39 protein-coding genes, 1 tRNA gene and 2 pseudogenes are annotated in these 46,308 nt (G+C 72.9%); 21 read left to right on the top strand and 21 right to left on the bottom strand.

Annotated elements, in window-relative coordinates; translation table 11 throughout:
- Positions 1-90: 90 nt before the first annotated feature.
- The 5 genes and pseudogenes from ACFXOZ_RS05385 to ACFXOZ_RS05365 form a co-directional block, all read right to left on the bottom strand.
- Positions 91-1,227 (bottom strand): LPXTG cell wall anchor domain-containing protein, encoded by a 1,137-nt coding sequence (locus ACFXOZ_RS05385; RefSeq protein WP_380523388.1) that lies wholly within the window; start codon positions 1,225-1,227, stop codon positions 91-93.
- 361 nt (positions 1,228-1,588) lie between these two features.
- Positions 1,589-2,167, bottom strand: a complete 579-nt coding sequence (locus ACFXOZ_RS05380) for a flavodoxin family protein (RefSeq protein WP_380396416.1) — start codon at positions 2,165-2,167, stop codon at positions 1,589-1,591.
- 94 nt (positions 2,168-2,261) lie between these two features.
- Positions 2,262-3,212 (bottom strand): annotated as a pseudogene (locus tag ACFXOZ_RS05375) (NAD(P)-dependent oxidoreductase); the annotation flags it as partial.
- 61 nt (positions 3,213-3,273) lie between these two features.
- Positions 3,274-3,696 carry a hypothetical protein gene (locus tag ACFXOZ_RS05370; protein ID WP_375882681.1) on the bottom strand — a complete coding sequence of 141 codons (423 nt, stop codon included), beginning with the start codon at positions 3,694-3,696 and terminating at the stop codon, positions 3,274-3,276.
- A 194-nt stretch (positions 3,697-3,890) separates the two neighbouring features.
- Positions 3,891-4,451: a heme-binding protein gene (locus ACFXOZ_RS05365; protein ID WP_375882684.1), complete on the bottom strand. Its 561-nt coding sequence runs from the start codon at positions 4,449-4,451 to the stop codon at positions 3,891-3,893.
- A 355-nt stretch (positions 4,452-4,806) separates the two neighbouring features.
- On the opposite strand from ACFXOZ_RS05365, the gene ACFXOZ_RS05360 reads away from it, so the two are divergent.
- Both ACFXOZ_RS05360 and ACFXOZ_RS05355 read left to right on the top strand, forming a co-directional pair.
- A complete protein-coding gene (locus tag ACFXOZ_RS05360) occupies positions 4,807-6,039 on the top strand; it encodes a sensor histidine kinase (protein ID WP_380587602.1) in 1,233 nt (410 codons plus the stop codon).
- A complete protein-coding gene (locus tag ACFXOZ_RS05355) occupies positions 6,036-6,707 on the top strand; it encodes a response regulator (RefSeq protein WP_380587599.1) in 672 nt (223 codons plus the stop codon). Before ACFXOZ_RS05360 ends, ACFXOZ_RS05355 begins: the two co-directional genes overlap by 4 nt.
- A 458-nt stretch (positions 6,708-7,165) precedes the next feature.
- Here ACFXOZ_RS05355 and ACFXOZ_RS05350 read toward each other — a convergent pair whose 3' ends face one another.
- From ACFXOZ_RS05350 to ACFXOZ_RS05340, 3 genes are all read right to left on the bottom strand, one after another.
- Complete coding sequence (locus ACFXOZ_RS05350) at positions 7,166-7,747, bottom strand: hypothetical protein (RefSeq protein ID WP_375882690.1); 582 nt, start codon at positions 7,745-7,747, stop codon at positions 7,166-7,168.
- Positions 7,748-7,857: 110 nt separating this feature from the next.
- Positions 7,858-8,601: a hypothetical protein gene (locus tag ACFXOZ_RS05345; RefSeq protein WP_380587596.1), complete on the bottom strand. Its 744-nt coding sequence runs from the start codon at positions 8,599-8,601 to the stop codon at positions 7,858-7,860.
- A 352-nt stretch (positions 8,602-8,953) separates the two neighbouring features.
- Positions 8,954-9,027, bottom strand: a tRNA-Gly gene (locus ACFXOZ_RS05340).
- A 263-nt stretch (positions 9,028-9,290) separates the two neighbouring features.
- Here ACFXOZ_RS05340 and ACFXOZ_RS05335 point away from each other — a divergent pair.
- On the top strand, positions 9,291-9,527 hold the full coding sequence (locus ACFXOZ_RS05335) for a hypothetical protein (protein ID WP_375882694.1): 237 nt from the start codon (positions 9,291-9,293) through the stop codon (positions 9,525-9,527).
- A 70-nt stretch (positions 9,528-9,597) separates the two neighbouring features.
- Positions 9,598-10,173 carry a dCTP deaminase gene (dcd, locus tag ACFXOZ_RS05330; RefSeq protein WP_375882696.1) on the top strand — a complete coding sequence of 192 codons (576 nt, stop codon included), beginning with the start codon at positions 9,598-9,600 and terminating at the stop codon, positions 10,171-10,173.
- A 144-nt stretch (positions 10,174-10,317) separates the two neighbouring features.
- On the opposite strand, the gene ACFXOZ_RS05325 is transcribed toward dcd, so the two are convergent.
- The 4 genes and pseudogenes from ACFXOZ_RS05325 to ACFXOZ_RS05310 form a co-directional block, all read right to left on the bottom strand.
- Positions 10,318-11,208: a metal-dependent hydrolase gene (locus tag ACFXOZ_RS05325; RefSeq protein ID WP_380587593.1), complete on the bottom strand. Its 891-nt coding sequence runs from the start codon at positions 11,206-11,208 to the stop codon at positions 10,318-10,320.
- Between the two features lie 132 nt (positions 11,209-11,340).
- Positions 11,341-12,390 carry a Yip1 family protein gene (locus tag ACFXOZ_RS05320; RefSeq protein WP_375882701.1) on the bottom strand — a complete coding sequence of 350 codons (1,050 nt, stop codon included), beginning with the start codon at positions 12,388-12,390 and terminating at the stop codon, positions 11,341-11,343.
- Between the two features lie 213 nt (positions 12,391-12,603).
- A pseudogene (locus tag ACFXOZ_RS05315) lies at positions 12,604-13,668 on the bottom strand (sugar phosphate nucleotidyltransferase); the annotation flags it as partial.
- Between the two features lie 356 nt (positions 13,669-14,024).
- Positions 14,025-16,247: a (Fe-S)-binding protein gene (locus ACFXOZ_RS05310; protein WP_380587590.1), complete on the bottom strand. Its 2,223-nt coding sequence runs from the start codon at positions 16,245-16,247 to the stop codon at positions 14,025-14,027.
- 351 nt (positions 16,248-16,598) lie between these two features.
- Between ACFXOZ_RS05310 and dnaK the strand changes: the two genes are divergently transcribed.
- From dnaK to ACFXOZ_RS05280, 6 genes are all read left to right on the top strand, one after another.
- The gene (gene dnaK / locus ACFXOZ_RS05305) at positions 16,599-18,446 is read left to right on the top strand and encodes a molecular chaperone DnaK (protein WP_380523849.1); all 1,848 of its coding nucleotides are present in this window, start codon (positions 16,599-16,601) and stop codon (positions 18,444-18,446) included.
- Positions 18,443-19,063 carry a nucleotide exchange factor GrpE gene (grpE, locus tag ACFXOZ_RS05300; RefSeq protein ID WP_375882708.1) on the top strand — a complete coding sequence of 207 codons (621 nt, stop codon included), beginning with the start codon at positions 18,443-18,445 and terminating at the stop codon, positions 19,061-19,063. Before dnaK ends, grpE begins: the two co-directional genes overlap by 4 nt.
- Positions 19,064-19,286: 223 nt before the next feature.
- Positions 19,287-20,444 carry a molecular chaperone DnaJ gene (gene dnaJ, locus ACFXOZ_RS05295; protein ID WP_375882710.1) on the top strand — a complete coding sequence of 386 codons (1,158 nt, stop codon included), beginning with the start codon at positions 19,287-19,289 and terminating at the stop codon, positions 20,442-20,444.
- Between the two features lie 49 nt (positions 20,445-20,493).
- Positions 20,494-21,006, top strand: a complete 513-nt coding sequence (locus ACFXOZ_RS05290) for a heat shock protein transcriptional repressor HspR (RefSeq protein ID WP_375882928.1) — start codon at positions 20,494-20,496, stop codon at positions 21,004-21,006.
- Between the two features lie 211 nt (positions 21,007-21,217).
- A complete protein-coding gene (locus ACFXOZ_RS05285) occupies positions 21,218-22,219 on the top strand; it encodes a hypothetical protein (RefSeq protein ID WP_380523846.1) in 1,002 nt (333 codons plus the stop codon).
- A gap of 564 nt (positions 22,220-22,783) precedes the next feature.
- Positions 22,784-23,404, top strand: coding sequence for a hypothetical protein (locus ACFXOZ_RS05280; RefSeq protein WP_380523844.1), 621 nt, complete (start codon positions 22,784-22,786; stop codon positions 23,402-23,404).
- Between the two features lie 7 nt (positions 23,405-23,411).
- Here the strand turns inward: ACFXOZ_RS05280 and ACFXOZ_RS05275 are convergent, their stop codons facing one another.
- The 5 genes from ACFXOZ_RS05275 to ACFXOZ_RS05255 form a co-directional block, all read right to left on the bottom strand.
- Positions 23,412-24,389: a LuxR family transcriptional regulator gene (locus tag ACFXOZ_RS05275; RefSeq protein WP_380587587.1), complete on the bottom strand. Its 978-nt coding sequence runs from the start codon at positions 24,387-24,389 to the stop codon at positions 23,412-23,414.
- On the bottom strand, positions 24,382-25,359 hold the full coding sequence (locus ACFXOZ_RS05270; RefSeq protein WP_380587584.1) for a LuxR family transcriptional regulator: 978 nt from the start codon (positions 25,357-25,359) through the stop codon (positions 24,382-24,384). The genes ACFXOZ_RS05275 and ACFXOZ_RS05270 overlap by 8 nt, the downstream gene beginning before the upstream one ends.
- Positions 25,352-26,347 (bottom strand): LuxR family transcriptional regulator, encoded by a 996-nt coding sequence (locus ACFXOZ_RS05265; protein WP_380523838.1) that lies wholly within the window; start codon positions 26,345-26,347, stop codon positions 25,352-25,354. The genes ACFXOZ_RS05270 and ACFXOZ_RS05265 overlap by 8 nt, the downstream gene beginning before the upstream one ends.
- On the bottom strand, positions 26,337-27,332 hold the full coding sequence (locus tag ACFXOZ_RS05260; protein WP_380523836.1) for a LuxR family transcriptional regulator: 996 nt from the start codon (positions 27,330-27,332) through the stop codon (positions 26,337-26,339). Before ACFXOZ_RS05260 ends, ACFXOZ_RS05265 begins: the two co-directional genes overlap by 11 nt.
- A gap of 704 nt (positions 27,333-28,036) precedes the next feature.
- Positions 28,037-29,254, bottom strand: coding sequence for a TDT family transporter (locus tag ACFXOZ_RS05255; RefSeq protein WP_380587581.1), 1,218 nt, complete (start codon positions 29,252-29,254; stop codon positions 28,037-28,039).
- A 70-nt stretch (positions 29,255-29,324) separates the two neighbouring features.
- Between ACFXOZ_RS05255 and ACFXOZ_RS05250 the strand changes: the two genes are divergently transcribed.
- Together ACFXOZ_RS05250 and clpB are read left to right on the top strand one after the other, a co-directional pair.
- Positions 29,325-30,257, top strand: a complete 933-nt coding sequence (locus ACFXOZ_RS05250) for a LysR family transcriptional regulator (protein ID WP_375882733.1) — start codon at positions 29,325-29,327, stop codon at positions 30,255-30,257.
- A gap of 178 nt (positions 30,258-30,435) precedes the next feature.
- Positions 30,436-33,042 (top strand): ATP-dependent chaperone ClpB, encoded by a 2,607-nt coding sequence (gene clpB, locus ACFXOZ_RS05245; RefSeq protein WP_375882735.1) that lies wholly within the window; start codon positions 30,436-30,438, stop codon positions 33,040-33,042.
- Positions 33,043-33,151: 109 nt separating this feature from the next.
- Here the strand turns inward: clpB and ACFXOZ_RS05240 are convergent, their stop codons facing one another.
- Complete coding sequence (locus ACFXOZ_RS05240) at positions 33,152-33,451, bottom strand: helix-turn-helix domain-containing protein (RefSeq protein WP_380523832.1); 300 nt, start codon at positions 33,449-33,451, stop codon at positions 33,152-33,154.
- 335 nt (positions 33,452-33,786) lie between these two features.
- On the opposite strand from ACFXOZ_RS05240, the gene ACFXOZ_RS05235 reads away from it, so the two are divergent.
- From ACFXOZ_RS05235 to pyrE, 6 genes are all read left to right on the top strand, one after another.
- Positions 33,787-34,341, top strand: a complete 555-nt coding sequence (locus ACFXOZ_RS05235) for a YbjN domain-containing protein (protein WP_375882741.1) — start codon at positions 33,787-33,789, stop codon at positions 34,339-34,341.
- A gap of 161 nt (positions 34,342-34,502) precedes the next feature.
- Positions 34,503-35,663, top strand: coding sequence for a pyridoxal phosphate-dependent aminotransferase (locus tag ACFXOZ_RS05230; RefSeq protein WP_380523830.1), 1,161 nt, complete (start codon positions 34,503-34,505; stop codon positions 35,661-35,663).
- A gap of 842 nt (positions 35,664-36,505) precedes the next feature.
- Positions 36,506-37,033: a DUF2617 family protein gene (locus ACFXOZ_RS05225; protein ID WP_375882747.1), complete on the top strand. Its 528-nt coding sequence runs from the start codon at positions 36,506-36,508 to the stop codon at positions 37,031-37,033.
- A 169-nt stretch (positions 37,034-37,202) separates the two neighbouring features.
- Positions 37,203-38,846 (top strand): polyamine aminopropyltransferase, encoded by a 1,644-nt coding sequence (locus ACFXOZ_RS05220; protein ID WP_380587578.1) that lies wholly within the window; start codon positions 37,203-37,205, stop codon positions 38,844-38,846.
- A gap of 222 nt (positions 38,847-39,068) precedes the next feature.
- On the top strand, positions 39,069-40,154 hold the full coding sequence (locus ACFXOZ_RS05215) for a hypothetical protein (protein ID WP_380587575.1): 1,086 nt from the start codon (positions 39,069-39,071) through the stop codon (positions 40,152-40,154).
- A gap of 43 nt (positions 40,155-40,197) precedes the next feature.
- Positions 40,198-40,734 carry an orotate phosphoribosyltransferase gene (pyrE, locus tag ACFXOZ_RS05210; RefSeq protein WP_375882755.1) on the top strand — a complete coding sequence of 179 codons (537 nt, stop codon included), beginning with the start codon at positions 40,198-40,200 and terminating at the stop codon, positions 40,732-40,734.
- Between the two features lie 138 nt (positions 40,735-40,872).
- Here pyrE and ACFXOZ_RS05205 read toward each other — a convergent pair whose 3' ends face one another.
- Positions 40,873-41,592, bottom strand: a complete 720-nt coding sequence (locus ACFXOZ_RS05205) for a DedA family protein (RefSeq protein ID WP_375882757.1) — start codon at positions 41,590-41,592, stop codon at positions 40,873-40,875.
- 387 nt (positions 41,593-41,979) lie between these two features.
- Here ACFXOZ_RS05205 and fbaA point away from each other — a divergent pair, with 387 nt between their 5' ends.
- On the top strand, positions 41,980-43,002 hold the full coding sequence (gene fbaA / locus ACFXOZ_RS05200) for a class II fructose-bisphosphate aldolase (protein WP_375882760.1): 1,023 nt from the start codon (positions 41,980-41,982) through the stop codon (positions 43,000-43,002).
- A gap of 85 nt (positions 43,003-43,087) precedes the next feature.
- Here the strand turns inward: fbaA and ACFXOZ_RS05195 are convergent, their stop codons facing one another.
- On the bottom strand, positions 43,088-43,519 hold the full coding sequence (locus tag ACFXOZ_RS05195) for a DUF3151 domain-containing protein (protein ID WP_380523822.1): 432 nt from the start codon (positions 43,517-43,519) through the stop codon (positions 43,088-43,090).
- 251 nt (positions 43,520-43,770) lie between these two features.
- On the opposite strand from ACFXOZ_RS05195, the gene ACFXOZ_RS05190 reads away from it, so the two are divergent.
- Positions 43,771-44,553, top strand: coding sequence for a DUF3152 domain-containing protein (locus tag ACFXOZ_RS05190; RefSeq protein WP_380523820.1), 783 nt, complete (start codon positions 43,771-43,773; stop codon positions 44,551-44,553).
- An 82-nt stretch (positions 44,554-44,635) separates the two neighbouring features.
- The gene (locus tag ACFXOZ_RS05185; protein ID WP_380587573.1) at positions 44,636-45,343 is read left to right on the top strand and encodes a hypothetical protein; all 708 of its coding nucleotides are present in this window, start codon (positions 44,636-44,638) and stop codon (positions 45,341-45,343) included.
- A 21-nt stretch (positions 45,344-45,364) separates the two neighbouring features.
- On the opposite strand, the gene ACFXOZ_RS05180 is transcribed toward ACFXOZ_RS05185, so the two are convergent.
- Entirely contained in the window at positions 45,365-46,177 is an 813-nt protein-coding gene (locus ACFXOZ_RS05180; protein ID WP_380587570.1) for a sterol carrier family protein, read from the bottom strand.
- Between the last annotated feature and the right edge of the window lie 131 nt (positions 46,178-46,308).

Raw genomic sequence — 46,308 nt, 5'->3', positions numbered from 1 at the left:
GGGGACGGGAGGTCCGTCCCCGGCGGCGGCCGGGCGGCACGGGGTCGATCGAGCGGGAGCCGCTCCGGGCGGGCCCGGGTCGGCCCCGGATCAGCCCTGCTGGCCGGCCTTGCGGCGGCGGAGCACCACGAGGGTGCCGACACCGGCGACCAGGACGGCGCCACCGGCGGCCGCGATCATGGTGGTGTCGTCACCGCCACCGGTGGTGGCGAGGGTCTTGCCGGCGTCGGCGGCGGCCGTCTTGGCCTTGGTGACGACGGCCGGGGTGATCTTCGGCGGGGTGACCTTCGGCACGTCCACCGGGAAGTCGATCGGCTGCTGCACGTCGGTGCTGCTGGCGGTCGGGGCCGGGGTGGCCGGCGCGCCGGAGTCGGTCGGGGAGGCCGACGGCGAGGCGGTGCCGGTGGCCGGGGTGGTCGGCGCGGAGGTGGTCGGCGCCGGAGTGGTCGGGGCCGGGGTGGTCGGCGCCGGGGTGGTCGGCGCCGTGGTGGGGGTCCCCGTGGTCGTGGCCGAGGGCGACGCGCTGGTGGTCGGGGTCGGCTTGCCGGTCTTGGTGGGCGTGGGGGTCGGGGTGGGCTTGCCGCCGCCACCGGCCTTGATGGTGAAGCCGGCGCCCTTGATGCCGTCGCAGCTGAAGTGGCCGTTGTCGGACTCGTCGTCGGCGTTGGCCGAGAAGACCACCGGGACGACGCCGGCCTTGCCCAGCGGGGTGTCCTTGGTGAAGGAGACCCGGACGTCGATGTCGATCCGCTTGCCGGGGGCGAGGTAGAGCAGCGCGTCGTCGGCGGGGCCGCCGTCGTTCACGCCGCCGAGCAGGATCAGCACGGCGCTGTCGTCGCCGTCGCCGCCACCGGGCGCGATCGAGCCGGTCCGCCAGGTGCCGCCGCCGGGCAGGCCGGCCGGCAGCTGGTACTCGACCTTGAGGTCCTTGGCCTTGAGCGAGCCGGCCTTGTTCTTGAACTTCAGGAGCGGGAAGGCGACGAAGTCGTTCTTCGCCGAGTTCTGGATCCGGTAGGAGAAGACGCGGGCGTCACCGCCGGCGACGAAGGTGTCCGGGACGCCCCGCACCGAGAGGTCGAGGTTCTGGTGGTTCGCCTGCGCGGCCTGAGCGGCGGCGGACGGGGTGCCGGTGGAGCCGACGGCCATGGCGCCCTGGGCGCCGGTGAGCACCAGCGAGGACGTGAGCGCGGCGACGCCGGCCAGGGCAAGACTGCGACGTATGGACAAGGAGACCTCACGGAAGTGTCCGGGCGAGGCCCGGGCGCGAGGGGGCGGCTGTGGATGCCGCCACTCCCCCGCGAAGCTGAAATTCCGACGGAGAGTACCGAACGATTCGGCCACTTCGGAAGGCGGGTGCCCGGTTCCGTTCCACGACCGGGCCCGGGGCGCCCGAATCGCCCAACTCCGTCCGACGGTAGGGCTTTTGCACCTCGGCAAAGGACGACCGCAAAGTGACGGGTACACGCCCGCGAAGACGGTATCGCACGGGCCCGGGTGGCTTGAATCCATCGGTCCGCGCAGAGGCGGCCCGGACTGCCCCGGGCCGCCTCCGGCCGTCTCCGGCCGCCTCCAGCCGTCTCCGGCCGGATCAGCCCGCGAAGAAGGACTTGGCCGCGATCAGCGCCCGCTCGTCGCGCAGGACGTCCCCCGGCTTGGTCCCGTTGCCGATCAGCGCGCCGCCCCAGCGCATCCCCATGTACTCGGCGGTCAGCTTGAGGGTGCCGATCAGCGGCTCGGCGTGCTCCTCCGTCCCGGCCAGTACGGTGACGTCCCACAGGGTGCCCCCGCGCATGCCGTCCCGGAAGGCCAGCCCGGGCACCCGGAACCAGGCCGACCAGTAGTCGAGGTAGAGCTTGGCGCTGGTCGGCATCGTGTACCAGTACAGCGGCGCGACGAGGACCAGGTCGGTGGCCGCCAAGGTGGCCTCCAACAGCGTCCGTTCGTGCCCGACCGGCTCCGGGTAGCGGCCGTCACCGGTGTGCCGGAGGTCCTGGAAGGGCGGCAGCGGGTGCTCGTCGAGCCGCAGCCACTGCTGCTCGGCGCCCTCGGGCAGGCTCGACTCGGCGGCCAGCCGGGCGAGTTGCTGAGTGTTCCCGCCGACGCGCGAGCTCGCGTCCAGGAACAGGAAACGGCGCGGCGCCCCGGCGTCGGACGGCTGGTCGGTCATCGGTACTCCCCCTGTCAGGTGCTGTGGACACCCGAGCGAGCACCGGCGGACCGCCGGGTATTCCGCAGCCCCGGCCAGGGGTTCCGGCGGCCGGTCAGGCCGGCAGCCCGGCCCGGCGGCGGGCGACCTCGGCGACGGCCGCCCAGTCCTTCTCGCCGTCGCCGTGCGCCAGCGCGTCCAGGAAGGCGTCCCGCAGGATGCCGCCGAAGGGCAGCGGGACGTGCCGCGCGGCCCCGGCCTCCAGGGCCAGGCCGACGTCCTTGAGACCGAGCGGCAGCCGGAACCCGGCCGGCTCGTAGCGGCGCTCGGCCACCATCGAGCCGTAGCCGGAGTAGACCGGCCCGGGGAAGAGCGTGCTGCTGAGCATCTCGACCAGGTCGGTGGGCCGGACCCCGTGGGCCTCGGCCAGGCTGCACGCCTCGGCCATCGACTCGATCGCGCAGGCCAGCAGGAAGTTGGTGCTGATCTTGGCGGTGTTGGCCTGCCCGGGGCGGTCGCCGAAGTGCCAGCTGCGCTCGCCCATCGCGGCGAACAGGGGCTCGGCCCGGTCCAGCAGTTCGGGTGCGCCCGCGACCAGGATGTTGAGCTTCCCCGCCGCCGCGACCGGCGGCCGGCCCAGGACGGGCGCGGCGACGTAGCCGATGCCGTGCCCGGCGTGCAGTTCCTCGGCCCGCTCGGCCAGTGCGAGCGAGACGGTGGCCATGTTGACGTGCAGGGTCGCCTTCGCGCCCGCCAGCAGCCCCGGGTCGAGCAGCAGCCCTTCGACCGCCTGGTCGTTGGCCAGCATCGAGACCACCGTGTCGGCGGCGAACACCTCGGCGAGCGAGCCGGCCGCCTCGGCGCCCAGGGCCACCAGGGCGGCCACCGGCTCGGGCGAGCGGTTCCAGACCCGTACGGAGTGGCCGGCGCGCAGCAGGCTGCCGGCCATGCCCTGCCCCATCGCGCCCAGCCCCACGAAACCGACCGTCGCCCCGCTCATCCGCGCACTCCGTCCGCCGCCGTCACCCGTACGTTGGTCCGTCCGGGAGCGACTGTACGTCAGGGGAGTCCGGCGGGCCGGGGATGTCCAGGACTCCCCGGACGGGCGGGCCGCCCCGGCCGGGCGGCTACGCGACCCGGGCCGGGCGGCGGAGGCGGCCGGCCGAGGCGCCGCGCTCCAGCTCGGCGACCACGCGGTGGCGCAGCAGCTCGTACTGGGCCTGGAGCCGACCGGGGCGGGCCGGGCGGGCGACCGGGCGGCCGGGGCCGACCAGCTCGTTCGGGTCGAACTGCTCCCGGGTGAGGTCGATCTCGAAGCCGGTGGCGAAGCGGTTCCACCAGTGGAGGTCCGTCCGGACCCCGTCGACGTGGACCTCGCCCATCATCAGCTCGCCGCCGAGCAGGTCGTGCACCACCATGGCCGTCACCCCGCACTGGCCGCGGGCGGGATTGTCGGGACGCCAGCGGGCCTGGTCCTCGGGCGCGCAGGTGTCGACACCCCAGGAGGAGCGGATCGCACGTTCGATGTCGTTGAGGGTCCACGCCGTCATACCGGGAAGCCTGCCACGCGGCACTGACAACGACACCGGCTTTTCAAAGGGTCACCGCCTGTTCTGCGGCGACCCTCCCCTTGTTCACCCGAACGAGTCCGCCGCGGGCCGTCGCCCGGGAGCACGGCGGGTGCCGGGTACGGGAGTTCGCCCGGCCGGCCGGCCCCGGCGGCGGGCCGACCGGGCGGGGCGGGTCACTTCGCCAGGGCGGCCACGCCGGCCTGCGCGAACTGCTCGTCCAGGTCGCCGCTGGGCGCGCCCGCGACACCGATGCCGGCGACCGGAGCGCCCTTGGACTGCACCGGGGCGCCGCCCGCCAGGAACAGCGTGCCGGGGATGTCCTTGAGGTTCGGGGCCTGGGCCAGGCGCTTGGCCAGCTCCGAGGTCGGGGCGTTCCAGGAGACCGCCGTGAAGGCCTTGCGCTCGGCCGACTCCGGGGCCTGCGGGCCGGCGCCGTCGCCCTTGAGCAGCACGCGGGTGACGCCGTCCCGGTCGACCACGGCGACGGAGACGTGCTGGCCGGCCTTGGTCGCCGCGTCCAGGGCGGCCTGGGCGGCGCGGGTGGCGGCGTCGACGGTCAGGCCGGTGCTCTGGGCGAGGTTCCTGTTCTGGGCGTCGGCCTTCACCGCGGCCGGGGAGGCCGGGGTCTCGGTGGTCTCGGCGCTGGCCGAGACGGCGCCGACGCCGGCGGCGGCGAGCGCGGCGACGGCGGCGGTGCCGGTCAGCACCCGGGTGCGCACGGAGGTCTTCTTCATGGTCCAGCTCCTCAACGGGACGGCGGGTCCGCGGGGTCCGCGGCGGGTCCGGGGCCGGACGGCGGGGGGACCGCCCGGCCCTGCTCCGATCCTCCGGCCGGATCCGGGTGCGCGGCATCGACGGTCCGGCGCGACCGTCCGGGCATGATGGGGGACGCCGACGTCAACCGATCGGCTGATGCGGGACCGGGCCGGACGGGTCAGCATCGAGGGATCGGCGCAGGTCGGTGCAGCGGGCGCCGGCCCGTACCGCTCCACCCGCCCTGCCCCGCCCGACACTGCTCGGGCGTCGACCCGCCTCCCCGTGGGTCGTCGGCCGAGCCCCGTCCGGAGCCCGTAGCGCCAGGAGCCCCCCGTGCAGCAGCCCCACCCGTCCGCCGGTCCGCCCCCCGGCGGGCGCGACGCCGGTGACCCGGACGCCGGACGGCTGGCGCTGCTGCTGGACTCCGCCTTCCTGCTGCTGCTCGCCGCCGCGCTCAGCCGCTACCTCACCCACCACGCCGACAGCCCCCGGATCCCCTGGGTGATCGGGCTGAGCGCCGCCCTGGCCGTCACCCAGCCGGCCGCCTCCTGGCTCGACCACCGCCGCCCGACCCCGCCGGGCCGGCCGCGCCGGTGGACGCTGGCGCTGCTGGTCGCGCTCTGGGTGGTGCTGGTGCTGCTCGCGCCGAGCTTCGCCTGGTGCGCCGTCCCGCTGATCTACACCGGGCTGCGGGCACTGCCCGCGAAGGCGGCGATCCCGCTGGTGGCGGCCCTGACGCTGCTGGTGGTGAGCGCCGAGGTCCGGCTGCCCGGCACGGCGGACGCCACCCTCGTCCTGCTGCCGCCCGCGGTGGCCGCGCTGGCCACCGGGGTGTTCCTGTTCATGGCCCGGCAGGCCGCCCGGCAGCGCGCGCTGATCGCCGACCTGGTCCGTACCCGGCGCGAACTCGCCGCCACCGAACGGCGCGAGGGCACGCTCGCGGAGCGCGAGCGGCTGGCGATGGAGATCCACGACACCCTGGCGCAGGGCCTGTCCAGCCAGCAGATGCTGCTGCAGGCCGCCGACCGCACCTGGGACGCCGACCCGGCGACCGCCCGCACCCACGTCCGCACCGCCGCCGAGGTGGCCGCCCGCAACCTCGCCGAGGCCCGCCGCTTCGTCCACGACCTCGCCCCGGCCGAGCTCGCCGACGGCGGCACCCTGGACCGCGCGCTGCGGGCGCTCGCCGAACGGGAGTCCGCCGAGAGCGGGCTGCCGGTCCGCTTCCACCTGGACGGCACGCCCGTCCCGCTGCCGGCGGCCGTGCAGTCCGCGCTGCTGCGGATCGCCCAGGGCGCGCTGGCCAACGTCCGGGAGCACGCCGGGGCCTCGACGGCCGCGATCACCCTGTCCTTCCTGGGTGACCAGGCCGTGCTGGACGTCGCCGACGACGGCCGGGGCTTCGATCCGACGGCGGGCGGGTACCGCGTGACCGGCGGCACCCGCGGGTACGGCCTGCCGGCCATGCGCGCCCGGCTGCGGCAGCTGGGTGGCACGCTGACCGTGGAGAGCGCCCCCGGCGAGGGCACCGTCGTCTCCGCCGCGATCCCCCTGGAGCACCGATGAACGCAGCGCGCACCCCGTCGAGCGACGCACTGGACGCCGGCTCCGCCGCCGTCCGGCTGCTGGTCTGCGACGACCACGCGGTGGTCCGGGCCGGCCTGCTGGCGCTGCTCGCCAGCGCGGGCGACATCGAGGTGGTCGGCGAGGCGAGCACCGGGGAGGAGGCCGTCGCGCTGGCGGCCGCACTGGCCCCGCAGGTCGTGCTGATGGACCTCCAGCTCGGCGAGGGAATCGACGGCGTGGAGGCCACCCGGCGGATCACCGCCGCCCCGGGCGGGCCGCACGTCCTGGTCCTCACCACGTACGACACCGACGCCGACATCACCCGGGCCATCGCGGCCGGCGCCACCGGCTACCTGTTGAAGGCCGAGCGGCCGGAGGAGCTGTTCGCCGCCGTCCACGCGGCCGCCCGGGGCCGGACGGTGCTCTCCCCGCCGGTCGCCTCCCGGGTGATGGCGCAGATGCGGGCGCCCTCGCCGCAGCTCACCGAGCGCGAGCAGGACATCCTCGAACAGCTGGCGCAGGGGCTGGGCAACCGGGAGATCGCCCGGGCGCTGTTCATCAGCGAGGCGACGGTGAAGACCCATCTCGGCCGGATCTACGACAAGTTGGGCGTGGACACCCGGGCGGGCGCGGTGGCGGTGGCCAAGGAGCGCCGGCTGCTGCGCTGACCGCCCCGGCTCTCCGGAGCCCGCTCCTCCGCTGCGCTGGGCACTCGCGCGGTGTCACTCCGTGCTGTCATGATGCATGGAATGTCGGGTTCCGGGCCGCGCGCTGCGCGCGTCCGGGAGCGTGCCGCCCGGCCGCCCACCACCCCGGCGAGGTCACAACTGCCTGGTGGGACGCCCATCACACCGGCCCGACCACATCGCCACGATTGTGGATTTTTCGTGGATCCCACTATTGACAAACCAACCACGCGGTTTGTTAGCGTGAGAGCACGACGTCCCCGGGGGTGGGGACTCGCCGGGTCTGTGCGGACGCTCTCGCCGGAGGGTGGTGCAGGGGGGAACGGCGAGGCTGCCGGGGTGTCGGGGGGAGCGGCAGCGCCGAAGCCGCGCGACGTGGCGGCGTGGAGCGGGTCCGGGGGGACTCGCTCCACGCCTCCCCCGTAACCCGCCCCCGCGCGTCACACCAGTGCGCTCCAGTACGCGCAGTGCACGTAGGGCAGCGGAGCCGGATCGGGCTCACCCGCTCCCGGCAACTCGGGCACCCGCTCCGAGCGGGCCACCCCGAGCTGGCTCGCGGTCACTCGGATCTCACCGAACTCGCCGAAGCACAGCACCAGTTGAGAACCCTCCCGAGTCGTCGCGGCGACCCCGGGCCGATCCCGTCCGGCGTTCAGCGAGGTGATCGTCCACCCCCGCCGCCGCCACTGCCGCTCCACCGCACCCGCCAACTCCGCCCGCCGACCCGGGGACACGACGGTCAACAGGTCCCGCCCGCGGGTCACGTACCAGAGCACCTCGGCGCCGCGCCGCCCGGGCGCCGCCAACCGCACCCCCGCCCGCGGCACCGCCTCCTGCCACACCGGCACCGGCCGGAGGCCCTCCACGGTCTCCCGCAGCAGCTCCTCGCACCGTTCCCCGGCGTCGAGTTGATCGACCGTCACATCCGGGGCCAACACCGGCCACCAGTCCGGCACGGCCACCGCGCCGGCGCGGAACCCGTCCGGGCACCCCAGGTTCAGCTCGGCACCACCTGACTGCACAGGGCCCTCCGTACTCCCCCCGGCGTTCAACCCGGGCAGGCATTCCATCACTCCTTGGACGGCCCCCGGGCACGGACAGTTCCCCGCCCCGGGCCCCACCGGATCCGGGGTCAGCCCTTCGCGTCGTCCGCCCAGGTGATGTCCATCTGGTCGATGAAGTAGCGGCCGTCGAAGCAGAGGAAGACCTTGGACGTGGTGTCGTTGTCCGCGATCCAGGTCTTGTTCCACTGCACGACGGTGCCGGCGCCGTCCCGCTTGGGGAAGTAGAGGCCCTCGCGGCGCTCCGGCTGGTTGTAGAAACCGTGTCCGTTGGGCAGCCGGTACGGCGTCCGGAAGAGGGCGTCGCTGCCACCGATGCGGTCGAACAGGGCAGCGGGGAAGTTGGTGCGGGCGACGAGCTTCGGCGGGACGTAGTGGACGTCCACCTCCCCGGAGTCCACGTAGCGGGCGGGCTCCCCCTTCAACCGGTGGAAGGCCCTGCGTACGGCACCCGCCGTGTCGTAGCTGCCCGTGAAGGTCACGAGACTCCCCTCCCGCCCCTCCTGGTACCAGTCGCCCTGGGAGTACTGGTCGAAGTCGAAGGTCTCGATGCGGGTGCCCGGGGTGAGGAGGTCGCCGGGGACCTCCCGGAAGCTGGTCTCGTCGAAGATCTGCTCGATGGTCCGCACGCGCTTCTCGTAGCGGCGGGCCGGCACCCGGAACCGCTCGGCCACCCACTGCTCACCGTCACCGCCGGCCTCGGGCGCGAGCACCACGGCAGTGCCCTCCGGGCTCCCCGCCGGAGCACCGGCCACCAGGCCGGGAATGCGGTGCAGTCGCAGCACGAACGTCTCGGTGGGCCAGTCGACCAACATCGTGAACACCCTCTCTGGCAATGGAACATGACAGCACGTCATAGAGATGATCACTTGATCGGACGACACTGCGCCAGAGGGCCCCGGACAGGCAAGGACAACCGACACGGCGGGGCTCGGGCATCCCCGACCGCGCCTTCCACCTCACGGCCCCCGCAACCGGCGGAAGCTCGCCGCCGAAGCCACCTTCGCCGACCTCGCCGAGAACGAGAACCGCTACGGCGCCGGGACCGAACTGGACGCCGTCAACGACGCCCGGAAGGCCGTCGGCGCCCTCCGAGGCCCGCCCCCGCCCCTCGGCGGTGCCCGGACAACGCAAAAGCCCCAGGTCGCTGACCTGGGGCTTTACTGCTGGAGCGGGCGACGAGAATCGAACTCGCGCTCTAAGCTTGGGAAGCTCATGTTCTACCATTAAACTACGCCCGCCTGATGAGCCGTCAGAGACTGCTCATTCCAGTGTCACTGTACCCCATCCGCGACAGTGGTCGCACGGCCGGCCCCGGGCCGTGGCGGAGCCCGGTGGGGGCGGGCGGGGAGCGTACTGTTTGGGCCGCGTGCGAGTGCCCCGGTGGGTGTGGGGTCGGGGCGGCGAGCCATGGTGTTGAATGTCCGGAACATCCCCTAATGTGACGCTGTCCCGGGGCCAGGCCGCCGGGGCGCGATGAGTACGGGTGAGTACTGGGTTAGGGATGGGAAGGGGATCGATGGAGCAGCGCACCGTCGTTCGTTGTGCCGAGGGGCACCTGTTCAGCACCACCACGTTCCCGATGCAGAACCTCGGTCCCGGGCGGCTCGGGCCCGGGCGGTTGATCCGCTGTCCGCAGTGCGGACGGCTGCGGAACTCGGTGCCGGCCGACGTACGGGAGCTGTCGACGGCCCAACTGGCTCGGGCGATGCGGCTGGAGGCCGCTGAGTTCCTGGCCTGACGGCCGACGGGAGGACACGGGGCCCCGGACGGATTCGTCCGGGGCCCCGTCGTGCACGTAACCTCGAAGCGTGCTGCTCTCTGACAAGGACATCCGGACCGAAATCGACCTGGGCCGGGTCGCCCTCGACCCGTTCGACCCGTCGATGATCCAGCCGTCGAGCATCGACGTGCGCCTCGACCGCTTCTTCCGCGTGTTCGAGAACCACAAGTACCCGCACATCGACCCCTCCGAGGAGCAGCCGGACCTGACCCGGCTGGTCGAGCCGGACGGCGACGAGGCGTTCATCCTGCACCCCGGCGAGTTCGTGCTGGCCTCGACGTACGAGGTCATCACGCTGCCCGACGACGTGGCCTCCCGGCTGGAGGGCAAGTCGAGCCTGGGCCGGCTGGGCCTGCTCACCCACTCCACGGCGGGCTTCATCGACCCGGGTTTCAGCGGTCACGTGACGCTGGAGCTGTCGAACGTCGCGACGCTGCCGATCAAGCTCTACCCGGGGATGAAGATCGGGCAGCTGTGCCTGTTCCGGCTCTCCTCGCCGTCCGAGCACCCGTACGGCTCCGCGCGCTACGGCTCGCGCTACCAGGGGCAGCGCGGCCCGACGCCGTCCCGCTCGTACCTGAACTTCCACCGCAGCGAGGTCTGACCGCGCCGCGGCAGAGCGCACGCACGACGGGCGGCCACCCCCTCGACCCGGGGGTGGCCGCCCGCGGCGTTTCCGGACGGCTGCGGAGCGGGCGGCGCCGGACAACCAGCAGAGCCGGACAGCTGCGAAGCCGCCCGAGCGGTGTCAGGCCCGCTTCGGGCTGGTGACGGCGACCAGCTCGGCGCCGTCCTCGGACAGCCGCAGCTCGGTGCGCAGCTCGGCGAGCTCGCCGAGGTGGTGCAGGTGGGTGCCGCCGCAGAAGATCTGCGCGCCGCCCTCGGGCAGCTCGCAGTGCCACTGGCGGCGGGCGGTCAGCTCGGGGCCGGGGACGTCGATCCGGACCGGGGCGTCAGCCGCGACCCAGGCGGCGAGCCGGGCGTTGACGGCCTCGGTGAGGGCGGGCAGGGCGTCGGCGAGGGCGGGGAACTCCTCGGTGGCGTCGACCGTGAAGCCCTTCTTCTTGAGCGACTTGCCGAGCCGGTAGGTGTCGGTGCTGGCCTGGGTGTCCATCACCGAGCTCGCCATGGCGAGGCTGTCGAAGTCGGGGTTGCCGAAGGCGTCGGAGCGGCCCGGGTCCTTGCGCCAGCGCGGGGCGAGCGCGGCGTTCAGGGCGAGGGCGAGCAGGTGGCAGCCGCTGTGCGAGGCGCTCAGGGCGGCCCGGCGCTCGGTGTCGACGGCGAGCGCGGCGGTACGGCCGACGAGGTCGCCGGGGTCGGTGGCGAGGACGTGCAGGACCAGCCAGGACCACTCCTCGTCCCCGCGCTTGACCGGGATCTCGGCGCCGACCAGCGGAGCGCCGCCGTCCGGGCCGACCGCGCCGGTGAGGCAGTCCACCACGGCCAGCTCGGTGCCGTCGACGGTGAGGGTGCCGTGGTCGGCCGGCTGGTCGGGCCAGGTGTGGTCGAGCGGGTGGAACGGGGTCGCCGTGGTCACCACCGCGTACCGGCCGTCCGCCAGCGGGTGCACCGCCAGCACCGGGGACTCCCCGGTCACCGCCCCGGCCGGGAAGCTGACGTGGGTGGTGGGGAGGGTCATGGCTGGCTCCGCTGGTGGTCGACGAACGAGGGTGGGCGGGCCCGGGCCTTCCGGCCGGACCCGCCCACCATTCTGCCTGTCGGCCCCGCGCCGGCGGCAGGGACCTTGATCACGCCGGCCGCTGCCGCCCGGTCACCCGAGCGTCGGCAGCTTGATCAGCACCAGCAGCGCGAGCAGCTGCAGCGCCGCCGCGGCCGCCGCCTTGCCCCAGGGCAGGTCGTGCACCCGCCGGACCATGGTGGTCAGCAGGTACGCGCAGAGCATCCAGGTCGCCCAGCCGACCACCTGCACCACCGCACTGCCCGAGGGCAGCACCAGGTCGAGCAGCAGCCGGGGCGCGTCGGTCAGCCAGCCGATCAGCGCGGCCAGGCCGACCGTCGACTTCCACGGGCCGTCGCCGCCGAGCTGGCGGGCCAGCGCGTAGGTGACCGCGCCGAAGACGGCACCGGCCACCGTGAAGCCGATGGCGGCGGCGAGCAGGCCGGTCAGCGCCACCGAGAAGGTCGAGTTGACGATGTCGTCGTGGGTCAGCCCGATGCCGAGCACCGCGAGCACGCCGTACAGCAGCGAGACGCTGAGGGCGGGCAGCCAGACCTGGTGGTCGCGGGTGCGGTCGAAGATCGCGGTCGGGGTCCGGAAGATGCCGACGAACAGTTCGCGCCACTGCGGCCGGGGCCCGCTGACGTGCGGGGCGGACTGGCCGCCGGCGCGGTAGACGGTGACGTTGTCCTGGCCGTACGGGGGCTGCTGCTCCTGGGCGTACGGCGGCTGCTGCCCGTAGCCGCCGCCGTCGTAGCCGTACTGGCCCTGGTCCGGGCCCTGGCCGTGGCCCTGGCCGTAGGGCGGCTGCTGCTGCCCGTACGGGGCGCCGCCCCGGTACGGGTCGCCGGCCGTCGGGAAGGCCCGGGTGCTGCCCGGCCGGTCGGCCGCGTACGGGTCGTACCCGTCACCGACCGTGGACCCGGGACCGCCCGCGCCGCCGCCCGGGGTGCCCGGAGTCCCCGGGGTGCCCGGCCCGCCGGGCGCTGCCGTCGGGTGCGCGGCCGTGAAGTACTCCGGCCCGTCCACGGGGCCGTCCGCCCGCCCGTACCCCCCGGGCGCCCCCGGCGGCGGCGGAGGCGCCGACCATCCGCCGTGCGGACGGTCGGCGCCCTGACCGCTGTCGTATCGATTACCAGCCACGCTCCGAAGGTACCCGTCCGGCCCAGTGCGCGTCCGCCCCGGACGGAGCCGGGGCCGGTTTGCAGCGAGCCTGAGACGAACGGGTCCGAAAGTCGTCCGGCGAGGACGCCCGGGGCCGCTGCGGAGCCGTCAGCGCTGGGCGGTGACCGACGGCCCGTGCACCGAGGCGGCCGCGGCCGTGCCGGCCGGGCAGCCGCCCGGGCCGGCCGTGGTGCGGACGGCGCCGACCGGCAGCAGGGTGCCGCAGGCGATCCGGATGCCGTTGGGCAGCTCGTTGTCGGACTCGACGATCGCGCCGTCGCCGATCACCGCGCCGTCCAGGGCCGAGCGGTCGCCGACCGTGGCGTAGGCGCCCACGATCGAGTCCTTGACCAGGGTGTCCGGGCCGATCACGGCGCCGGGCAGGATCACGCTGCCCTCGACGATCGCGCCGGCCTCGACCACCGCGTCCGCGGAGACCACGGTGCCGCCGCTGAGCACCGCGCCCGGGTGGACGGTGGCGCCGGGCAGCAGCAGGGCGTCACCGGTGGGGCCGGGGACGGCCGGGGAGTCGACCTTGCCGAGCACCAGGTCGGCCGAGCCGCGGACGAACGCGGCCGGGGTGCCGAGGTCCAGCCAGTACGAGGTGTCGACGACACCGCGCAGCAGGGCGCCGGTGGCCAGCAGCTCGGGGAAGGTCTCGCGCTCGACGGAGACCTCGCGGCCGGCCGGGATGCGGTCGATGACGGAGCGGGTGAAGACGTAGCAGCCGGCGTTGATCTGGTCGGTGACGATCTGCTCCGGCGTCTCCGGCTTCTCCAGGAACTCCAGCACCCGCCCGTTCGCGTCGGTCGGGACGAGGCCGAAGGCCCGCGGGTCCTCCACCCGGGTGAGGTGCAGGGTGACGTCGGCCCCGGCGGCCACGTGGCCGTCGCGCAGGGCGGCGATGTCGAGGCCGGAGAGGATGTCGCCGTTGAAGACCAGGACCGGCTCGTCCGGGCCGCAGGTCAGCCCGGAGGCGGCGTTGCGGATGGCCCCGCCGGTGCCCAGCGGCTCGCGCTCGGTCAGGTAGACCAGCTCGATCCCGTACGGGGTGCCGTCCTGGAAGTGGTCCTCGAACACCTCGGCCAGGTAGGAGGTGGCCAGCACCACCCGGGTGACCCCGGCGGCGGCCGCACGGGCCAGCTGGTGCGCGATGAAGGGGACGCCCGCCACGGGCAGCATCGGCTTGGGGGTGTGGGTGGTCAGCGGACGCAGTCGCGTGCCCTTACCACCGACGAGCATGATCGCCTCGGTCATGGTCTGCGCTGTTCCCCTTGTGCTCTCCGCGGCCCGGCCCGGCGGGCCGATACCTCCGTCAGTGGTCCGAACCCGTCCTGAACGGGTCGCCCGGCTCGCAGCCGGTCCGGCGCCTACTGTATTTCCTTCCGACCGAATGCCCGTCCGGCGGCCGTGCGATTGACGTCACTCGCCGTCCGCCCGCCGTACCGCCGACCGTCGCCCGGGCCACCGGAAAGCCCGGCCCGGCGGGCGCGTTTGCGGCGTCCACCGGGCCGGGCGGTTGTTGCAGAACTGTCGAACAGCGAACGGTGACCGCAGTGACCGCGGTGACCGCGGTGACCGCGGTTACGTGCCCACCGTCCACGCGTCCACGGCTACGCGTCCACCGTCACGGGCTCCTCGGTCTCGGCCGGCGGGGTCGCCTTCACCGAGTCGAGCAGCAGCTGGGCCACGTCGACCACCTTGAGGTGCTCCTTGGCCGCGCCCTCGTTCTTCTTGCCGTTGACCGAGTCGGAGAGCATCACCAGGCAGAACGGGCAGGCGGTGGAGACGATGTCCGGGTTGAGCGACAGCGCCTCGTCCACGCGCTCGGTGTTGATCCGCTTGCCGATGCGCTCCTCCATCCACATCCGCGCGCCGCCGGCGCCGCAGCAGAAGCCGCGCTCCTTGTGGCGGTGCATCTCCTGCTGGCGCAGACCGGGGACCTTGTCCATGATCTCGCGCGGCGGGCTGTAGACCTTGTTGTGGCGGCCCAGGTAGCAGGGGTCGTGGTAGGTGATCAGGCCCTCGACCGGGTTGACCGGGACGAGCTTGCCCTCGTCGATCAGGTGCTGCAGCAGCTGGGTGTGGTGGATCACCTCGAAGTGCCCGCCGAGCTGCGGGTACTCGTTGGCGATGGTGTTGAAGCAGTGCGGGCAGGTGGCCACGATCCGCTTGGTCGGGGCGTCCTCCAGCGCGGCGTTCAGCGTCTCCACGTTCTGCGCGCCGAGCATCTGGAAGAGGAACTCGTTGCCCAGGCGGCGCGGGGAGTCACCGGAGCAGGTCTCCTCCTTGCCGAGGATGGCGAACTTCACGCCCGCGGTGTGCAGCAGCTCGGCGAAGGCCTTGGTGGTCTTCTTGGCGCGGTCCTCCAGGGCGCCGGCGCAGCCGACCCAGTAGAGGTACTCGACCTCGGCGGGGTCGATGTCCTCGCCGATCACCGGCACCTCGATGCCGGTCTCCTTCTTGAGCTCCTTGACCCAGTCGAGGCGGGCCTTGGTGGCCATGCCCCACGGGTTGCCCTTGTTCTCCAGGTTCTTGAGCATCGTCCCGGCCTCGGTCGGGAAGTTGCTCTCGATCATCACCTGGTAGCGGCGCATGTCGACGATGTGGTCGACGTGCTCGATGTCCACCGGGCACTGCTCGACGCAGGCGCCGCAGGTGGTGCAGGACCACAGCACGTCCGGGTCGATGACGCCGTTCTCCTCGGCGGTGCCGATCAGCGGGCGCTCGGCCTCGGCCAGGGCGGCCGCCGGGACGTCCTTGAGCTGCTCGGCGGTGGCCTGCTCGACGCCCTCCATGTCCTTGCCGCCACCGGCCAGCAGGTACGGCGCCTTGCCGTAGACGTGCTCGCGCAGGCTCATGATCAGCAGCTTGGGGGACAGCGGCTTGCCGGTGTTCCAGGCGGGGCACTGCGACTGGCAGCGGCCGCACTCGGTGCAGGTGGAGAAGTCGAGGATGCCCTTCCAGGAGAAGTGCTCGACCTGGGAGACGCCGAAGACGGCGTCGTCGGCCGGGTCCTCGAAGTCGATCGGCGCGCCCTTGCTGGTCATCGGACGGAGCCCGCCGAGCGCGGTGGCGCCGTCGTCCTCGCGCTTGAAGTAGATGTTGAAGAAGCCGAGGAAGCGGTGCCAGGCCACGCCCATCGAGGGGTTGAGGCCGATGGTGATCGCCCACGCGAACGAGATGCAGATCTTCAGCATCGCGAACAGGTAGACCAGGTTCTCCAGCGTGCCGTGCGACAGCCCGCTCAGCGCCGAGGTGATCGGGTACGAGACCAGGTGCTCCGGACCGTACGAGTCGACGCCGGCCAGGGCGCCCTCCAGGGCGCGCAGCATCAGGATGCACAGGCCGATGCCGAGGATCGTGTACTCGACGTAGAAGGCCTGCCAGGCGATCGAGCCGGCGAACCGGGACTTGCGGCCCGACCGGGACGGCAGGCTCATCAACCGGATCACGATCAGGGTGGCGATGCCCAGGGTGGTCAGGGTGCCGACCAGCTCGACGAAGAGCTGCCAGATCATCCAGTTGCCGATGATCGGCAGTTCCCACTCGGCGTCGAACAGCTGGCCCATCGCGTTGACGATGGTGAGCACCAGGCTGAAGAAGCCGACGGCGACGAACCAGTGGGCGATGCCGACGATCCCCCAGCGGTTCATCCGGGTGTGGCCGAAGAACTCGGTCGCGAGGGTCTTCACCCGCTGGGCGGGCTTGCCGAAGCGGGTGGTGTCCGGCGCGCCGGTCAGCACGACCCTGAAAATGTGCCACGCCGCACGGAGGGCGAGCGCGGTGCCGATCACGAACGTGACCAGCGAGATGACGATCGCTGCTAGTTGCATCGCTCTCCGTCTCCTGCGGCTTGCGGTTGAGCAGTGTCTGCGGTTCTGCGGTTTGCGTGCTGCGTTCTGCGGGACCGCGGTTGTCCGAGTGATTGTACTGGTCGGTAACTTGCCGGGCCGACGGCCCGGACATTACAGGTCGCCAACAGTCCTCCAGAAGGTTCCCAAGCTATGGCGGCAGTCACGTGACCGCACGCGCGCCGCCCCGGGCCACGCGCGCCGGGAACCCCCGCCCCCTCCGGACCGGCATCAGCAAAGTTGAGCGCCGAACACTCATAGCTGTTGACGATGCCCGCCGGGTCGTGCATCCTTGAGCCTGTAAAGCTCAACTCTTCCGTGGAGGTATCTACGATGGCACGCGCGGTCGGCATCGACCTCGGTACGACGAACTCGGTCGTCAGCGTTCTGGAGGGTGGCGAGCCCACCGTCATCACGAACGCCGAGGGCGCGCGGACCACGCCGTCCGTCGTCGCCTTCGCCAAGAACGGCGAGGTCCTGGTCGGCGAGGTGGCGAAGCGCCAGGCGGTCACCAACGTCGACCGCACCATCCGCTCGGTGAAGCGCCACATGGGCACCGGGTGGAAGATCAACATCGACGGCAAGGACTTCAACCCGCAGCAGATCTCGGCCTTCGTGCTGCAGAAGCTGAAGCGCGACGCCGAGGCCTACCTGGGCGAGACCGTCACCGACGCCGTCATCACCGTCCCGGCGTACTTCAACGACTCGGAGCGCCAGGCCACCAAGGAGGCCGGTGAGATCGCGGGCCTCAACGTCCTGCGCATCGTCAACGAGCCCACCGCGGCCGCCCTGGCCTACGGCCTGGACAAGGACGACCAGACCATCCTGGTCTTCGACCTCGGCGGCGGCACCTTCGACGTCTCCCTGCTGGAGATCGGCGACGGGGTCGTCGAGGTGAAGGCCACCAACGGTGACAACCACCTCGGCGGCGACGACTGGGACCAGCGCGTCGTCGACCACCTGGTCAAGGTCTTCCAGTCCGGCCACGGCGTCGACCTGTCCAAGGACAAGATGGCCCTGCAGCGTCTGCGCGAGGCTGCCGAGAAGGCCAAGATCGAGCTGTCCTCGTCCTCCGAGACCTCGATCAACCTGCCCTACATCACGGCCTCCGCCGAGGGCCCGCTGCACCTGGACGAGAAGCTCACCCGCTCCCAGTTCCAGCAGCTGACCGCGGACCTGCTGGACCGCTGCAAGGTCCCGTTCCACAACGTGATCAAGGACGCCGGCATCTCGCTCTCCGAGATCGACCACGTCGTCCTGGTCGGTGGCTCGACCCGCATGCCCGCCGTCGCCGAGCTCGTCAAGGAGCTGACCGGCGGCCAGGACGCCAACAAGGGCGTCAACCCGGACGAGGTCGTCGCCATCGGCGCCGCGCTCCAGGCCGGTGTCCTCAAGGGCGAGGTCAAGGACGTCCTGCTGCTCGACGTCACCCCGCTGTCCCTCGGCATCGAGACCAAGGGCGGCATCATGACCAAGCTGATCGAGCGCAACACCACGATCCCGACCAAGCGCTCCGAGATCTTCACCACGGCCGAGGACAACCAGCCGTCCGTGCAGATCCAGGTCTACCAGGGCGAGCGCGAGATCGCCGCGTACAACAAGAAGCTCGGGATGTTCGAGCTGACCGGCCTTCCGCCGGCGCCGCGCGGCCTGCCGCAGATCGAGGTCACCTTCGACATCGACGCCAACGGCATCATGCACGTCGGCGCGAAGGACCTCGGCACCGGCAAGGAGCAGAAGATGACCGTCACCGGCGGCTCCTCGCTGCCGAAGGACGAGGTCGACCGCATGCGCCGCGAGGCCGAGCAGTACGCCGAGGACGACCACAAGCGCCGCGAGGCCGTCGAGACCCGCAACTCCGCCGAGCAGCTCGTCTACTCGACCGAGAAGTTCATCGCCGACAACTCCGACAAGCTGCCGGCCGACGTCAAGACCGAGGTCGAGACCGCCATCGGCGAGCTCAAGGAAGCCCTCAAGGGCGAGGACATCGCGAAGATCCGCGAGGCCTCCGAGAAGGTCTCCACCACCGCCCAGAAGCTCGGCCAGGCGCTCTACGCCAACGCCGACGCCGCCGGTGCCGGTGCCGCCGCGGCCGGCGACTCCGCCCACGCCAAGGAGGACGACGTCGTCGACGCCGAGATCGTCGACGACGAGAAGCCCAAGGGCGGTGCGTCGGCATGACGGACAAGCCGCAGGGCGGCAAGCCCGGCGACGACTCCGCCGCCGAGGAGGCCGTGATCAAGGCCGCCGAGGAAGCCGCCTCGGCCGGTGCCGGCGAGACCCCCGAGGAGCTCTCCACGGCCAAGCGCGAGCTGGCCGAGCGCACCGCGGACCTGCAGCGACTGCAGGCCGAGTACCAGAACTACCGCAAGCGGGTCGAGCGCGACCGGCTGACCGTCCGCGAGATCGCGGTCTCCAACATCCTGGAGTCCCTGATCCCCGTCCTGGACGACATCGGCCGCGCCCGCGAGCACGGCGAGGTGACGGGCGGCTTCAAGTCCGTCTCCGACTCCCTGGAGATGGTCGTCGCCAAGCTGGGCCTGCAGCAGTTCGGCAAGGAGGGCGAGCCCTTCGACCCGACGCAGCACGAGGCGCTGATGCACAGCTACTCCTCGGACGTCACCGAGGACACCTGCGTCCAGATCCTCCAGCCCGGCTACCGCATCGGCGAGCGGATCATCCGCCCGGCGATGGTCGCCGTGGCCGAGCCCCAGCCCGGCACCCAGACGACGCCCGGCCCGGACGCCGACGCGAAGTCCGCCGAGAAGGACAAGTCCGACGGTGGCTCGGACAGCTGACAACCTGTGACAGCTGACAACCAGTGCGCTGCGGAGTCGTACGCCGGCCAGTACGGCGGCCGGCTCCGCAGCGCGCTGTCAGCAGCGCTTCTTCCGGCGGCTGTTGACAGCGCAGTGACGATGGACATCGGGAGGTGTCGGGAGCGGTGAGCGAGCACAGCGAGCGAACCATCGAGGGGTGCGTGAACCGCTCAGCGGCTTCCGGGCGGAGCGAGGTGGGCGCATGAGCGGCAAGGACTTTGTCGAGAAGGACTACTACAAGGTCCTCGGCGTGCCCAAGGACGCCACCGCCACCGAGATCAAGAAGACCTACCGCAAGCTGGCGCGCGAGTTCCACCCGGACGCGAACAAGGGCGACGCCAAGGCCGAGGAGCGCTTCAAGGACATCTCCGAGGCGTACGACGTCCTCTCCGACGAGAAGCGCCGCAAGGAGTACGACGAGGCCCGCAGCCTCTTCGCCAACGGCGGCTTCCGCACCGGCGGCCCCGGCGGCGCCGGTGGCTACGGCTTCGACTTCGGCGACCTCTTCAACGGCAACCAGGGCAGCGGTGGCGGCGGCGGACTCGGCGACGTCTTCGGCGGCCTCTTCAACCGCGGCGGCGCCCGGCAGGCCCAGCCCCGGCGCGGAGCCGACGTCGAGACCGAGGTGACGCTCTCCTTCGAGGAGGCCGTCGACGGCGCGACCGTCCCGCTGCGGATGACCAGCCAGGCCCCCTGCCGGCTCTGCAACGGCACCGGCGCCAAGACCGGCACCACCCCCCGGGTCTGCCCGACCTGCGTCGGCGCCGGCACCGTCAGCCGCGGCCAGGGCGCCTTCGCGCTCTCCGAGCCCTGCAAGGACTGCCGCGGCCGGGGCATGATCGTCGACGACCCGTGCCCCGACTGCCACGGCAGCGGCCGGGCCAGCTCCGCCCGCACCATGCAGGTCCGCATCCCGGCCGGCGTCCAGGCCGACCAGCGGATCCGGCTCAAGGGCAAGGGCGCCCAGGGCGAACGCGGCGGCCAGCCCGGTGACCTCTACGTCACCGTGCACGTCGACCCCCACCCGGTGTTCGGGCGCAAGGGCGACAACCTCACCGTCACCGTCCCGGTCACCTTCCCCGAGGCCGCCCTCGGCGCCACCATCGAGGTGCCCACGCTGAACGGCCCCGCCGTGAAGCTCAAGCTCCCCCCGGGCAGCGCCAACGGCCTCACCATGCGCGCCCGCGGCAAGGGCGCCACCCGCAAGGACGGCACCCGCGGCGACCTCCTCGTCACCGTCGAGGTCGTCGTCCCCCAGCACGTCGCCGGTGACGCGCTGGACGCCCTGGAGCAGTACCGCGAGGCCACCGCCTCCGACGACCCACGAGCCGCTCTCTTCCGGGCGGCGAAGGGAGCGTGACGACCAGATGTCCCCGAACCCGCTGAACCCGACGAACCCGATGGACCCGATGGCGTCCAACGGCCCGATCGGCCCGGGCCTCGGCGAAGGCCTCCCCGGCAACCCCGCCGGCGGCCGCCCCCGCCGCGCCGCGTCCGCGCCGCAGTACGTCCTCACCGAGGACACCCCGGTGTACGTCATCTCGGTCGCCGCCGAACTCTCCGGCCTCCACCCGCAGACCCTGCGCCAGTACGACCGCCTCGGCCTGGTCTGCCCCGACCGCACCGCCGGCCGCGGCCGCCGCTACTCCGCCCGGGACATCCAGCAGCTGCGCGAGGTCCAGCGGCTCTCCCAGGACGAGGGCATCAACCTGGCCGGCATCAAGCGGATCATCGAGCTGGAGAACCAGGTCAGCGCCCTCCAGTCGCGCATCACCGAACTGGCCGACTCCCTCGAAGGCGCCGCCACCGCCCTCCAGCAGCGCGAGGCCGCCGTCCACGCCTCCTACCGCCGCGACCTCGTCCCCTACCAGCCCCCCACCCCCCAATCCAGCGCCCTCGTCGTCTGGCGCCCCAAGCGCTGACCCGGGGCCCGCACCGCACCACCAGCCGCCGGCTCCCTCCTGTTCGGGGGGTGCCGGCGGCTGGCGTGTGGTGAGAGAGTGGCTGTCCGCTGGGTGGTCCGGGTCCATCAGCAGGCTCAAACCGCGCGAGCCGAACGACTCAAAACATCACACTCAATAACCCCTACAAGCTTCACCAACCGTCTTGTCCAGCAAATGGCAGGGAGAGAACATGAGCGGCCGGGAACAGGCGGGCCTTCCAGCGAGTGGATCTCGCATCCTGTCACCCGCAGCTCGAGAGCTATTCCTGGCAACCATCCAGAAGCGCGGCAAGACAATTCGGAAGGATGAAGAATCAGCCACTCGGGACGCGCTCGACGAGCTGGTGAAAATCGGACTCCTGGTTCCCGATATCGACGAGCCCGGAATGTTCGTCGCAGTCGACCCGGCTCAACTTTCCATAAGCCTCAGCCTCAGCTGGCAGCGACAGGCGCTTGATCTGCTGTCCCGCGCAATTTCAATACCCACGGAACTGAACGAGCTTTCCGAAGGATTTCACTCGCCGAGCCAAATCGGTGGCCCAATCGAATACGTCCGAGGAAAAGCGCTCATCAATCAGAGACTCCGACAGTCCACCGAGAAGGGACTATCGGAGGCACTCGCAATGCAGCCCGGTGGCCCGCGCCCGCCTGACGTACTCGCCGCAAGCGTTGAGCCCGACCTTGAGGTCCTCCGGCTTGGCGCCAGTATGCGAACCATCTATCACGCGAGCACGCGATACCACCAGCCGACCAGGGACTATGTGACCACTTTGACCGCGGCGGGGTCACAGTTCCGCACCCTGGATGAACCCTATACCAGACTCATTATCATTGACCGTCGAATAGCCGTCATTCCCGTCGCCGATGACATGAGCCTTGCGGCTTTCATATACGATCAATCCGTCATCAAATATCTCGCCGACGAGGTGTTCGAGCGCAACTGGGCCCGGGCGCTTGAATTCAGCGGAAATCGAACGGTGCCACAGGAAGTCATCTCCAGGCTCCGGCAAACGATCATCGAGCTTCTTCTCGCAGGAACAAACCATCGCGTGATCGCGCGTCGCCTAGGAATTAGCGAAAGAACCTTGGCACGCCACATAGCGGAGATGCGGGACGACTACAACGTAGATTCGCTCTTCCAGTTGGGCTACGTTCTCGGACGGTCGGCACAGGGATCCACGACTCAACCGTGACGGCATCCGGCCGCACTGGCGGGACTTGGCATCACCCGCGAATCGCCGATGACTGTCGAATCCCTTATGTCCAGTTGATGTCGTTCTGGATGAGCGCAACGGCGGCAATGCGCCCAGGAGTCACGTGTCGATCCTGAGAGAGCGAGGAGCACACGGCTGCCAGCATCGCCACACCAACGACAACCGCAAGCACGACCCTTCGGACGTGCCGCTGGATGCGAGACATCAGCCAACCACTTCCCTCAAACCACCGTATCGAACTAATCACCAGCTATGGAACGCGCGACCCCATAGTGCCGTATAGCCATGGAACAACGCCATCCCCATGCCTCATGCGTGCGTCATCTCCCTGCCAGGCATCCAGATGCCACCTCGTGAACCTGGACGTGAAGGCGTCATGCGATGGACGATCAGTTCGCTCCCGATGGTCCGGCAGGACGCCACATCTTGCCAATGTACCGTCAAATGCGAAGCCGTTCACCAGCAGCACCACTCCATAGAGCAGCCCACATTCAACGCATAGCCGACATTCTCTCCCCCGGTCGGCCTTCCCCCGGAGTCGACATGACCGAGCCCTACCTGCGTCACAACGACAGCCAGGCCCCTGAGGGTCGGCGTGCACGTGTGTTCCTGGCCGCGCCGCTGATGCGGCTGACCGGCCCCGCGGACAGCGTGGTGACGCTCGCCAGCCGGACGCGGCTGACGACGCTCCGCACCACCCTCCTGCGCAGCGGTGCCGCCGTGTACAGCGCGCACCACAGCGACGCCTGGACCGTCGCCGGCCGGGCGCCCGAGCCCCGGGTCCCCTCCGACTTCCGGGCGCTCCAGTCCGCGGACCTGGTGTTCGCCTACGTCGGCGCCCCGCTCTCGGCCGGCGTCAGCCTCGAACTCGGTTGGGCGTCGGCGCTGCGGAAGCCGATCGTCCTGCTCGTCGACGAGGCCATCACCCACAACCCGCTGATCGCCACCATCGAGCAGGTCGCCCCCGTCCTGCCGCTGGTCTTCGACGACACCTGGTCCCAGGAGGCCCTCCACCACACCGTGGAGACCGCCCTCGACTGGGCCGGCATGGCGCTCTCCCTCCGCGAGGGTTTCTGGACCGCCCCCGGCGACCGCTTCAACGTCCCCCGGCAGCAGCAGACCTCCGTTCCCGGCTACTGGCCGACCGGCGCCGCCACCGGCTGAGCAGGGCTCACCCACCGGACTCCCCCGTCCGGGCTCCCCGCATCTGCCAGCCGAGCTGGAACAGCGTCTCGGCGTCGTACACCTCACGCAGCCGGGCGATGTGACCGGCCACGGTCCGTTCGCTCAGCCCCATGCGACTGGCGATCGCCCGCTGTGTGAGACCCCCGGCGAGCAGACGCCCCACCTGCTCGTGGGCGGCCGGGGCGAGGGAACCGCCCGCGAGCGCCACCCAGTCCACCACCTCGGCCTGCTGCCACTGCTGGTCGAAGACGTCCGCGAGGTGTGCCACCACCGCCGGGTCCTCCACGACGGCGGCCACCTTGTTGTCGAGGGATGCGGGCAGCAGGGCGACGGTGCGGTCGAAGATCATGATCCGGTTGAACGGCGTGTTCAGGACCCTGATCCGGGAGCCCGCGTTCGTAGTCTGCGCTGCGAACTCGACATGGTCCGGATCCATCCGGGCCTGCGGACCGTAGAGCGTCCGGATCGACCCGCCGAAGTCGACGTAACGGCGTGTCTGCACCAGCGAGTCCACTCGGTGCGCCGGCGGGTGGATCCTGTCCGGCTGGGCTGCCAGCGCCTCGTGCGGGTAGTCCCGGATGCACTGGGCGATCACGTGCCGAATCTGGTCGAACCCCACCGCCCGACGAGTCCCACCAATGGGGTTGGCGCGACGGGGCGCGGTGTCGTAAGCCTGGGTCAGATCGTCCAGCAGGTCCGGAACGGCGGCGGCCCGGGCGAGGAGACGGGCGCTCTCCTCCCGCAGGTCCGCACCGATGCGCTCGCCTACAGCGCGGGGGTTCACCGTGCTGTAGGACCCGTCCGCTGCGCGGAGGACGAGCAGGCCGAGGTCGGCGAGCTGCTTCACGGCAGCCTCGTCCTCGGGGCGGATCTCATCGATGCGGATCCGGCCGCCCTCGGCCAGGATCGCCCGGTAGAGCTCACGCGCGGTGGCATCGGGCAGGTCGAGTACCGGCTCAGGCATCGCGGGCTCCCCGCATCTGCCAGCCGAGTTGGAAGAGCGTCTCGGCGTCGTGCAGCTCGCGCAGGCGGGCGATGTGACCGGCGACGGTGCGCTCGCTCAGGCCCAGGCGGGTGGCGATGGCGCGCTGGGTGAGCCCGCGGGCCAGCAGGCGGCCCACCTGCTCGTGGACGGCGGAGTCGAGGGAACCGTCGTCCAGTGCAGCCCAGTTGACGCCTTCGGCCTGCTGCCAGAGCGTCTCGAACGTGTCGACCACGAAGGCAACCGTCGCGGGGTCGTCGACCACGGCGGCGGTGCTGTAGTCGGCGGCGGCGGGAATGATGGCGACGGTGCGGGCGAAGACCAGGAAGCGCCTGAACGGTACGGCGAGGACTCGGGTGGTGGCGCCCAGCTGGGACACCTGGGCAGCGAAGCGGACGGTCGGCGGGTCGTACTTGGCCGAGACCTCGTAGAGGGAGCGCACGGTGCCGCCGCGTTCGTGGAAGCGGCGGGCGCGCTGCAGTGAGTCGGGCAGTTCGGCTACGGGGCGGGGGCCGCCCGGCTGGGCGGCCATGCTTTCACCGGTGAACGCCTGGCTGAGCTGCTCGACCTCGTGCCGGATCTCCTCCCTCCCGGTCACGTAGCGCACCCCGGTCGTTTCGCTCCGCCGCTTCGGGCTGGTGTCGTACGCACGGGTGAGTTCGCCCATGAGTTCCGGGAGTTGTTCGGCCTTCGCGAGCAGCCGGGCGCTCTGCAGCCGGATCTCGGTGCCGATCCGCTCGGTGGCGACCCGAGGGTCCACCGCGCTGTACGAAGCGTCCTGCAACTGCGGTACCAACAGACCGAGTTCCACCAGCCGTCCGAGCGCCTCCTGGTCGCCCGCGCCGACCTCCTCGGCGCGGATGCGGCCGCCCTCGCGCAGGACGGCGAGGTAGAGGGCGCGGGCGGCGGCGTCCGGGAGGGTGGCGGCGAGGAGGGTGGTGGGGTCAGCCATGGCGTTCCCCGCGGAGGTACCAGCCGAGGTGGAAGAGGGTCTGGGCGCCGTAGCGCTCGCGGAGGCGGGCGATGTGGCCGGCGACGGTGCGTTCGCTGAGGCCGAGGCGGGTGGCGACGGCGCGCTGGGTGAGGCCGCGGGCGAGCAGCCGGCCGATGCGCACGGTGGTGGGGTGGGGGGCGCCGAGGTTGCGGTCGGCGGGGGTGGCGCGGGTCCAGTCGCGTTCGAACTGGGCGACCAGGTAGGCGACGGTGGTGCGGTCGGTGACGACGGTGGCGCGGTTGCGGTCCTCGACGGCGGGGATGACGGCCACCGAGCGGTCGAAGACCAGCACCCGTTCGTACGGTTCGGCGAGCACCCGGGCCTCGGCGCCCTCGCCGCTGCGGAGGGCGACCTGGCGCAGGGTGGCGGGGTCGTCGAGGGCGCCGGGCTGGTGGAGGGTGCGCATCGAGCAGCCGCGCCGGAGCAGGGCGAGGTCCTGGGCGAGGCTGGTCTGGAGGGCCTCGGCGGAGTGGTGGCCGGGTCGGGCGGCGAGGAACTCCTCCTGGCACTCGGCGATGAGTTCGGAGATGCACTGGCGGACGGCGGCGGCACCCACACCGGCCCCGCCCACACCGGCCCCGCCCACGCCCACGCCCCCGCCGCCGTCGGGCCGGGCAGCGTCGCCGGCCCCCTCCTCCCCGGACCCGGACGGCCGGTGGAGCGCCTCGTAGGCCTGGGAGAGCGGCTGGAGGGTCCCCGGCAGCCGCTCGGCGTGCACCAGCAGGCGGGTGGCCCGGAGGCGGAGTTCGGTGCCGAGCCGGTCGCCGAGGGCGCGCGGGTTGGCGGCGGTGTAGCCGGTGGCGGTCGGGGTGAGGAGTCCGCGGGCGACGAGGGCCGCGACGGTGGCGCGGTCGGCGGGGGCGAGGTCCTCGGGGCGCAGCCGGCCGCCGGCGCGGACGACGTCGAGGTAGAGGGCGCGCTCGGCCGGGCCGGGCTCATCGGTCATCGCGGGCGCCTCTCATCAGCCAGCCGAGCTGGAAGAGGGTCTGGGCGCCGTACCGGTCGCGCAGGCGGGAGATGTGGCCGGCGACGGTGCGTTCGCTGAGGCCGAGGCGGGTGGCGACGGCGCGCTGGGTGAGGCCGCGGGCGAGCAGGCGGCCGACCCGGTCGGGGATGGTGCGGGCGGGGCCCTGGCCGAGGGCGGCGGCGGCCTCGGCGGTGTCGGCGCGGGCCCAGTCGCGTTCGAAGCCGCCGATCAGGAAGGCGAGGGTGGCCGGGTCGCTGATGAACGCGGCGGTGCTGTTGTCGTCGTTGGCGGAGATGACGGCGACGCTGCGGTCGAAGACGATCAGGCGCTGGAAGGGTTCGTCGAGGACGCGGATCTGCGAGCCGTGCCGGGTGACCTTCTCGGCGTAGGCGAGGGCGGCCGGTTCGACGAGGGCGACGGGCTGGTAGACGGTGCGCAGGGAGCAGCCGCGCTGGAGGAGTTGGACGTCCTGGGCGAGGGCGACCTGGAGGGTGTCGGCGGGGCGGTGGCCGGGTTGGGCGGTGAGGACCTCGGAGCGGCAGTCGGAGACCAGTTGGGAGATCCGCTGGCGGATGTGGACGTGGCCCTCGACGTAGACCGCGCCGCCGGAGGTGCCGGACGGGCGGGGCATCGCGTCGTAGGCGCGGGTGAGGCCGTCGAGGGCGCCGGGGAGGTTCTCGGCGCGGACCAGCAACCGGGTTGCCTCGCTGCGGAGTTCGGCGCCGACCCGGTCGCTGACGGAGCGCGGGCTGACGGCGGTGTAGCAGCGATCCATCCGGTTGACCATGACCAGGCCGATGTCGAGGAGTTGCCGCAGCGCGGCCCGGTCGGCGTCGGTGACGTCGGCGAACGGGATGCGGCCGCCTTCGGCGATGACCGCGAGGTAGAGCTGTCGGGCGGCCTCGTCGGGCTCCTCGCCCTCGGGTACCGCCTGGTGCGGCGCGACCGCCGGTTCCGCCGTCACGTCGTACTCTCCCTGCCGGACGCCTCTCCCCTTGCTGTCCCGGTCCGTACGCGCGGGGCCGCGGGTTGCGCGGTCCGCGGGCACCGGTGGCCGGGCGTCTCACGCTACCGGTCGGACGGCGGGCCCCCGGGTCCGGGTGCCGTCGCACACGGGGTCCCGGGGGCCGCCATCGGTACGCCAGGTCAGGGCGATTCCGTCGAGGCGGAGCAGCAACGCCTCGCCGGTACCGGTTCGGGCTCCATCACCACACATGGATCCCGGCCGGGGCTCTTCCCCCCCGTTCCACGCGTGCGGGACGTTGCCCGCGTGGTCAGTTCTGAAGAGCTGGTCGCCACCATCGGACTGCGGTGCCCGGACGACCTGGCGTACCTCCACCTTCACAGTGTGACGGCCGGTGAACAAGTGCCGCCCGAGTGCAGGTTCACGCAATTGCAGCTATCTGCATCCCGCAGCGGGCGCGGGGCCGCGGGCGGGGGCGGGGATTCCGGTAAAGGCCGAGGCCAGCGGGGGGTACGGGCGGCGCGCGGCGGTCGGCCGGGCACCGCCATCGTGCAGCTGCGCGTTCCTGCAACGGCGGCGTGCTCCTGAGTGCGGCGGCCGCCGTGCGGGTCGTCGCAGCTCAGCCCGCACTGCGGCCGACCGGGCTAGCGGCAGACCGGCAGACCGACCCACCGGCAGACCGCACCCCGCCCCGCCGCCCCGGCTCAGCGCGCCAGCAGCCGTCCGCGCAGCAGCCCGGTGGCCGTGCCGGTCGCGGCGAGCGCCCAGGCGGTGCCGAGCAGCAGGTAGAGCCCGACGGAGAGCCCGGTGAAGCCGCCGAAGCCGGTGTGCCGGGCGAGCGCGGCGGCGCCGGTGACGCAGGTGCCGACCGGGAAGGTGAACGCCCACCAGGTCATCGCGAACGGCATCCCGGCCCGCCGGGCGCGCAGGTTGGAGGTCAGCGCGACGGCCAGCCAGAGCATCGCGACGCCGATCACGGCGACCCCGTACAGCTCGGCCAGCGGCAGCAGGACGGGCGCCAGCGCGGGCAGCACCGGGCGGGCCGCGTCGGCGAGCTGGTGGATCGCGGTGACGGACTGGCCGAGCGGGCCGAGCACCAGGAACAGCGCGGGGGTGAGCACCAGGGTGGGCAGCTTGCTGTGGAACAGGCCGGTGAAGACCACGGGCAGCAGCACCAGGGTGGCCAGCAGGCCGATCCCGAACAGCGCCCAGCAGCCGTACAGCATGGCCTCCTGCGGCGTTCCGGCGGGCAGGTGGGGGACGAGGGCCGGGCCGCAGGCGGAGGCGACCAGCGGGGCGACCACGGGCAGCAGCCAGGTCGGGTTGGCCTCCAGGGCGGACACCCGGTGCCGGGTGATCATCAGGTACGGGATGCCGGCCGCGACGGTCAGCGCGTAGAGCGTGCCGACACCCCACAGCACGGCGTCCAGGGCGACGGCGGGCCCGGTGCCGATCACCCGGGAGCCGAGCAGCAGGGTGCCGAGGCCGACCGCCAGCAGGGCCATCGGCGGGCAGCCGTAGAAGACGGCGGTGGCCGGGTTGTCCAGCAGCTGGGCGCGGGCCGCTTCGCGGTGCCGGGTAAGGTGCACCAGGCGGGCGCCGGCCAGCAGCACCAGGGCCGTCACGCCGAGCGCCCACATCACCTCGCCGAAGCCGATCAGCCCGGGCAGCTGGACCGGCAGGGCGGCGGCGCCGTTGGCCACGATCGCGGTGCCCATGACGGCGGCGTACCAGTTGGGGCCGAGCTGGGCCAGGTCGAGGCGGGAGAGCCGGGAGAGCGGGGAGAACCGGGAGCCGTGGGAGCCGTGGGAGTCGCGGGAGGGCCCGGAAGGGCGGAGGGGACGGGACGGCCGGGGCTGCTCGGAGGAGCGGGCAGGAGCGGCGGGGCTGGTGAGCGGGCGGACATCGGCCGAGGTGGACATGGTTCCACCGTCGCCGAGCGGCCCGGCCGCCGGTAGCGCCGCGGGTTCTATGAGGGCATAGCCTGAACCTATGCCCCTCTCTCCGCACGTCCCCGAACTGGGCGCCCTGGAACTGCTGCTCGCGGTGGCCCGGCTGGGCAGCGTCGGCCGGGCCGCGGCCGAGCTGGGCGTGAGCCAGCCGACCGCGAGCGCCCGGATCAAGGGCATGGAGCGGCAGATCGGCGTCCCGCTGCTGGAGCGCTCGCCCCGGGGCAGCCGGCCGACCCAGGCGGGGCGGCTGGTGGTCGAGTGGGCCCGCCAGGTGGTGGAGGCGGCGCAGGCGCTGGACGCCGGGATCGACGCGCTGCGCGAACGGCGGGACGCCAAGCTGCGGGTGGTGGCCAGTCTGACCGTCGCCGAGTACCTGATGCCGGGCTGGCTGCTGGCACTGTCCGAGGCCAGCCCGGGGACGGCGGTGACGCTGCGGACGGCGAACTCGGCGGAGGTCGCCGGGCACGTGCTGGCGGGGGACGCCGACCTCGGCTTCGTCGAGGGTCCGACCACCCCGCCCGGACTGGCCGGCGCGGTGGTGGCGGCGGACCGGCTGGTGGTCGTGGTGGCGCCCGGCCACCGCTGGGCGCGTCGCCGCACGCCGCTGACCGGGGCGGAGCTGGCGGCCACCCCGCTGGTGCTGCGCGAGCCCGGCTCGGGCACCCGGGAGGTGCTGGAGGCGGCGCTGGCACCGTACGGGGGCGCCGTGCAGCCCCGGATGGAGCTGGCCTCGTCCACGGCGTTGAAGGGGGCGGCGATGACCGGGGCGGGGCCGGTCTGCCTGAGCGAGCTGGCGGTGGTGGAGGAGCTGGCCACCCGGCGGCTGGTCGAGGTGCCGCTGGCGGAGGAGCTGGACCTGCGGCGGCCGCTGCGCGCGGTGTGGCCGGCCGGGCAGCGGCCGGGCGGGCCGGCCCGGGAGCTGCTGGGCCTGACCCGGCGCAGCGTCCGCCAGCACCTGCGGCGGAAGGGCTGAGCCCCCGCAGGGCCCCCAGGCCTCGGCCCAGGCCCGAACCCCGGCACACCGGCTCCGGCTCCGGCTCCGGCTCCGGCTCCGCGAGAAGCCTTCGCTCGAAAGTTGAGCGGAGTACACTCAACTTAGTGCATGCTGTACCCAGCAGCAGTGAAGGACGACGAGGGAGGATCCCCCAGCAGTGGACGCGAGCAAGTTCACCACCAAGACCCAGGACGCCCTGTCCGCCGCGATCCGGCAGGCGGGCGGCGCAGGCAATCCGGACGTCAGGCCGGTGCACATCCTGATCGCCCTGCTGGAGCAGCCCGAGGGCATCGCCCGGCCCCTGCTGGAGGCGGTCGGGGCGGCCCCCGGCCGGGTCGACGCCGAGGCGCGCCGCCAGCTGACGGCACTGCCCAGCGCGACGGGCTCGACGGTCTCCGCCCCGCAACTGGCCCGGGACACCCTGGCCGTGCTCACCGAGGCCGGCCGCCGCGCGGACGACCTGGACGACCAGTACGTCTCCACCGAGCACCTGCTGGTCGGCCTGGCCGCCGAGGGCGGGGCGGTCGCCGAGCTGCTGGCGCAGCAGGGCGCGACGCCCAAGGCGCTGCTCGCCGCCTTCAAGGACGTCCGCGGCAGCGGCCGGGTGACGTCGCCGGATCCGGAGGGCACCTACAAGGCCCTGGAGAAGTACGGCACCGACCTCACCCAGGCCGCCCGGGACGGCAAGCTCGACCCGGTGATCGGCCGGGACCACGAGATCCGCCGGGTGGTCCAGGTGCTCTCCCGCCGGACGAAGAACAACCCGGTGCTGATCGGCGAGCCCGGCGTCGGCAAGACGGCCGTGGTCGAGGGCCTGGCCCAGCGGATCGTGGCCGGTGACGTACCGGAGTCGCTGCGCGGCAAGCGGCTGGTCTCGCTGGACCTCAGCGCGATGGTGGCCGGCGCCAAGTTCCGCGGCGAGTTCGAGGAGCGCTTGAAGGCCGTCCTGAACGACATCAAGTCCTCCGACGGCCAGGTCGTCACGTTCATCGACGAGCTGCACACCATGGTCGGCGCGGGCGCCGGCGGCGACTCCGCGATGGACGCGGGCAACATGCTCAAGCCGATGCTGGCCCGCGGCGAGCTGCGGATGGTCGGCGCCACCACGCTGGACGAGTACCGCGAGCGGATCGAGAAGGACCCGGCCCTGGAGCGCCGCTTCCAGCAGGTGCTGGTCGGCGAGCCCAGCGTCGAGGACTCGATCGCCATCCTGCGCGGCCTCAAGGGCCGGTACGAGGCGCACCACAAGGTGCAGATCTCGGACGCCGCCCTGGTCGCCGCGGCCACCCTGTCCAACCGCTACATCACCTCCCGCTTCCTGCCCGACAAGGCGATCGACCTGGTCGACGAGGCGGCCTCCCGGCTCCGGATGGAGATCGACTCCTCCCCGGTCGAGATCGACGAACTCCAGCGCTCCGTCGACCGGTTGCGGATGGAGGAGCTGGCCCTGGAGAAGGAGTCGGACCCGGCCTCGGTCGACCGCCTCGCCCGGCTGCGGCGCGATCTCGCCGACAAGAACGAGCAGTTGAGCGTGCTGACGGCGCGCTGGGAGCAGGAGAAGAAGAGCCTCAACCGGGTCGGCGAGCTCAAGGAGCGGCTGGAGGGCCTGCACGGCGCGCTCGAACGGGCCCAGCGCGACGGGGACTTCGAGCGGGCGTCCAAGCTGATGTACGCCGAGATCCCGGCCGCCGAGACCGAGCTCACCGAGGCCCAGGAACGCGCCGCGGACCAGGACGCCTCAGCCTCGATGGTCAAGGAGGAGGTCGGCCCGGACGACGTGGCCGACGTGGTCGCCTCCTGGACGGGCATCCCGGCCGGCCGGCTGCTGGAGGGCGAGAGCGCCAAACTCCTGCGCATGGAGGAGGAGTTGGGCCGGCGCCTGATCGGCCAGGCGGAGGCGGTGCAGGCCGTCTCGGACGCGGTGCGGCGCACCCGCTCGGGCATCGCCGACCCGGACCGCCCGACCGGATCCTTCCTGTTCCTCGGCCCGACGGGCGTCGGCAAGACCGAACTCGCCAAGGCCCTGGCCGACTTCCTCTTCGACGACGAGCGGGCGATGGTCCGGATCGACATGAGCGAGTACGGCGAGAAGCACTCGGTCTCCCGCCTGGTCGGCGCCCCGCCCGGGTACGTCGGCTACGAGGAGGGCGGCCAGCTCACCGAGGCGGTCCGCCGCCGCCCGTACAGCGTGGTGCTGCTGGACGAGGTGGAGAAGGCCCACCCCGAGGTCTTCGACGTGCTGCTCCAGGTGCTGGACGACGGCCGGCTCACCGACGGCCAGGGCCGCACGGTGGACTTCCGCAACGCGATCCTGATCCTCACCTCCAACCTGGGCTCGCACCACCTCGTCGACCCGGCCACCCCGGAGGACCGGAAGAAGGCCCTGGTGCTGGACGCCGTCCGGGCCGCGTTCAAGCCGGAGTTCCTCAACCGGCTGGACGACATCGTGGTCTTCGACCCGCTGGGCACCGCCGAGCTCAGCCGGATCGTCGACCTCCAGGTCGCCCGCCTCGCCGAGCGGCTGCGCGAGCGGCGGCTCACCCTGGAGGTCTCCGCGGCGGCCCGCGACTGGCTGGCGCTCACCGGGTACGACCCGGCGTACGGTGCCCGCCCGCTGCGCCGGCTGGTGCAGTCCGCGATCGGCGACCAGCTCGCCCGGGCGATCCTCTCCGGCCAGGTGCACGACGGGGACACCGTCCTGGTCGAGCGGGACGAGGAGGGCGACCGGCTCACCGTCCGCGGCCGGGGCCCGCTGGAGAAGTAACCGCCGGCCCCGCCCGTCACCGGCACCGCCGGCCCACGGCCGTCCCCCCGCCCGCGCGAGGGGGCGGCCGCCGGGCACCCGCCCAGTACCCCGGCACCCCGGCACCCGCTCAGTACCCCGGCACCCGCTCGGTCCCCGGGGCCCGCTGCTCCCGCCGCGTGCGGTCCCGCCAGGCGCGGGCCATCCGGTGCAGCTCGGCGCCCTGGGACTCCGGGAGGCTCCAGGTCTGGGTGAGCAGCCGCAGGGTGGACACCCGCGGGCAGGACACCCCCCGCTCCAGGTCGCGGATCGACCGCACGCTCAGCCCCGAGGCCTCCCCCAACTGCTCCTGCGTCATCCCCCGGTCCAGCCGGATGTTCCGCAGCAACGCCCCGAGCGAGGCGCCCTCCCCCGTCACCGTACGCTCCATCCCCGCTCCCCCTTCGGTCCAAAACATCTCAACTCGCCCGGGAGGAAAGGCCTTTGCCCCGGGCCAGTTCCGTCGCACGCTAACCGCATCCGGCGCGTACGGCAGGCGAACCCGGGCGCCGGGCGCGTGACTTGGCTCACGCGCGCGCCGGGCGTGCGACGAGGCCGCCGCACCCCGGGCACCGTGCGTGACGGAGGCCCCCGGACCCCCCGGGACGAAGATCGACGCGCCCCCGCCGCCCCTGTGAGCGGAGCCCCGGATGAGGCAGGATGGGAGGTGGAAAGGGCGGCCTCTCATTGCCGGCCACCACGTGCACTGAGGAAGAGGGACCCCCCATGAGCATCGACCCGTCGTCCATCCCGTCGTTCGGCGTGCCCCAGGGCGGCCAGCCCGGTGGCCAGGGTGGCCGACCGGCCGGCCCTCCGCCGATCGTCGTCCCGGACCAGGCCCTGGTCGCCCAGCTGCTCGACCAGATGCAGCTCAAGCACGTCGTGGACGAGGAGGGCGACCTCACCGCCCCCTGGGAGGGTTTCCGCGTCTACTACATGTTCCGCGGCGAGCAGAAGGAGCTCTTCGCGGTCCGTGCCTTCTACGACCGCGCGTACCCGCTGGAGAAGAAGGGCGAGATCCTCGACCTGATCGACGAGTGGAACCGCGAGACCCTCTGGCCCAAGGTGTACACCCACACCCACGAGGACGGCGTGGTCCGCCTGATCGGCGAGGTCCAGATGATCGTCGGCAACGGCGTCAACCTGGACTACTTCGTCACCACCACCGCGAACTGGACCCAGGCCGCGGTCGGCTTCGAGCAGTGGATCGTCGAGCGCCTCGGCCTGCAGAACGAGATCGAGGGCGAGGACGGCGACAGCGAGGGCGGCGAGGAGGCCTGACCGAGGCCCCGGCACACACCCCTGCGGCCCGGCCCCCGGCAGACGCCGGGGGCCGGGCCGTTCCCGTACCCTCCCCGCGCCTCCCGGCCGCCGGGCCATCCTTGTCCCCGGCCCCCGACTGCCCCAGGATGGCCCTGACGACGAGCCGTGAGGAGCCACCGATGGGTACCAGGCCGCTGCTGAACCGCCGACTTGCCGGGATGGGGACGACGATCTTCGCCGAGATGTCCGCCCTGGCCACGGCCACCGGCTCGATCAACCTCGGCCAGGGCTTCCCCGACACCGACGGGCCCGAGGAGGTCCGCGAGGCGGCCGTCCGGGCCCTGCGCGAGGGCCGCGGCAACCAGTACCCGCCCGGCCCCGGCATCCCCGAGCTTCGGCAGGCCATCGCCGAGCACCAGCAGCGCTTCCACGGCCTCGCGTACGACCCCGACACCGAGGTCCTGGTCACCGCCGGAGCCACCGAGGCCATCGCCGCCGCCCTGCTCGCCCTGCTGGAGCCCGGCGACGAGGTGATCGCCCTCGAACCCTTCTACGACTCCTACGCCGCCTGCATCGCCATGGCCGGAGCCGTCCGCCGCCCGCTCACCCTCCGGGCCCCGCACTTCCGCCCCGACCTGGACGAACTGCGCGCCCTGATCAACCCGCGCACCCGGCTGCTGCTGATCAACACCCCGCACAACCCGACCGGCACCGTCCTCACCGCCGAGGAGCTGGCCGGCATCGCCGCCCTCGCGATCGAGCACGACCTCCTGGTGATCACCGACGAGGTGTACGAGCACCTGGTCTTCGGCGCCACCCACCACCCCCTCGCCGCCCTCCCCGGCATGCGCGAGCGCACCGTCACCATCTCCTCGGCCGGCAAGACCTTCTCCTTCACCGGCTGGAAGGTCGGCTGGGTCACCGCGAGCCCCGCCCTGGTCGCCGCCGTGCGCACCGCCAAGCAGTACCTCACCTACGTCAGCGCCGGCCCCTTCCAGTACGCCGTCGCCGAGGCCCTGCGCCTGCCCGACGGCTACTTCGACACCCTGCGCACCGACCTGCGCCGCAAGCGCGACCTCCTGCTCGACGGGCTCACCGCGGCCGGCTTCCGCGCCTTCACCCCCGAGGGCACGTACTTCGTCACCACCGACATCACCCCGCTCGGGGAGAAGGACGGCATCGACTTCTGCCGCGCCCTCCCGGAGCGCTGCGGCGTCGTCGCCATCCCCAACGCCGTCTTCTACGACGACCCGGACGCCGGGCGCAGCCTGGTCCGGTTCACCTTCTGCAAGAAGGACGAGGTCCTCCAGGAGGCCGTCGACCGCCTGCGGCGGCTCTGAGCGACCGCCGGTCGACGTCGGCGGCGCATCCGGTGCCGTGCGGAATCCGGAAGAACCGGAAGAAGCCGCCGACGTCCCACCCGGGCACGAAGCCGGGCACGAAGCCGGGCACGAAGCCGGGCACGAAGTGCGGAATGCCGGGCGGCGGAATGCCCTCCCGCCCCGCGTGCGTGCCCCCCGCAGCCGCCCGTGCGATGAACATGCCTTGCTCGCACGTGAGTTGATCCGCCGACGGCTCCGCTCGGCGGCCCCGTCCGGTCCGCGCGGCGCCGCCTAGCCCGCCGGAGAGCGGTTTCTGCAAAGGGAGCGGAGGGTTCCGGGGGCCCGTTGCGCACATGGGGCGCGCGTTTCGTTTTGCGCGCCCCCTTGGACAGGGACCAATTCTGGCCCGCCGAACATGCTGATTCGACCCCCAACTCCCCTGGGTGGCATGCTCCTTTGCTGCCCGTCAGGCAGGCCTCACAGCCTGTCGGGCACACCCGGAGACCCGCCCGCCCATCCCGTGGGGCGGGCGGCGGCGCATGATGCGCGTGAAGAGCGCACGACCGGCGCACACGGCGCACGGGCCGGTGACAGGGGCGCGCGCTGTGCAGAGTCGCACACCGGGTCGATCAGAGCCGGGAAGCAGGTGTGCTCGAAACGGTGAATGCTTGACAAAGATGGGTAAATCACCGACGGACCCGGCGTATTCATGCTTCTCTGCTGCTGAATCTCCAGCCGGAATCCTTCCTTCCACGGTCGGCCGCGCCCAGGGCCGCACAGCCACGAACAGCCTCGCCATCGCCTAGGCCTACTCGCTGCTGCTCGGCGGGCGCGCACGGAGCTGAAACGCGGAGCCGAGCATGCTCACCACACTGCAGACCTCCTACACGGACACCCGCGCCGGTGACCTGGCCTGGTGCCTCGGCGGCGACCCGCTGCCCGCTCTCGCCGTCCGCGACCTGAGACTCGACGGCGGCCGCCCCGGAACCCCCGGCACCCTCCAGCTGCGGCTGCTGGGCGCCTCGCACCAGGTGGTCATCTCGGCCGGCCCCGGAGACTGCCTGGAGACCGTCGCCTGCATGCCCGGCCGCCGCACCCCGCTGCCGGCCCGGGTGGCCAAGCAGGTCGGCGGCTGGGAGTACGAGTTCGCCGCCCGCATCGAGGCCCTGCCCCCGCACGACTTCGCGGCCCGCGCCCAGGAGCTGCTGGCCCTGGTCGAGGGGCACCCGCGCGGTCTCGCCGGGGTCTTCCCGGGCGACCCGAGCGCCTTCACCGCCCTGGTCACCCAGGGCGGCACCGACCGGCTGCTCTGGCGGACCTGGCACGCCTACCCGCAGGAGGGGCAGCTGGTCTGCACCCGTTCCTCGCTGGTGGTGCCGGGGCCGTGACAGCCCACCCGCCGGGCACCAGCAGCCCGTCCGGCAGCACCGAACCGGTCATATGCCACCCGGCACAGGCCTACGAATCGTACGCAGGAACGATTCGTCAATCCGAGGGCTCCCGCTGTCCGTCGGATGGGCGCAGCGATCCGTCCCGCACGTCCCCTAGCGTTTGTTCGTGATCAACCATCCGGCCGGTCCGCCCGCACGCCCGCGAGTGGACCTCGACGACGGCACCCCACCCCGGCCCGGGCGAAGCCTCACCCCCCTGCCCGCCCGCCGTCGCTCCCGGCTGCGCTCCCGCCCCCGGCTCGCCCGGCTGACCGTCCTGCTGGCCGCGTTCGTCTGCGCGGCCTGCGGACTCGTCTACGAGCTCGAACTCGTGGCGCTCGGCGACTACCTGCTCGGGGACACCGTCACCCAGACCTCCGTGGTGCTCTCCGTCATGGTCTTCGCGATGGGCCTCGGCTCCCTGCTCGCCAAACGGCTCACCCGCCGGCCCGCGACCGCCTTCGCCCTCGTCGAGTGCGCCCTCGCCCTCACCGGCGGGCTCTCCGTCCTCGCCCTGTACTCCTGCTGGGCCTGGATCGGCCGCTACCAGGCCGCGATGGTCATCCTCACCTGCCTCATCGGCATCCTCATCGGCGCCGAGATCCCGCTGCTGATGACCCTCATCCAACGCATCCGGCGCGAGGACGCCGGACGCGCCGTCGCCGACCTCTTCGCCGCCGACTACGTGGGCGCGCTGATCGGCGGCCTCGCCTTCCCGTTCCTGATCCTCCCCCTGCTCGGCCCCGGCGACGGCGCCCTGCTTACCGGGGCGGTCAACGCCGTCGCCGGGGCCGCCGTGGTGCTCTGGCTCTTCCGCGAGGAACCCGCCCCCCGGATACGACGGCTGCTCTGGGCCGGCTGCGCCCTCGTCCTCGCCCTGCTCGCCGCGGCCGCCGTCGGCTCCGACCCGATCGAACGCGCCGCCCGGCACGCCCTCTACGGCGACCAGGTCCGCTACGCCACCCGCAGCCGGTACCAGGAGATCGTGCTCACCGGCCCCGCCGAGGGCCCGCTCCGGCTCTACCTCGACGGACGGCTCGCGGTCTGCGGGCCCGACGAGTACCGGGGCAGCGAAGGCCTCGTCCACCCGGCCATGGCCGCCGGCCCCGACGCCCGGGTCCTGCTGCTCGGCGGCGGCGACGGCCTCGCCCTGCGGGAGGTGCTGCGGCACCGCGGCGTCCGCTCCGTCCGCCTCGTCGACGCCGACCCGGCGCTCCCCCGGCTCGCCCGCACCGACCCCGGCCTCGCCGCCCTCGACGGCCACGCCCTGGACGACCCCAGGGTCCGCACCACCGCCGCCGACCCGCTGGCCTGGCTGCGCGGCGCACCCGACGAGGAGTACGACGTGGTGCTCGCCGACCTGCCCGCCCCCTCGGACGGCGGCCCGGTCAAGTTCCACTCCCAGGAGTTCTACGGCCTCGCCGCCCGGCTGCTGGCCCCCGGCGGCCGGATCGCCGTCCGCGCCGGCGGGGAAGGCGGGGGCGGCGGGGACGGCCTCTGGCAGATCGAGTCCGGCCTCCGCGCGGTCGGGCTGCGGACCGCCCCGTACGCGGTCGACGGCAGCGCCACCGCCGGCTGCCGCCCGGGCCCGCCGGACGCCGCCCAGGACTTCCTGCTCGCCGCCGCCACCCCGCCCCCGCTCACCCTCGCCCCCGACGCCCCACCACCCCGGGCCCTCACCCCCGACACCCTCCGCACCTCGACCACCCGCCTCACCGCCCTCCGCCCACCCCGCCCCCCGGCCCCCCTCACCCTGCTGGCACCGCGCTGACCCGGCGGCCGACCTCGGCGGTGCACCGGTCGGGCCCACGTCCGAGCGGTGCACCGCGCCGCGCACGAAGCGGCTCCGGGGCCCCGGGCCGGGAGCGGACGGGCCGACCGGGCGAACGGGCGCGGGACACGCCCCGGAGCCCGGGCGGGCGGGGGCGGGCCGGGGAAAGTCGGGCGGTGGTGGGTGGGGACCGGGCGGGGCCCAGTCGGTAGGCTCCGTGGCATGGAGCATGAGGTTGTCGTCCCGATGTCCGCAGAGCTGGTGCGGCAGGCCTTGCAGGATCCGGCGCTGCTGGCGCGGAGCGTGCCGGGTCTGAGCACCGAGCCGGCGGCGGTCGGGACCGGGCCGGCCGAGGAGATCGGCGGGCGGCTGAAACTGCGGATCGGCGGCTCCACGATCACCTACAAGGGCGTGCTGTCGCTGATCGAGGGCCGGGGCGGTGTGCTGACCGTGCTGGCCGAGGGCGAGGAGGCCCGGGGCAGCGGCGAGGCGACCGCCACCGTACGGGTGAGCGTCGCGGAGGGTGCCGAGGACGGCACCGCGACGGTCCGCTTCACCGGCGACCTGAGCGCCACCGGCCGGCTGACCGAGTTCGACGCCGAGACCCTCGACGCCGTCGGCCGCCGTCTGCTGGAGCGCTTCGCCCTCGCGCTCACCTCCCCGGACGCCCCGGCCGTCGGCGAGGAGGAGCTCGCCGACGAGGCCGCGGACGAGGCCGGGTCGGAGCCCTCGGACGAGGCCGACGCCGGGACGGACGACGGGACGGACACCGGGACGGACGCCGAGGTGGTGTTCATCGAGGACCGCCAGGACCAGCCCGGCGACGACCTGGACGACGACCTCTCCGACCTGATCGCCTTCTCCGACGCCGATGCCGAGCGTTTCGGCCTCCCCACCGGCTCCGCCGCCGACGACGACAACGACGGCGAGGACGACATCGACGAGCGCGGCGACGGCGACGCCGCCGAGGCCGGCACCGGCGGTCCGCAGGACGGGGTCGCCGAGGAGCTCCCGGTCGAGCCGCTCTTCGCCTACGAGGACGAGCCGGAGCTCTCCGGCCCGGTCCGCCGCAGCATCGTCGGCCGTTCGGCCGAGGAGGTGGACCACGCCCCGCCGCGCGGCCGGTACGCCCCGGCGCTGCCGGCCCGCAGCGCGCGGGCCCGGGCGGCGTCCCGCTGGGGCGGCGAGGCCGGTGGCATCGTGGTGCCGGGCGCGGGCGGCCGCAGTGCGGTGCCGTGGGTGATCGGCGGCTCGGTGGCCCTGCTGGGCGGCGCCGTGGTGCTGGTCAGGGCGCTGCGCCGGCGCTAGCCGCGAGCGCCCCGCAGGCCGTCAGGGCCTAGACTGAACGCTCATGAGCAACGACCGCGACGCCCTGCTGGCACAGATCAAGGACAAGGCCGTCGTGCACGGCAAGGTCACCCTTTCCTCCGGCAAGGAGGCCGACTACTACGTCGACCTGCGCCGGATCACGCTGGACGGCGAGGCCGCCCCGCTGGTCGGCCGGGTGATGCTGGACGCGACCTCCCACCTGGAGTACGACGCCGTCGGCGGCCTGACCCTGGGCGCCGACCCGGTGGCGGCCTCGATGCTGCACGCCGCCGCCGCGCGCGGGCAGAAGCTGGACGCCTTCGTGGTCCGCAAGGCGGGCAAGGCGCACGGCCTGCAGCGCCGGATCGAGGGCCCCGAGGTGAAGGGCCGCCGGGTGCTGGCGGTCGAGGACACCTCCACCACCGGTGGCTCGGTGCTGACCGCCGTCGAGGCGCTGCGCGAGGCGGGCGCCGAGGTGGTCGGCGTCGCGGTGATCGTCGAGCGCGGTGGCGCGGCCGCGATCGCGGAGCAGGGCCTGGAGTACGTGACCGCGTACGACCTGGACGACCTGGGTCTCTGACCCGTACGGGCACCCCTGGCAACACCGAGGGCCGGGCCCTGTTTCACGTGAAACCACGTGGAACGGGGCCCGGCCCTCCGTCACTGCACCGTGAAGCCGTGCAGCCGTACGCGCCGTGCAGCCGTACGCCGCACCGCCTCAGCCGCGGCGGTGCCGCCCGCTGCCGCTCTGCACCGCGTCGCCGGCCGGGGCCTCGACGATGCCGGCCTTCTTCTTGCGGCGCTCCCGCACGACCTCGACCAGGATCGGCGAGACCGACAGCAGCACGATCAGCAGCACGGCCGGGATCAGGTACTTGTCGATCACCGGGGCGAGCGCGTCGCCGAAGAAGTAGCCGATCAGCAGCATGGACTCGGTCCAGAGCACGCCGCCGACGACGTTCCACACGAAGAAGGTCTTCGCGGGCATCTCCAGGGTGCCGGCCACCGGGTTCAGGAAGGTCCGGATGATCGGCATGAAGCGGGCCAGCACCACGGCCTTGCCCGAGCCGAACTTGTTGAAGTACTCCTCCGCCTTCACCACGTACTCGCGGCGGAAGATCTTCGAATCGGGCTTGTCGAACATCCTCGGTCCGACCTTGACACCGATCAGGTGCCCCAGCTGGGCACCGGCGATCGCCGCGATCGGGCAGCCCACGAGCAGCACGGCGATCGGCAGCTTCGCACCGTCGCCGAGCACCGAGGAGGCCGCGTTCGAGGCGGCCACGCCCGCCAGGATCAGCAGCGAGTCACCCGGGAAGAAGAAGCCGACCAGCAGGCCGGTCTCCGCGAAGATGATCGCGATCAGCCCGATGGCGCCGAGGGACGAGATCAGGGATTTGGCGTCGAGCACGTTGACGGCCAGCTGGTTGTAGTCCACGGGCGCAGGATAGCGGGCGTACCTTTCCGGTGACGTCCGGCCGAGGCCGCGGACCGGGAGCGTGCACCGGGAGCGCCGACCGGGAGCGCGGACCGGGCCGGTGGGCGCGGAACCGCCGACGAGTTCCGGCCGCGCCGTCCGGTACGCCGTCCCGACAGACGGGCTCCTGCTGACCTGCGGGCACGAGTCTGGGAAGATGACACCGGCGTCCGGTCCGCAGCGGCCCACCACCCTCATGGCCGTACCGCGGAGGTCGCCTCGAACCTTGGTGCCGGAGAGCCACACCGCAGCGCCGCGCGTCGGCGGGCCGGCACGGAGTCGTCACGAAGGCGTACACAGCGTCGGACAGCACCGTCCGTACGCCGCAACCCGACAGGAGCGGATCGCATGCCCATCGCAACTCCCGAGGTCTACAACGAGATGCTGGACCGGGCCAAGGCGGGCAAGTTCGCCTACCCGGCCATCAACGTCACTTCGTCGCAGACCCTGCACGCCGCGCTGCGCGGTTTCGCCGAGGCCGAGAGCGACGGCATCATCCAGATCTCGACCGGTGGCGCGGAGTTCCTGGGCGGCCAGCACAGCAAGGACATGGTCACCGGCGCGGTCGCGCTCGCCGAGTTCGCCCACATCGTCGCCGCCAAGTACGACATCACCGTCGCGCTGCACACCGACCACTGCCCGAAGGACAAGCTGGACGGCTACGTCCGCCCGCTGCTGGCGGTCTCCGCCGAGCGCGTGGCCAAGGGCCAGAACCCGCTGTTCCAGTCGCACATGTGGGACGGCTCGGCCGAGACCCTCGCCGACAACCTGGAGATCGCCCAGGAGCTGCTGGCCCAGGCCGCCGCCGCCAAGATCATCCTTGAGGTCGAGATCACCCCGACCGGCGGCGAGGAGGACGGCGTCACCCACGAGATCAACGACGAGCTGTACACCACCGTCAACGACGCGGTGCGCACCGCCGAGGCGCTGGGCCTGGGCGAGAAGGGCCGCTACCTGCTGGCCGCCTCCTTCGGCAACGTGCACGGCGTGTACAAGCCGGGCAACGTCGTGCTCAAGCCGGAGCTGCTGCGCGAGCTGCAGGACGCGATCGGCAAGCAGTACGGCCGGACCGACCCGTTCGACTTCGTCTTCCACGGCGGCTCGGGCTCGACCACCGAGGAGATCGCCACCGCGCTGGAGAACGGCGTCGTGAAGATGAACCTGGACACCGACACCCAGTACGCCTTCACCCGCCCGGTGGCCGGCCACATGTTCGCCAACTACGACGGCGTGCTGAAGGTCGACGGCGAGGTCGGCAAGAAGAACACCTACGACCCCCGCACCTGGGGCAAGCTGGCCGAGGCCGGCATGGCCGCCCGCGTGCGCGAGGCCGCCGAGCAGCTGCGCTCGGCCGGCAAGCGCCTGAAGTAACCGGCGGCCGGCACGACCGGCGCCCGGAGTGCTGAGTGCCCCCGGTGGATCGTCCACCGGGGGCACGGTCACACCGTCGGGGTGCCTACAGCTCGGTCGACTGCTTGAGCTCCGCGTACGCCTCCGCGCTGCTGTCCTTGAGGAACTGCCAGCAGCGGGCCTCCTCCTCGGTCTCCTTGATCGCGCCGGCCGCCCGGGCGAGCGCCGCCAGGCAGCGCAGGAAGCCGCGGTTGCCGCGGTGCTCCCACGGCACCGGGCCGTGGCCCTTCCAGCCGTTGCGGCGCAGCGCGTCGAGGCCCCGGTGGTAGCCGGTGCGGGCGTAGGCGTACGACTCGACGTACCGGCCGGCGGCGTAGGCGTCGTCGGCGAGCATGGCCCAGGCGAGGCAGAAGGTCGGGAACTCCGCGGCCACCTGGGTCGGTGAGGCGGACTCCTCCGCCAGCATCCGGTAGGGCTGCTCGTCCTCGGGCAGCAGGGTCGGTTCGGGGCCGTCGAGAAGATTCCTGTGGATCGCCATGGGTGCAGTCTGCCATTCGGGGCCCTGGGGTCAACCGCCCCCCGGTGATCGGCCGCCCGCCGGCCCGACGAGCGCCGCCCAACGCACGACGGGCCCCGAAGGTTGCATACCGGGTATATGGACATTCACCCGTTCGCCATGTCAGGGTGTGGCGCGTGCCCGCAGCCAGATCCGCCCGCCGGCGAGCCACTCAGTCCAAGAACGCTCGCAGCAGACGCCGTCGCCGGGCATCCCGCCGGATCGGACCTGGCATGCTCACGGCATTGGTGGCCTCCGTGCTGCTGCTGGGCGCCGCGGCCTTCGCCCTGGAGCGCTCCCCGGACGCCCCGGCCCCCGCCGCCTCCGCCCAGGCCCGGCTCGCCCCGCCCGCCGAACAGGCACCCGGCACCCCGTCGGCGGCCCCCACCCCGACCCCGGTGAACACCCCGACGCCCACGCCCACGCCGACGCCCACCGCCCCGGACCCCGGCCCCACCAAGGGCTCGGGCACGTTCAGCACCGCCCCCGCCAACGCCAAGGCGGTCGGGCGCGGCACCGTGCGCCGCTACCGGGTGGAGGTCGAGGACGGCATCGGCATCGACGCCGCCTCCGCCGCCGCGCAGATCCACGGCTTCCTGGGCGACCGCCGCGGCTGGACCAACGACCGCAAGAACGCCTTCCAGCTGGTCGCCGGCGGCTCCTACGACTTCACCGTGAAGATCGCCTCCCCGGCCACCGTCGACAAGATCTGCGGCGCCTCCGGCCTGGACACCCACGGCGAGGTGAACTGCAACGTCGGCAACCAGGTGCTCGTCAACTCCAAGCGCTGGAACACCGGTTCACCCCAGTTCGACGGGCCGCTGGACGAGTACCGGGCCCTGATCATCAATCACGAGGTCGGCCACCGGATCGGCCACGGCCACGAGACCTGCCCCGGCCCGGGCAAGCCCGCACCCGCGATGATGCAGCAGATCTACGGCCTCAAGGGCTGCACGCCGAACGCCTGGCCGTACTCCGCCGAGGGCACCTACCTGAGCGGCCCGGCCGTGCCCTGAGGAGCGTCCGGCGCCGCGCTTCGGAACGGAGTTGAGACCTGATCGGCAGTTGGCCGGGACCCCCGGCGCCTACCCTGCGACCATGACCGCTGCCCACCGCCGAAAGCTCACCGCCGTGTTCGCCGCCGCCGGGATCGCCCTCGGCGCCGCCGCCTGCTCGTCCTCGACCGGGGGCGTCCCCGGGCCCGGCGCACTGTCCTACGGCTCCGTCCGCTCGACCGCCGAGAAGCTCCAGCAGGACAAGCAGGACACCTGCCCGTTCGGCCTCGACCTCGGCAAGGCGCTGCAGGCGGCCGGGATCCCCGGCGCCGTCACCCCGGACCACGAGTACGACGGGCACGCCGTGCAGGGCAGCGTCGGCGACGGCCTGCCGCCGCAGCCGTGGCCGTCCGGCGCGAGCCACCCGCCGACCATGCCGTCGATCCCGGCCACTCCGCCGAACGCCGACGTCAGCTGCGCCTACCAGGTCGGCACGGCGCGGCTGGACCTCGAACTGTTCGCCGTCCCGCAGTCCGGGGTGGCCGTCAACATGCTCCTGCCGGGCATCCGGCGCGCCGCGGAGCTGTCCGTCGCCGAGCTCCAGCAGGTCGCCACCGAGCAGCCGGGCCCCGGCCAGACCCGGATCCTCGGCAGCAAGGGCACCGCGGCCCTCGCCCGGATCGCGCACCAGGGCGAGGGCGACATCGTGCTGATGCTGTCCCAGAACCCCGGCACCGGCGAGCCGGACCAGGCCCTCACCGGCGAACCCCTGCGCAAGGCCGCCGCAGCCCTGGTCGACCAGCTGCACTAGGGCCGCGTCCGGTTCGGGCCGCTACCCCAGCACCGGCAGGTACGCCCCCAGGTCGCTGCGCTCCCCCGAGGCGGACACCCGGTGGTCGGCCACCGCCGCCGCCCAGGGCAGCCGGCCGGTGGCCAGCCGGATCCAGGTCAGCGGGTCGGTCTCGACCACGTTCGGCGGGGTGCCCCGGGTGTGCCGGGGGCCCTCGACGGCCTGGACGACGGCGTACGGCGGGATCCGCAGCTCGACCGCGCCGCCAGGGGCCCGGACGGCCAGCGCGTCGGCGAGCAGCCGGGTGACGGCGGCGAGGGCCTGGCGCTCGTGCGGGAACGCGGCGGCGCCGAGGGCGTCGGCCAGGTCGTCGGCGTGCACGACGGTCTCCACCAGCCTGGTGACCAGCATGTCGGCGAGCGTCATCGAGCCGAGCCGGATCTCGAACCGCCGTACCGGGTCGGCGGCTTCGGGCTTCGCCAGCAGACCGGTCAGCGCGTCGGCGGCCCGCCCGAAGGCCGCCGCGACGGCGGCCGCGTCCCCGCCGAAGTCCGCCGCGGCCCGGTCCCGGGCCTGCTCGTCCAGCAGCGGCGCCACCGTGCCGACCGCCGCCACCCAGCCCGGCGGGTCGAGCGGCGGGCGCCCCTGGAGCGGATCGTCCAGGTGCGCGGGGACGAAGTCGAGTTGGACGGCCAGATGGGCGAGCAGCTCCCGCACCCGCCAGTCCCCCAACCTGGTCGGCAGGTCCAGCTGTTCGTCGCCGAGGCCCGCCACGGCGGCGCGCAGCGCCCCGGTCTGGGCGGCCAGCGCGGCGCGGACCTTCTGCGGTTGGTACGTACGGGACTTGGCGGGCATGGGGCCAACATACGCCGAGGGGCGGGGGGGGGGGGGGGTACCGGCGCCCCCCCCCCAAAACCCGGGGGGGCCCGCGCGGGGCGCGGTAGCCGCGGGGGGGGGGGGGGGAAAAGGGGCGCGGGGGGCGGGGA

The organism is Kitasatospora sp. NPDC059160 (genome assembly GCF_042755465.1).
Classification (GTDB): domain Bacteria; phylum Actinomycetota; class Actinomycetes; order Streptomycetales; family Streptomycetaceae; genus Kitasatospora.
The sequence above is the reverse complement of the archived record's forward strand: the minus strand, read 5'-3'. Positions and strand labels throughout refer to the sequence as shown.

Excerpts from the sequence above, each read along its gene's own strand:
- fbaA (WP_375882760.1), top strand. The coding sequence starts at position 41,980 with ATGCCCATCGCAACTCCCGAGGTCTACAACGAGATGCTGGACCGGGCC.
- ACFXOZ_RS05265 (WP_380523838.1), bottom strand. The coding sequence starts at position 26,347 with ATGACCGATGAGCCCGGCCCGGCCGAGCGCGCCCTCTACCTCGACGTC.
- ACFXOZ_RS05180 (WP_380587570.1), bottom strand. The coding sequence starts at position 46,177 with ATGCCCGCCAAGTCCCGTACGTACCAACCGCAGAAGGTCCGCGCCGCG.
- ACFXOZ_RS05190 (WP_380523820.1), top strand. The coding sequence starts at position 43,771 with ATGCTCACGGCATTGGTGGCCTCCGTGCTGCTGCTGGGCGCCGCGGCC.
- ACFXOZ_RS05370 (WP_375882681.1), bottom strand. The coding sequence starts at position 3,696 with ATGACGGCGTGGACCCTCAACGACATCGAACGTGCGATCCGCTCCTCC.
- pyrE (WP_375882755.1), top strand. The coding sequence starts at position 40,198 with ATGAGCAACGACCGCGACGCCCTGCTGGCACAGATCAAGGACAAGGCC.
- ACFXOZ_RS05230 (WP_380523830.1), top strand. The coding sequence starts at position 34,503 with ATGGGTACCAGGCCGCTGCTGAACCGCCGACTTGCCGGGATGGGGACG.
- ACFXOZ_RS05285 (WP_380523846.1), top strand. The coding sequence starts at position 21,218 with ATGAGCGGCCGGGAACAGGCGGGCCTTCCAGCGAGTGGATCTCGCATC.
- ACFXOZ_RS05290 (WP_375882928.1), top strand. The coding sequence starts at position 20,494 with ATGGCGTCCAACGGCCCGATCGGCCCGGGCCTCGGCGAAGGCCTCCCC.
- ACFXOZ_RS05325 (WP_380587593.1), bottom strand. The coding sequence starts at position 11,208 with ATGACCCTCCCCACCACCCACGTCAGCTTCCCGGCCGGGGCGGTGACC.
- ACFXOZ_RS05310 (WP_380587590.1), bottom strand. The coding sequence starts at position 16,247 with ATGCAACTAGCAGCGATCGTCATCTCGCTGGTCACGTTCGTGATCGGC.
- ACFXOZ_RS05240 (WP_380523832.1), bottom strand. The coding sequence starts at position 33,451 with ATGGAGCGTACGGTGACGGGGGAGGGCGCCTCGCTCGGGGCGTTGCTG.
- ACFXOZ_RS05345 (WP_380587596.1), bottom strand. The coding sequence starts at position 8,601 with ATGTTGGTCGACTGGCCCACCGAGACGTTCGTGCTGCGACTGCACCGC.
- ACFXOZ_RS05335 (WP_375882694.1), top strand. The coding sequence starts at position 9,291 with ATGGGAAGGGGATCGATGGAGCAGCGCACCGTCGTTCGTTGTGCCGAG.
- ACFXOZ_RS05215 (WP_380587575.1), top strand. The coding sequence starts at position 39,069 with ATGGAGCATGAGGTTGTCGTCCCGATGTCCGCAGAGCTGGTGCGGCAG.
- ACFXOZ_RS05270 (WP_380587584.1), bottom strand. The coding sequence starts at position 25,359 with ATGGCTGACCCCACCACCCTCCTCGCCGCCACCCTCCCGGACGCCGCC.
- ACFXOZ_RS05380 (WP_380396416.1), bottom strand. The coding sequence starts at position 2,167 with ATGACCGACCAGCCGTCCGACGCCGGGGCGCCGCGCCGTTTCCTGTTC.
- ACFXOZ_RS05275 (WP_380587587.1), bottom strand. The coding sequence starts at position 24,389 with ATGCCTGAGCCGGTACTCGACCTGCCCGATGCCACCGCGCGTGAGCTC.
- ACFXOZ_RS05255 (WP_380587581.1), bottom strand. The coding sequence starts at position 29,254 with ATGTCCACCTCGGCCGATGTCCGCCCGCTCACCAGCCCCGCCGCTCCT.
- ACFXOZ_RS05225 (WP_375882747.1), top strand. The coding sequence starts at position 36,506 with ATGCTCACCACACTGCAGACCTCCTACACGGACACCCGCGCCGGTGAC.
- dnaK (WP_380523849.1), top strand. The coding sequence starts at position 16,599 with ATGGCACGCGCGGTCGGCATCGACCTCGGTACGACGAACTCGGTCGTC.
- ACFXOZ_RS05355 (WP_380587599.1), top strand. The coding sequence starts at position 6,036 with ATGAACGCAGCGCGCACCCCGTCGAGCGACGCACTGGACGCCGGCTCC.
- ACFXOZ_RS05195 (WP_380523822.1), bottom strand. The coding sequence starts at position 43,519 with ATGGCGATCCACAGGAATCTTCTCGACGGCCCCGAACCGACCCTGCTG.
- grpE (WP_375882708.1), top strand. The coding sequence starts at position 18,443 with ATGACGGACAAGCCGCAGGGCGGCAAGCCCGGCGACGACTCCGCCGCC.
- ACFXOZ_RS05250 (WP_375882733.1), top strand. The coding sequence starts at position 29,325 with ATGCCCCTCTCTCCGCACGTCCCCGAACTGGGCGCCCTGGAACTGCTG.
- dnaJ (WP_375882710.1), top strand. The coding sequence starts at position 19,287 with ATGAGCGGCAAGGACTTTGTCGAGAAGGACTACTACAAGGTCCTCGGC.
- ACFXOZ_RS05365 (WP_375882684.1), bottom strand. The coding sequence starts at position 4,451 with ATGAAGAAGACCTCCGTGCGCACCCGGGTGCTGACCGGCACCGCCGCC.
- ACFXOZ_RS05185 (WP_380587573.1), top strand. The coding sequence starts at position 44,636 with ATGACCGCTGCCCACCGCCGAAAGCTCACCGCCGTGTTCGCCGCCGCC.
- ACFXOZ_RS05280 (WP_380523844.1), top strand. The coding sequence starts at position 22,784 with ATGACCGAGCCCTACCTGCGTCACAACGACAGCCAGGCCCCTGAGGGT.
- ACFXOZ_RS05235 (WP_375882741.1), top strand. The coding sequence starts at position 33,787 with ATGAGCATCGACCCGTCGTCCATCCCGTCGTTCGGCGTGCCCCAGGGC.